The organism is Nocardioides sp. Root1257 (assembly GCF_001425175.1).
GTDB lineage: Bacteria > Actinomycetota > Actinomycetes > Propionibacteriales > Nocardioidaceae > Nocardioides.
In genome coordinates this window covers 57,672-115,342 of record NZ_LMDV01000011.1, presented here as the reverse complement: position 1 = coordinate 115,342, position 57,671 = coordinate 57,672, and the positions used below count along the sequence as shown (strand labels likewise).

Here is a 57,671-nt window from a genome sequence, read left to right as displayed (position 1 = left end):
CACCGCCGGCCCCGTCGAACAGCTCCTGGAGCAGCCAGTCCGCGCCGGGCAGCGGTGGCTCAGCAACCGTTCCTGCGGTCTCCGGATCCGGTTCGGTTGCCAGCGCACCGCCGGCCCCGTTGAGCAGCTCCTCGAGCAGCCCGTCCGCGCCGGGTAGCGGTGGCACCGCAACCGTTCCTGCGACGTCCGTGCCTGATTCGGTTGCTGGCGCACCGCCGGCCGCGCCGACCCTGCGTCGGGTCGCCCGGCCGTCCTGGCAGCTGCGGTCGCAGCAGTCGCGGTTCGACGGTCTGGTCCGACGGACCCCGATCGGGCACGGCCCGGCGGCTCCCGGCGCCGCCCCGGCCGGCACCTCGGCGACGGCGACCGCCACCACGACGACCGCGGCACCGGGCTCGGCGTCCGCACCCGCCGCCGCCTCGGCGCCCGTGGGACTGGCGAGCGTCGTCTCCCGGCTGGCGGTGCCCGAGCGGGCGCGTCCGACCGGGTCGACGGCCAGTCTCGAGTCGGGGGTGCGCGGTCCGGAGACGGTGGCCGCGGCCGGACCCGGCCTGATCGCGGGCGGCGTCGACGCCCCCGCGACCGTGCGCCGGCACGCCTGGTCGGCCGGCAGCCTGGTGATGCGCCAGGCGGCCGACGCCCGCGGGCAGGCCGGCACCCTCGGCGCCGCTCGCGCGAGCGTCGCCTCCGCTCCGGTCGCCGCTCTCGCGACTGCTTCCGCCTCTGCCTCCGTGCCAGTCGCCTCCCGCACCACCTCACCCGCTGCCACCTCGCCGACGACCACCTCCCCCGGCACCGTCCCGCCCGCTGCGCCGTCGTCACCCGCTGCTCCGGCGGCCCGGGGCACCGAGCCGGTCGTGCGCCGGCTGCCGTCCGGGGTCGGGACCGCCCCGGTCACCGCGTCCGACCCGGCCGCACCTGCCGCAGCTGACGGTGCGCAGCCAACCTCTCCCGTCGCCTCGAGTGGCTCGGTCGCCCACCCACGGGCGCCCGGCACCAACCCAGCGACGGGCACCACGACGGACCCGGCGGCCGAGCCCGCGCCGACCCTGCGTCGGTTGCCGCGCCTGTGGCGCCGCGCGACCGAGGTCCGGCCCGCGACGGACGTCCGTACGTCGGTGCCGGCGCCCGTCGTACGCCTCGCGAACGACCCCGCCGGCGCGAACACCCCTACGACGAGCACCCCGATGACGAGCACCCCGCGGGCGACGCCCTCGACCGGGGCGACACCCCCCGCGGCGCAGCCGATCCGTCGGCTCTCCGCGACCGGCAGCGCGGCCACCGACGCGCCCGCGGCCACCAGCACGCCCGAGACGAGCGCACCGGCGGCACGCTCGACCACCAGCCCCGCAGGGGCAGCGGCGGCATCGGCATCGGCACCGACGCCCGCCGCGGCCGAGGTGCACCGCTCGACCTACCCCGTCAGCCGGATCGGCTCCCACGTCGCGACGCCCGGCATCGCCGGCGCCCGGCTCGGGATGCCGGAGCTGATGACGATCCGGCGGGCCACCGCGCACGGGACCGACGCCACCCGCACCCTCGCCACCGGGTTCGGCAGCCCGCAGACGATCCGTCCGGCGGGCAGCCCGGTCGCCGCACCGGCCGCCGCCGTCGAGGGCGAGTCCCGGCTCTGGCGACGAGCGGTCACGCCGCACGGAGCACCCGCCACCCGGTCCACCGGCTCACCCGGCACCCCCGGCTCCCCCGTCACCGTCGGGGCGGCTGCGTCCGGCTCAGGCTCGGCCGCGGCCACACCAGCTGCGACCGCTCGCGCCGGAACCCCCGGCGGCCGGTTCGCCGCCGCGTTCGCGGGCGGCCTCGCGGCCGCCTCCACCGCGACAGCTCCCGGAGCGCCGGCCACTCCCGTCCGACGCACCTGGCAGCCCTGGTCGGACGCCCCCGTGGCGCGCTCCGGTCAGCCCGCCGCGCACCCGCCCGCTGCGTTCCCGGCCGGGCCCGGCTCGGCCTCGGCCCCCGCCGGACGCCGTCCCGCCGCCGACGCACGCCGGATGACGGTCGCCCCGCCCCGGATCAGCCTGGCGCCCGCCCAGCCCGCGCCGCCCCCGGTGCCCGAGGTCGCCCGCACCGGCAACCTGCCGGTCCCCGCACCCCACGGCGAGCCGCCCGTACGCCGCAGCACGACCGCCGGGTCCGGCAGCTCGCTGGTCGACTCGACCGCCCACCTCTTCGCGACACCGGACGCACCGCTCGTCCGCCGCTACTCCCCACCAGGAGGCTCCTCCATGTCTGCGCCCGCCCAGCCCGGATCGTCCGCGCAGCCGGTCATCCGTCGTCACTACGGCTCGTCCGGCTCGAGCGCCGACATGTCCTCCGACTCCGTCGGCGAGATCTCGGAGAGCATCGTCGACCAGGTCGTCGAGCGTCTCGAGCGCCGCGTGCTCGAGGAGCTCGAGCGACGCGGGCGCCGCCAGGGTCGAGGTGGCTTCTGATGGCCGAGCTCGAGAAGGCGTTCCTCGAGATCGAGGGCTCCAACGACAAGGTCCCCTGCCTTTACAACCCCGAGACCGTCACCGTCGGCCGCCGCAACAACTGGGTGTCCAACCCGATGCCCGGCCAGGGCGTCCCGACGCTGCGGTACGCCGGCGCCACCTCCGGCTGGCTCAAGGTCGACCTCGTCTTCGACACCACCAAGGACGGCACCGCGGTCACCGCGCACACCGGGAAGATCGTCGACCTGATGGACGTCGACCCGTCGCTGCCGGGCGCCGACGAGGCGACCAGCAACGTGCGGCCACCGACCGTCACGTTCCACTGGGGCGACCTGCACTCGTTCAAGGCCGTGATCGAGGGGCTGCGGCTGAGCTTCACCTACTTCTCCTCGGCCGGCGTGCCGCTGCGCGCCAACATGGAGCTGGAGCTGCGGCAGTACGAGAAGTCGCAGGCGTTCGGTGCCCAGAACCCCACCTCCGGCACCCCGAAGCCGCACCGCGTGCACCGCGTGCAGCCGGGCGAGACGCTCGACCGGATCAGTGCCCGCTACTACGGCGACTCGACCCGGTGGCGCCTGCTCGCGTCCGCGAACGGCCTCGAGGACCCGCTGGCGGTGCGCCCGGGGACGATGCTGACCGTGCCGCGCCTGGAAGGGTCCTGACGTGACGGCACAGGCCATGGCGCTGATCAGCCCCTCGATCAAGGCCGGGGGTACGGCGCTCACCGCGGCGCAGTACGGCGCGCTGACGCACATGGACATCGACCTCGGCCTCAACCTGGTCGGCCGGTCGACGCTGCGCTTCGTCCAGTCCGCCCACGACGCGAGCCTCTCGTCGAAGTTCGGGCTCGGGACCGAGGTGGTCCTCGGAACCATCGAGAGCGGCAGCGACAAGGACCTCTTCAAGGGGCTCGTGACCGGGGTCAGCCTCGACTACGACGGTCTGCGCGGCATGACCATGCTGACCGTCACGGTCGACGACGCCTCCTACAAGCTCGGCGAGAACACCCAGAACACCGCGTTCCTGAACTCCAGCTATTCCGACGTCATCACCAAGATGGTCTCCGGAACCGGCCTGACGAGCTCGATCGACGCCACGACCGCCACCCACCCCTACCTGCTGCAGACCGGCTCCAACCTCAACTACCTGAACTGGATCGTCGCGCGCTGCGGCATGGTCTGGTGGGTCGACTTCGGCAAGCTCAACGTCAAGAAGATCTCGGCCGCCCCCGGCAGCGCCGCCGCCAAGGTCACCCTGGGTGAGGACCTGATGCGGCTGTCGACCCGCGCCTCCGGCCTGCACCCCGGGAAGGTAACGGTCACGGGCTGGGACGAGGCCCAGCAGGCCGCGGTCGCCAACGTCGCCTCCGACACCGCCAGCGCCGAGGCCGACCTGGTCGCGAAGTACCCGGGTCGTGCGGCGGCGTCCGGGGCCGGGCTCAAGGTGTCCGGCGCCTCGCCGCTGACCGCCGACGAGGCGAAGCTGGTCAGCGAGACGATCCTCGCGGAGTCGACGGCGGCGGCCGTGACGACTCGTGGCACGTGCTACGTCAACAGCTCCATCCGGCCGTTCACGAAGGTCGAGGTGGCCAACGCCGGCCCGTCGTCGGGCAAGTTCCTGGTCACCCGCGTGCAGCACGTGTTCGACGGCAGGGACGGCTTCCTGACCCACTTCACGGCCGGGCCGCTGCGCCCCGAGGGGCTCGTCGACCTGCTCTCCGGCGCACCGGACACCGCCGGGTCGACGATCGACGGCCTCCTGGTCGGCGTCGTCACCAACATCGACGACAGCGAGGGCAAGCTGGGCCGGGTGAAGGTGAAGTTCCCGACCATCAGCGGCGACATCGAGTCGGAGTGGGCCCGGGTCGTCACGCTCGGCGGCGGCCCCAAGCGCGGCGTCGTCTTCCAGCCCGAGGTGAAGGACGAGGTGCTGGTCGGCTTCGAGCAGGGCGACACCCGCCGCCCGGTCGTCCTCGGCGGCCTCTTCAGCGACAAGAACGGCCTGCCGACCAGCGACAACGTCGAGTCCGGCGCCGTGAACTACCGCCGGATCAACTCCCGCGTCGGACACCTCATCGAGCTCGCCGACGGCACCTCGGACGACAAGAAGCACATCCTGCTCAAGACCTCGAACGGCCACCTGCTCCGGGTCGGCGAGGACACCATCGAGATGAAGACCGCGAACAAGCCGATCAAGATCACCAACGGCGACGCGACCATCACCCTCACCGACAGCGGCGACGTGACCATCCAGGGGAAGAACGTGACCATCAAGGCAACGCAGGGGGCGGTGAAGATCGAGGCCGCCGCCGGTGACGTCGCGATCAAGGGCGTCAACGTCAAGGCCGAGTCGACCGCCAACCTCAACCTCAAGGCCGGGGCCCTGGGGTCGGTCGAGGCCACCGGACCGCTGACGGTCAAGGGCGCGACGGTGGCGATCAACTGATGACCGAGAAGTCAGTGAGCCGGTACGACGAGCCCGGGCAGCCCGACTCGTCGTTCATCGGTCGCGGGTTCACCTGGCCGCTGGCGGTCGACCACACCGGCGCGATCGGCCTCTCCGCCGGCGTGCCCGACCTGGACCGGTCGATCGAGATCGTGCTGATGACGGCTCCGGGCGAGCGCCTGATGCGGCCTCAGTTCGGCTGCCGCATCTGGGACCTGCTCTTCGAGCCGGTGACCGGCAACCTGCTCGGCCTGATCGCCGAGGCGGTCCGCGACGCCCTCGCGCAGTGGGAGCCGCGGATCGTGGTCGAGGACGTGAAGCCCGAGCCGGACCCCGACAACCACGCGTTGGTACGCATCCAGATCACGTATCGGGTGCGCGCCAGCAACGACCGCCGTAACCTCGTGTACCCCTTCTACGTCATTCCTCACGACGCCGAGTAGGACGCCAGATGCCGCTGCCCACCCCCGCTCTCGACGACCGGACCTTCCAGGACATCGTCGACGAGGCGAAGCGCCTGATCCCGCGCTACTGCCCGGAGTGGACCAACCACAATGTCTCCGACCCCGGCGTCGCGCTCATCGAGCTCTTCGCCTGGATGAGCGAGATGGTCCTCTACCGGGTCAACCAGGTGCCGGACCGGCTCTACGTCCACTTCCTCAACATGGTCGGCATCGAGCCCTTCCCGCCGTCGGTCGCCCGCACGGACCTCACCTTCTGGCTCTCCGCCGTGCTGGAGCAGCCGGTCGTGGTGCCGGCCAACACCCAGGTGATGACGCAGCTCAGCGCCGCCGAGGGTGAGGGCGTCGTCTTCAGCACCGTCGACGACCTCGTCATCGCGCCGCCCGAGCTGATGGCCGCCAAGTCGGCCGCGGCCGACAACGAGCAGGTCCTCGACGTCTGGGAGGACCTGCGGTTCGGCACCGACGGCGCCAGCTGCTTCCCGGCCGACACGATCACGCCCGGGGACGCCTTCTACCTCGGCTTCCGCGAGAGCCTCGCCGGCATGGTGCTGCGCCTCGAGGTCGAGGCGCGTGCCGAGGGCATCGGCGTCGACCCGCGCAACCCTCCGCTCATCTGGGAGGTCTGGAACGGCGAGGGCTGGCTGCCCACGCGGATCTACGAGGACACCACCGGCGGGCTCAACCGGCCGGGCGAGGTGGTGCTGATGGTCCCGGTGGAGCACCAGCCGCTGACCGTGGCCAACGAGTCGGCGTACTGGCTCCGTGCGCGCCTCCTGGCGCCGCGCGCCGGTCAGCCGATCTACCGCAACTCGCCCCGGGTGCGCGGCATCAAGGTGTCCGCGCTCGGCGGCACCGTCGGCGCGGAGCACGCCGAGAACATGCCCGCCGAGGTGCTGGGCCGCAGCAACGGCGCCCCCGGGCAGACCTTCCAGGTGGACCGGTTCCCGGTGCTGCCGCGCCGCGACGACGAGACCCTGCGGATCCTCGACGGCGACCGCGTCGACGCGTGGGAGGAGGTCGAGGACTTCTCCGCGTCCGGCCCGACCGACCAGCACTTCGTCTGGGACAGCGGCACCGGCATCGTGCACTTCGGTCCCCGGATCCGCTACCCCGACGGCTCGATCCGCCAGCACGGCGCGATCCCGCGCGACGGCGCCTTCATCGAGGTGTCGGGCTACCGGCACGGCGGCGGATCGCGCGGCAACGTCGGCGCGCGCACCCTGACGGTGATGCGTACGGCGGTGCCGTTCGTCAACGGCACCATCAACCTCGGCCCCGCCTCGGGCGGCGTCGACGCGGAGTCCGTCGCCGAGGCGAAGATCCGCGGCCCGCTCACCCTGCGCACCGGCAACCGGGCGGTGACGGCGCGCGACTTCGAGCGGCTCACCATCGAGTCGTCGATCGAGGTCGCCCGGGCGCGCTGCCGTCCGGCGGGCCGCGGCAACGGTGCCGTGCAGCTGCTCGTCGTGCCGCACGTCCGCAGCGAGCCGACCGGCCACAAGCTGGACGACTTCGCGATCTCGGCGCCGCTGATGTCGACGATCTCGGAGGCGCTCGACGAGCACCGCCTGGTCGGGACGTCGGTCGAGGTGAGCACGCCGTACTACCAGGGCGTCTCCGTGGTCGCCCTCGTCCACGGCGCCCCGGGACGGCCCGCCGCCCTGGTCCGCCAGCGCGCCATGGACGGGCTGTCGCGGTTCCTCAACCCGCTCGTGGGCGGCGGTGACGGCACCGGCTGGCCCTTCGACGCCGATGTCAACCTGGCCGTCATCACCCAGCTCCTCGAGAGCGTGGATGGCGTCGAGCGCGTCGAGGAGGTGCTGCTGTTCGAGTACGACCTGCGCACCGGTCGCCGGCTCGGCGGCGGCAAGGACGTCATCCGGCTCGACAAGCAGTCGCTCTTCCTCTCCGCCGGTCACCAGGTCGTGGTGCGGTGACGATCGAGCGGATCAGCGCGACGGTGGTGCCGGGTGGTCAGACCCGGCCCCAGCGGTCACCGACGTGGATGCTCGACCAGCTGCCGGTCTCGATGCTCGACCACGACTTCTTCGTGCGCTTCGTCTCGATCTTCCAGCACCTGGGCACCACGCTCCTTGAGGACGCCGACAACATCGAGCACGTCGCCTCGACGACGGTCGCGCCCAGCCCGCTGCTGCCCTACCTCGCGTCCTGGATCGGTGTCGAGACGATCGACGATTCCCAGCCGGAGAGCCTCCAACGCCGTATCGTTGCGGGTGCAGCGAAGACGTTGACGTGGCGGGGCACCGCTCGCGGACTCAGGTCCTACCTGGAGCTGATCAGCGAGGGGCCGGCCGACGTCGAAGAAGGCGGCGGCATCTGGCGTGCCGGCGACGCACCTCAGGACACCGCGTGGGTGGTGATGCGGGTGCGGTCGACGGGGCTCCTGGAGCTCACCGACTTCATCGACGTGGTCCGGGACGAGGTGCCGGCGCACGTCCGCGCCGAGCTGTACGTCGGGCCCGACCGGGTCTGGACTTCAGATGAGGAGTGGCCGGGGTGAGCGAGACGCTGACCGGGAAGCACATGTCCTCGGGCGAGGGACCCCAGGGATCGACCCCGGGATCGGCCCAGGACGCGACCGCGTCCATGCCGGTCCCCGGCGACGACCAGGCCACGACCTCGCTGGCGCCGCCCCTCGCCGTACCCACCGCGACGGGCGCGCCGGAGGAGCAGGTCACCTGCCCCGAGTGCGGCACGGTCGCGATGGTCGCCCTGACCCGCCGCGAGGCCGACGACTTCTGCGTGCAGTGCGACTACCCGCTCTTCTGGACGCCGTCGAAGATCGTGCTCGACAGCGGCACCACCTCGCAGGAGTCGCTGCGCCGACTGCCGGGCACCTCCGGGCGGGCGCTCGTGGGCTCGGTCCCCTGCCCGCACTGCGCCGAAGGCAACCTGCTGACCGCCGAGCTGTGCTCGCGCTGCGGCGGGCTGATGAACCCGCCCGCGCCGGCGCCCGTCGTGGCGGCCCCGCCCCCGCCGCCCGCACCCGCTCCGGAGCCCACGACGCCGGTCCCGTGGTGGATCTGGGCCGTCGGCGGGACGACGCTGCTGCTGCTGATCGCCCTGATCGTCTACTTCGTCAGCTGACCCCCCGGGTGCGGGCCCGAGCCTGCGACACGAACCGTCCGCGTTCTAGCGCGCGCACCAGCCCGACTCTCGAGTCACCGGGTTTCGAGACGCGTCGCTGATCGCTGCCCTCGCGGGATCGGGCCGCGGCGGCTTCCCAAGAACTAGAACCTGTTCCTATGGTGGGCGGGTGACTGTCGAGGGCACCTGCCACCCATCGTTCGAACCGCTCCGCGACCTGCTCGCGGCCAACCTGGCCGGGGGCGTCGAGTCCGGGGCGTCGGTCGCCGTCGTCCACGACGGCGAGCTCGTCGCCGACCTGTGGGGCGGCGAGGCCCGCCCGGGTGAGCCGTGGCGCGAGGACACGATCGTCCAGGTCTGGTCGGTGACCAAGACGATGGCCGCGCTCACCGTGCTGGTGCTGGCGGACCGCGGCGAGCTCGACCTGGACGCGCCGGTCGCGTCGTACTGGCCGGAGTTCCGCAACGGCGACGTGCTGGTCCGGCACCTGCTGGCCCACACGTCGGGCCAGGCCGGGTGGACCGAGCCCCTCTCCGTGGACGGCCTGCTCGACCTCGAGCACGCCGAGCGACTGCTCGCCGAGCAGGAGCCCTGGTGGCCGCCGGGGACGGAGTCCGGCTACCACATGGTCAGCTACGGCCACCTGCTCGACGGCCTGGTCCGCGGTGCCACCGGCACGCCGCTGGCCGACCAGTTCCGGACCCTCGTCGCGGAGCCGTTGGGCGCCGACTTCCACCTCGGCGTGCCCGAGACCGCCCTGGACCGGTGCGCCGACCTGCTCCCGCCGCCTCCCGGCGGGCTCGACCTCTCGCTGCTGCCGGAGGGCAACCTGCTCGTGCCCACGATCGTCAACCCGGTCCTCGACGTCGGCGGCTTCTGCAACACCGCACCGTGGCGCCGGGTCTCGGTCGCCGGCGCCAACGGGCACGGCAACGCGCGCTCGATCGCCCGGGCCCAGTCCGTGGTCTCGCACGGCGGCGAGGTCGACGGCGTACGCCTGCTCTCGCCGGAGATCGTCGACCGGATCTTCGAGGTCCAGGCCGACGGCCCCGACCTGGTGCTGATGGTCCCGCTGCGGTGGGGCATCGGCTACGGGCTCCCCCAGCCGTCGGCCGCTCCGGCGGTGCCGGAGGGCCGGGTCTGCTGGTGGACGGGGTACGGCGGCGCGATCGTCGTCAACGACCTGGACCGCCGCACGACGGTCGCCTACGCCATGAACCGGATGGAGAACCACTTCACGTCCTCGCCCCGGACCGACGGCTACGTGACGACGGCGTTCGCCTGCGTGGAAGGAGCGACGGCATGAAGGTCTGCATCATCGGCGCGGGCTGCTCGGGGATCACGACCGCCAAGCGCCTCCAGGACCACGGCATCGACTACGACCAGTTCGAGCTGTCCGACGACGTCGGTGGCAACTGGTACTTCCGCAACCCCAACGGCCGGTCCGCCGTCTACGAGTCGCTGCACATCGACACGTCGAAGACCCGGCTGGAGTTCGAGGACTTCCCGGCACCCGAGGAGTGGCCGGACTTCCCGAGCCACCGGTTGATGCACGACTACTTCCGCGCGTACGTCGAGGAGTTCGGCCTGCGTGACGCCATCGAGTTCGAGACCGGGGTCGAGCGTGCCGTCCGCAACGCCGACGGCGGTTGGGACGTCACCCTGAGCACCGGCGAGACCCGGTCCTACACCGACCTCGTCGTCGCCAACGGCCACCACTGGAAGCCGCGGCTCCCCCCGTGGGCGACAGAGGACCCCGGGCACTTCGACGGCGTCCTGATGCACAGCCACGCGTACGTGTCGCCGTTCGAGCCGGTCGAACTGCGCGGCAAGCGCGTCATCGTCGTCGGCATGGGCAACTCCGCGATGGACATCGCGAGCGAGCTGTCGTCGCCGTGGATGGCCTCAAGGCTCTACGTGTCAGCACGGCGGGGCGTGTGGGTGCTGCCGAAGTACCGCAACGGCCAGCCCGCCGACAAGGTGATGGCGCCGCCGGACATCCCGAAGGAGCAGGCCCTGGTCGCGTCGCGGGCGCTGATCCGGGAGCTGGTCGGGTCGATGAGCAGCTACGGCCTCCCGGAGCCGGACCACGAGCCGCTCGCGGCCCATCCGTCGGTGAGCGCCGACTTCCTGACCAAGGCGGGCTCGGGCGACATCCACATGCTGCCGGCCATCGAGCGGCTGGACGGGTCGACGGTGCACCTCAGCGACGGCTCCTCCGTCGAGGCGGACGTCATCATCTGCGCCACCGGCTACGAGATGAGCTTCCCCTTCTTCGACGACTCCGAGACCGACCTGCACCCGGACGACGAGCACCGCTACCCGCTCTTCAAGCGGATGATCAAGCCCGGCGTCGACCACCTCTTCTACCTGGGCCTGGCCCAGTCGTCGCCGACGATCGTCAACCTCGCCGAGCAGCAGTCCAAGCTGCTCGCCCGGCTGCTCGACGGCTCGTACGCCCTGCCGCCGGTCGAGGAGCAGGAGCGGATCATGCGGGCGGACGAGGCCGCCCACCTCGAGCAGTACTACGACGTGCCGCGCCACACCATCCAGATCGACTTCGGCCGATACTGCGTCGACCTGCACGCCGAGATCTCCGCAGGTGAGGAGCGCGCACGACATACCCTCGACCGGTGACCCTCCCGCGCCGCCTGATCGCCTCGGTGGCGCTGGCGATCCTGACCACCACGACGATGACGTGGGGAGCGGCCGCCCCGGCCGGGGCCGTGCCGCCCGTCGACCCGCCCCAGCCGTGGCACCTGCCGCTGCGGCTGTACGCCGACGCCCCGGTCCACGCCACCCTGCCGGCCGGTGCGCGGGCGCGCGCCGCGACCGCGGTCGGCGTCTCGCCCACCAGCGGCAGCCAGGAGACCCGCTTCCTCGGCACGGGCACGGGGTTCACCCCCGGCTCCTCGGTCCGGATCGCGGTGACCCGGCCCGACGGCGCGGCGTACACCGGCAGCTACCCGCACACGAAGACCGCGGCCAGCGACGGGTCCTTTGCGTGGTCGTGGATCTGGGGCTCGGGCGACCCCCTCGGCACCTACACCTACACCGCGACCGACGTCTCGGGGACGGTCGTGCACACGACCTTCACGATCACCTCCGGGACGGGAACCCCGCCCGCGCCGGCCGGCAGCCAGCTGATGTTCGACGCGGCCTCGGCGCCCAGTCTCGCGACCATGAAGGCGTGGCTGGCCTCGCCGTACCGCACCGTCGGCGTCTACGTGCCGGTCGAGCCGGGCACGGACGACCGCCACGACAAGGTGCAGTCCAACCTGACCGCCTCCTGGGTCGCCGAGGTGACCGCGCTGGGGTGGCACGTGCTGCCGATCTACCTCGGGGTCCAGGCGCCCGAGGCCTGCCAGGGCCACGACTTCTGGCACCTCTCCGGCACCCCGGCGACCGCACGCACGCAGGGCGCGCAGGCCGCGGCGTACGCCGCCCGATCGGTCGCGGCGCTCGGGATCAGCACCAGCATCCCGGTGTTCTACGACATGGAGCCCTACGGGTCCGGCTGCTCCGCGCCGCTGCAGGCGTTCTTCGACGGCTGGACGACCGGCCTGCACGACGCCGGCCTGCGTGCCGGCGCCTACGGCACCCAGATCACCGTGATGAAGGACCTCGCGGCCCGCCTGGACGACCCGACCTTCCACGAGCCGGACGCCGTGTGGGTCGCCACCGACAGCCGCACGACGACGACCACCGGCTTCAGCGCACCTCCCGACGGGAGCTTCGTCGCCGAGCGCGCCAACCAGTTCCGCCTCGGCGTCACCCGCACGTACGGCGGGGTGTCCATCAACATCGACGAGTCGGTCATCAACACCGGGGTGCTCACCGGCACGCCGCCCACCCCGATGCCCACGGCCACCACCCGGGCGCTTGCGCCCGTCACGACCACCGGCCGGGTGACGGCACGCTGGAGCGGCACGGCGCCGCCCGACGCGACGCTCACGTCGTACGACGTCCGCACCCGCGTCGGCACGACCCGGACCCGCCTGGGCGCCTGGCGGGTGCGGTCCGCGGTGCCGTCGACGACCCGCTCCCTGGCCGCCCGGGTCGCACCCGGCCGCACGTGGTGCCTCGGCGTACGTGCCCACGACAGCGCCGGCCGGGTATCGGCGTGGTCGGCACCGGTCTGCAGCAGCCGCCCCGTGGACGACCGGGCCCTGACCGCGCGCGGCTGGCTGCGCCAGAAGGCGGCCGCCGCCGACTCCCGCACCCTGACCTCGACCGGGCGACGTGGGGTCGCGCTCCGCCTGAAGGCGGTGCGCAGCGGGCACGTCGCCGTCGTCGTGCGGGGCGCGACGCGCAACCGACTCCGCGTCACCCTGGGCGGTCGGCTGCTCGGCACCACGCCGGCGACCCGGGGGCCCGGGCGGCACGTGCTGTGGCTGCCGGCACGCGCGGCCCGCACCGGGACGCTCGTGCTGACGACGACCCGCACGGGCGCGATCCGGGTCGACGGCCTGCTGACCGTGGCCTCCGGCTGACCCGCTAGACCACCGGGCCGGATCCCTCAGGCGGGCCCCGGTGTGTCCGATCTCTCGTGCACAGCACCTCTCGGGCGGGTGTCGCCCTGTCGAGGAGAGAGCCCGCCATGAAGAACATCCGCTGGACGGTCGGTCGCCGGATCACCGTCATCACCTGCATCGGACTCGGGTCCGCCGTGCTGGTCGCGCTCGTCGCGTGGGTCGGTGCCGGCGCGGTGTCGCACGACGCCGAGCGCACCCGCACCCACGACGACGCCCGGTCGCTCGTGCAGCAGCTCGACACCCGCTCGAGCGAGCTGAAGGTCGACGGCTTCAAGGCCGTCACCCTGGACGACCCGACCTCCGCGCAGGCCGACGTCGCCGACGACACCCAGCAGGTCGCCGACCTGATCGCCACGCTGCGGAAGCTGCCACTCGACCCCGACGACCTCGCCAGCATCGACGACCTCGAGGGCGCCTTCCAGGGCTACACGACCGCGATCGCCCAGTTCGTCGATGCCGCCGTCGCCGACCAGGACGCCCAGCGGTCCCGGGCGGAGCAGATCCAGCAGGCCAACGAGAAGATGGACACCGTCCTCGGCGACCTCGTCGACTCCCTCTCCGGCGACGCGACCGCGGCCTCGGACGGCCTGCTCGACACGGCCCACGGGATGCGCGGCGAGGTGCTGCTCGTCGCCCTCCTCGGCCTGGCGATCGCGGGTGGGCTGGCGTGGGCGATCACCCGCAGCCTGGTCCGCCCGCTCAAGGGCTCGGTCGACGCCCTGCAGCGCTTCGCCGCCGGCGACCTCACCTACCGGCTCGAGGAGAGGTCCTCCGGCGAGGCCGGCGACCTGGAGGTGGCCTTCAACCAGACGATCGACTCCGTCAGCGCGATCGTCGCCACCGTCGCCGGCTCGGCCGAGGCCGTGGCGGCTGCGTCCGAGCAGCTGTCGGCGTCCTCGCACCAGATCGCGGCGGGCGCCGAGGAGACCTCCGCCCAGGCGACGGTCGTCTCCAGCGCCGCCGACGAGGTCTCGCGCAACGTGCAGACCGTCGCCGCCGGTGCCGAGCAGATGGGTGCCTCGATCCGCGAGATCGCCGGCTCGGCCAACGAGGCCGCCCGGGTGGCGACCGAGGCCGTCGGCATCGTCGAGCACACCAACGAGTCCGTCTCCCGCCTCGGCACGTCGAGCCAGGAGATCGGCGACGTGGTCAAGGTGATCACCTCGATCGCCGAGCAGACCAACCTGCTGGCCCTCAACGCCACGATCGAGGCGGCGCGTGCCGGCGAGGCCGGCAAGGGCTTCGCCGTCGTCGCCACCGAGGTCAAGGAGCTCGCCCAGGAGACCGCGCGAGCCACCGAGGACATCGCCCGCCGGGTCGAGGCGATCCAGGGCGACACCGGCGGCGCCGTCGACGCGATGAGCCAGATCGCCACGATCATCGGCTCGATCAACGACTACCAGCTCACCATCGCATCGGCGGTCGAGGAGCAGACCGCGACCACCAACGAGATGTCGCGCAACGTCGCGGAGGCCTCGACCGGCTCCGACGAGATCGCCACCAACATCTCGACGGTCGCGAGCGCCGCGGACAGCACGACGAACGCGGTCGGTCAGACCCTCTCCGCGATCGCGGAGCTGGCCCGGATGGCCCAGGACCTCCGCACCGAGGTCGGACGGTTCACCATCGCCTGACGTCAGGCGACCAGCTCGACCGCGACGGTACGGCGGGCGGCGCGTCCCGCGACGACGCCGACCGCCGTGCCGGACGCGGCGAAGAGCACGGCCAGGAAGAACCAGCCCGGCCAGCCGTGGTCGACCGCGGTCGCCGTGACCAGGGCCGGCGCGACCATCGCGGCGAGCGAGTAGCCGGTCTGGGTCAGGCCCTGGTAGGCGCCCGCGCTGCGCGGGTCCGCGAGCTCGAACGCCAGGCCCCAACCGCCCGCCTCGCACCAGATCTCCGCCCAGGTGCTGAGCAGCTCGGCACCGACGAGCACCACCACGGCGACGACCGTGCCGACGCTGCCCGCGGCGGCGTACAGCAGGCACGCGGTGGCCAGGAGCAGGCTGCCGCGGCGTACGGTCCGCCCGGCGACGAGGACGTCGTGGGTGCCGCGCGCCGCGCGGACCTGGAAGAGCGCGACGAGCACCGTGTTGAGCACGAGCAGCAGCGAGATCACCACGGCCGGCGCCTCGGTGCGGGTGACGATCCAGAGCGGCACGCCGACGCTCGTCATGCTGAACTGCATGGCGATCACGGAGTTGAGCGCGGCGCTCGCGAGGTAGGTCCGGTCGCGTAGCGGGGACGGGCCGCGCTCCCGGTCGGGGTCGAGGTGGACGTCCATGCCGGCCGCGAACCCGGGCACCCGCCGCAGGCCCGCGAGCGGAACCGTGGCGGCGGCCGTGAAGAGGCCGACCAGGACCATCGTGGTGCGGTACGCCGCACCCGTGTCGACCAGCAGCGCGATGCCGGCCAGCACCGTCCCGAGGCCGATGAAGACGTTGGTGACGACCCGGAGCCGGGCCCGGATCTCGACGCGCTCGGCGCCCAGGAACCAGCGCGCCTGGAGCGTCGCCTTGGCCGAGCCCTGCAGGCTCCGGCTGCCGACCGCGACGCAGGCGATCAGGGTGAAGGCGAGGGCGTCGGTGGCGAAGACGTACGCCAGCAGCGCGACGCCCTGGATCCCGTTGGCGACCAGCTGGAGCCGGTCGGCGCCGACCCGGTCGGCGGCGTACCCGCCGAGGAACGACGCGGCGACCCCGACGGCGCCCGCCACGGTCAGGCCGAGGCCGACCGTGGTCGCGGCCAGCCCGATGACCCGGGTGAAGTAGAGCGCGCTGATGCTGTAGAAGAGGCCCGTCGAGAGCGAGGCCGTGATCGTCGCCAGGGTGAGCGCCCGCTGGACGGGGTCGGACGGCAGCAGCAGGCGGTGGAGGCGATCGAGCACTCGACAGTTCTGTCACGGCTCGCGGGCGCGCGCGAACGATGTAGCGTTGTGCTTCATGATCGAGTACGAGCTCGCGGGCGCCGATCTCGGCGAGGTGCGCTTCGCGATCTCCCCGATCAACGAGCTGACCCTCTCGCTGCGCACCTGGCGCGACCCGGGGCGCTATCCCCTGCACCTGCCGTGGCTCCAGATGACCGAGGACGCGCGGCGCGACCTCGACACCGAGATGATCCTGGCGCTGACGAACCGGGAGCTGTGGACCCCGGACTTCCTGACCCCCCGGCCCTTCTCGCCGCTCACGAGCTTCGCCGACCAGCTCGACGCCCTCGCCGACGTACCCGCGAGCGTGCTCCGGGAGGACATCGCGGAGGTCCACCCCGACCCGGCCACCCGGCCGGCGGTGCTGACCGGACGGCCGGCCCGCGTCCTCGGCCGGATCCAGCGCGCGCTCGCGGACTACTGGACCACCTGCTTCGAGCCGTGGTGGCCGCGGATGCAGACCATCCTCGAGGCCGACGTCGTGCACCGCGGCCGGTTGATCGCCCGGTCCGGGATCACCGCGATGTTCGCCGACCTCTCGCCGACCCGGATCAGGCTGGTCGGCAACGTGCTCCAGGTGCACATGAGCAGCGACGCCCACTTCCGCCGGTCCACCGCCGGCGAGGGGCTGACCCTGGTGCCGACCCTCTTCACCCGCAACGCCTCCGCACCGATCTCGCCGGACGAACCGCCGGTCGTGATGTACGGCGCGCGCGGCGTCGGCACACTCTGGGAGACGGAGCGCCCGGAGACCCCTGACGCGTTGGTGGGTCTGATCGGAGCCGCCCGCTCGCGGCTCCTCGTCCTGCTCGAGTCACCGGCGTCGTCGACCGAGCTCGCCGTACGCCTCGGCGTGACGCCGACCGCCGTCAACCAGCACCTGCGGGCCCTGCTGCACGGCGGCCTGCTCACCTCCGCCCGCCACGGCCGCTCGGTCCTCTACCTGCGCTCCGAGCTGGGCGATCGCCTGGTGGCGGGGTAGTCCCTGACGGAACGGCTCACCGCCGGCCCGGCAGCCGACCATTCCGTCAGGGACTACCCCGACGTGTCGTCAGCGCACCCTGACCTGCACCGTGCGGCTGTGGCCGTTGATGTGGCGCTTGTCGGCAAGCTTCACCACACGGTACGCGTGCCGCCCGCCGCGCCACTCGCGGTACGGGATGGCAAGCCTTCGGGCTCCGGTGCGGCGGGTGTCGAAATGCTTGGTCAGGACCGTGCGCCACGCGTTGCCGTCATACCGCTGGAGCAGGACCACTCCCCGCGAACCCGCCGGCGCACGCACGGTCGAGAAGTGGACGACCGATCCGCGACGCACGGAGGCCCGAGCACTGGTGCGGGCGGACGGCGACGGCGCGACTGACTCCGACTCGGGAGCCGTCAGGTCTGTCACCGGCGCGACCAGCGCGTTCGCCGTGACCTGCGACACGTTGCCGACCATCCGATCCGTCGCCGGCACGACGATCTTGTAGAGGCTGTTCTCCACGGGAGTCGTCGACAGGGAGAACCGTCCATCACGCCCGGTCCGCACCCTGTCAACGGGCGAGCAGTCCTGGTCGACATAGTGCACGCTCGACTGGCTGCACAGGATCAGCAGCCGCCCGGCCAGGCCCGGGCCCTTCATCGCGTCGCGCGGGTCGACGTAGTCCCACGCAAGACGGAGCCGGCCAGAGAACTCGATCGGCTCACCGAGAGTGACCTTCTGGCTCAGCCAGTCCTTGATGTCGAGGCGGCTGCCTTGGACGGTCACGAAGGTCGGCGGACCCAGGCGGCCCGACGATCCACGAGCCACGACCCGGTAGACGCGCGTGTCACCGGTCTCGACCGCGCGCGCGACGTACCGATTCGCCCGACCGCGGTACATCCCGTAGAAGTCTGTCCCGACGAGCGCAGGCAACTTCTCCGGATGCTCGGACTGCACCATGTCGATGACGACGTCACCGAAACCCGACGGATTCTGCCAGGTCAGGGTCGTGGTGGTCTGGTCGCCGTTCTGCGGACCGACGTTCGCGACCGCCAACTCTGTGATCGGCCCAGGTGCCGCAGGCTCGTCGGGTAGCGCGGCCAGGGGCGCGGTTGCATTGAAGGCGATGCTGCCCTCAAGACCAGCCTGGCCGCCAAGTGCCTGGCAGCTCAGCTCATAGGTCGCCGCGAATCGAGTCAGTACAGCGTGTTCGTCGCTGACGAGCTCGATGATGTGGACCGTTCCGATGGCGACCTCCGACTGGCGCGCATCTGCGGCCATCTGGTCACGGCCAGTTCCGCAGACCGTGCCCTCGCGCAGCGGTGACACCCGACCGCTCCCGGCCGGCGGCTTGCCACGACCGACGATCACGGGGAAGGTCACCCCAGCCCGGAGGATCTCGCCCGCAGGTGGAGACAGCTCGACGTCCATCGTGCGCTCGAGGTAGTCGCCCGCGGTGCCGATGTTGAGGTAGGTGGGTCCACCCATTTCCGTGGACCAGTTGGCCCAGCCCTGCAGACCGTCGTCCACCGACCACGAGTAGGTCATGCCCGTCCCGGGCACGGCCGCGTCCTCGCGTGACGTCCACGAGGTGTACCCGTCAGCGGTGGCGTCAGCTGCCGCCGGGACAGCCGCAAGGACACCCGAAACGAGGAGGAGCACGACTGCTCGCAGAACGGCGCAAGGCGACACCACAGACCCGGACAACGGCACTCCTCGTACGTCGGCATGCCCGTCCGGGCCGCACATCGGACGCACAGCGTACGGCGGGACCGCCGGCCCCGGAGGAGAACGGCGGAAGCGCTACTTCTTGCCGCGACCGTGCAGCAGGCCGAGGACCTGGGCGAGCTGCTTGTCGGCCTTCTCGGTGCGCTCGAAGCTGGTCAGGTTGATCATCGGCTTGAACTTCTGGCGCGCGATCGCCTTGGCGTAGGTGAACTCCTTGAGCCCCTCGGGGCCGTGGATGCGGCCGAAGCCGGAGTCACCGACGCCGCCGAAGGGCAGGCTGGGGATGCCGGCGAAGGTGATCACGCCGTTGACCGCGGACATCCCCGAGCGGACCCGCTCGGCGATCGCCATGCCGTTGGCCTTGCTGAAGACCGTGTTGCCGAGCCCGTAGCGGGTCGCGTTGGTCTTCTCGATCGCCTCGTCCATCGTCGCGACCTTGGCGATGGTCAGGGTCGGCCCGAAGGTCTCCTCCTGCACCGCCAGCGAGTCCTCGGGTACGTCGACCAGGATGGTCGGCTGCACGAACCGGTCACCCACGGCGTCGACGCCGCCGAGGACCGCCCGGCCGCCGCGGTCGATCGCGTCCTGCACGTGGCTGCGGATCACGCCGACCTGGCTCGGCATCGTGATCGGCCCGATCTTGCCGCCGGCGACGGCCTCGAGCCCGGCCGCCTTCGCGGTGATCGAGGAGACGAACTCGTCGTACACCTTCTCGTGCACGTAGACCCGCTCGACGCCGATGCAGGTCTGGCCGGCGTTGGCGCACGCACCCCACAGCGCGGCGTCCGCGGCGGCGTCGACGTCCGCGTCGGCGTCCACGATCACGGAGTCCTTGCCGCCGGCCTCGATCACGACCGGGGTCAGGGTCTCGGCGCACGCGGCCATCACCTTCTTGCCGGTCGCCGTGGAGCCGGTGAAGGCGAGCTTGTCGACGCCGGCGCGGCACAGGAACGAGCCGGTCTCGCCGAGGCCGGTGATGAGCTGGAGCACCGGCCGGCCGACGGCCTCCTGGAACGTCTGCACCAGCCAGCCGCCGACACCGGGCGTGTACTCGCTCGGCTTGAAGACGACCGCGTTCCCGGCCGCGAGCGCGTAGGCGATCGAGCCCATCGGCGTGAAGACTGGGTAGTTCCACGGACCGATGACGCCGACGACGCCGAGCGGCTTGAACGCCACCGACGCGGACTGGTTGACCATCAGCAGGCCCGAGGAGACCTTGCGACGACCGAGCACCTTCTTGGCGTTGCCCGCGGCCCAGGCGATGTGGTCGACGGCGAGCCCGGCCTCGAGCATCGCGTCGGAGGCCGGCTTGCCCATCTCGCGGCTGACCAGGTCGGCCAGCTCCGGCAGGCGCTGGGTCATCAGCGTCTTCCACGCGTTGAGGTGCGCCTTGCGCTCGCCGAAGCTCAGCCCGGCCCACCAGGCGGCCTCCTGGCGGGCGCGCGTGACCGCCGCGCGCACCTCCTCCTCGGTCTGCACCGGATGGGTGCCGACGACCTCGCCGGTCGCGGGGTTCAACGACTCGAACGTGGAGCCCGACTGCGGGCGAGCAGGTGCCTGGGTCATGACGGTCACAGTAGTGCTGTCACGGTCATCGCGACAGGGCCACCTCGAGGTCCGTCACCGACGTGACTGGACGCTCGCAGACGAAGCCCCGGCACACGTACGCCGTCGGGCGATCGTCCACCGCGGTCCGGCCGACGAGCAGCGGGATGTCGTCGGTCGGCTGGTCCACGACGACCACCACCGCGCCGGGGTGCCGGCGCGCGCGACGCTCCAGCTCGTCCCGCTCGGCGGTCGGCTCACCGACGATCGCCACCTCCACCGGACCGTCGAGCATCGCCTGCGCGGCGGCCAGCGACCACCCCGCGAACCGCGGCGCCTGCTCGGCGAGCACCGCCACCGTGTCGAGGGCCGCCTCCGCGGCGTCGCGGTGCCGGCCCGAGCCCGTCAGCGCGGCGTACGCCGTCAGCGCGTGCAGCAGCGAGGAGAGCCCGGAGGGCGAGGCGTTGTCCGAGGGGTCGCGCGGCCGGGCGACCAGCGCCTCGGCGTCGTCGGCCGTGTCGTAGAAGCCACCGCCCTCGGCCGCGAAGCGCGTCAGCGCGGCGTCGAGCAGCACCTCGGCGCGCTCCAGCCACACCGGGTCGCCGGTCGCCTCCAGGAGGTCGAGGAAGGCGGCGGCGACGCAGCCGTGGTCCTCGAGCACCCCGGCGGGTGCGCCCACGACGCCGTCCCGCGAGACCCGCCGCAGCCGGCCGTCGACCACGTGCACCCGCCAGAGCAGGTGGCCGACCACCACGGCGTCCTTGACATAGGTACGTCGGCCGAGCAGCCGCCCCGCGCGGCACAGGCCGCTGATCGCCAGCCCGTTCCAGGCCGCGACGACCTTGTCGTCACGGGCCGGACGCTCCCGGCGGTCGCGGGCGGACCGAAGGAGCCGCTGGACCCGGTACCAGCGCTTCAGGTCGTCGGGATCCGCGAGCAGCTGCAGCGTCGAGGCGCCGTGCTCGAACGTCCCGGTCTCGGTGACCGACAGCAGATCGGCCGCCCAGGCGCCGTCGTCCGGACCCAGGACGTCGACCAGCTGCTGCGGGGTCCAGACGTAGTAGGTGCCCTCGGCGCCCTCGGAGTCGGCGTCGAGAGCGGACGCGAACCCGCCCTCCGGCGTGCGCAGCTCGCCGAGCAGGAAGTCTGCGATGCCCTCGGCGACCTCGGCACCCTGGGCGGTCCCCCACCCGGCGTACACCCGGAGCAGCAGGGCGTTGTCGTAGAGCATCTTCTCGAAGTGCGGGACCACCCAGTCGCGGTCGACGCTGTAGCGCGCGAACCCGCCGGCGAGCTGGTCGTGGATCCCCCCACGCGCCATCGCGCCGAGGGTCGCGTCCAGCATCCTGCGCGCCTCCGTCGGCGTCCCCGGGTCGCCGGCGATCCGCGACAGGAGCTCGAGCACCATCGACGGCGGGAACTTCGGCGCTCGACCGAAGCCCGCCGACTCCTGGTCGAACTCGCGGGCCAGCGTGATCACGGCGCGCTCGAGCAGCTCGGGCCACTCCTGGGTCGTCTCCCCCCGGACGCCGCCCGAGGAGGAGAGGTGCTCGCGCAGCGTCTCGGCCACGCGGGCGACCTCGTCGGCACGGTTGGTCCACGCGTCGCTCAGCGCCTCCAGCACCTGGCGGAACGACGGCTGCCCGTTGCGTGGCCGGTCCGGGAAGTAGGTGCCCGCGAAGAACGGGTTGCCGTCGTGGTCGAGCACGCAGGTCATCGGCCAGCCGCCGTGCCCGGTCATCGACGTGGTCGCCTGCATGTAGACCGCGTCGACGTCCGGCCGCTCCTCGCGGTCGACCTTGATGCTGACGAAGTGCTCGTTGAGGTAGGCCGCGGTCGCCTCGTCCTCGAACGACTCGTGCGCCATCACGTGGCACCAGTGACAGGCCGAGTAGCCAACTGAGAGCAAAACTGGTGTATCACGGCGCTTAGCCTCGGCGAAGGCTTCCGGCCCCCATTCCCACCAATCCACCGGATTCTCCGCGTGCTGGAGCAAGTACGGGCTGGTCGCAGTGGCTAGGCGGTTGGCCATCTCCCATGACTCCTCACGAGTGGCACGTGTATCATTTCTGACCTTGTGATACACGAAAGTGATACACGAACGTTCTTCTCGGGAGCCTGACGCCGGCTCCACGGTCCAGCCTAGGAGGGACGCGGGTGCCGACTCGCAAGAAGCCAACGCTGCTCGCGCAGGGCAAGCCGCGCACCCTCGGTGGCAGTGCGCGGCCATGGCGGGTGAGGCTCTATGCCCCAGAAGCAGGCGGCACGAAGTATCAGGTGATGTTCCGCGCACCCGCCGGCGACGGCGAGCCCTGGAGGCGGGTGCTGCGCCGAGCGAACTCTGAGAGCGAGGCGCGCAGGATCTTCCAGCAGGCAGAGGCAGCGCTGGACACCGAGAGGGAGACACCAGCTCGCGCCGATGTCCGCGCCGCCCGCACCATCCGCATGCTCGGCGAGGAGTACCTCAAGGACAGCGTCGAACGCGGGAAGCAGCCACGCACCATGGAGCAGCGCCAATCAAGATTGAACGCTCACATCCTGCCCACCATCGGTGAAGTACCTGTTGCGAGGTGGCGCGTCGAGCACAGTCGCCAGGTCATGGGCAAAGGATCGAAGACGATCTTCTCCAATCGCGGGCGCGAAGACCTGCGTGGTCAGCTCGCAGCTATGCGCAAGCTCGCTTGGCGCCTTGGCTGGCTCGAACGAAGTGTCGACCCGCTCGACGGTCTGGAGATCGGACGCTCCACCGTCCTCCACGGAGCGACCGCCCACTATGTCGATCCTCGGTTGCGCCCGGAGACACGGCAAGTACGAGCGATGGCGGATGCCGCGGACGAGCTGTGCGGCCACGATGGCACCGACCCACTTATGACCCGCCTCCCCCTGTTCGGAACCAAGATCCGCGTCGCTGGCTTCGGCGGTCTCCGCCTCGGCGAGCAGAACGGCCTACGCGTGATCGACGTCTTCTTCGACCGCGGCTACGTCCACGTCAACGGATCATGGACCACTCCGCGAGGACAGGCGGGCTTTCGCGGACCGGTGAAGAACCACAGCATCCACGAGGTTCCGCTTCCCAAGTCGCTCATGCACGACGAGCTACTCCCCCGCGTCAAGGAGCTGCTCGACCTGCCCAGGACGGCATCACTCCAGCAGGTCGTCAACGCACAGGAGACCGAGCGGCAACGCCGAGCTTCACTGGCGGCTCTGGATCGGGACCGAAGTCTCGCCTGGTGGAATTACCCCGTCTCACCCGAGGACGAGCACTGGCTCTTCGTCGACTCCGTCACTGGCCTGCCGGTGAAGCCCGAGATGCACAACGAGCGCTGGCACCGCGTTCGTCGATGGGTCGAGCAGAACGATCCCGACAACGCATGGCCCCAGACGATCGTCTACCGAAACCTCCGGCACCACGCTGCGACCAAGTGGTTCCACGAGGAGCTCGGCGAGTCGTGGGAAGTCGTCGCTCAGTACCTCGGCGACAAACTCACGACCGTCCTCAATCACTACGTCCGCGCCGGCGAGGACGCCCTGCGCGACTCAGTGGGAAAGCTCGCCGAGCACTAGGGACAACCGGTGCTCACGGGGCAACAAAAGAACTGCAATCCACGCCTGAGTCGTCCCTCCGATCCGGGGGGTCGGAACGTTTTCGGCGGATTCCGGGACGGATCGCGCTCACATCGGACAGCGCGTCGCCGCCCAACGCCGATCGTCGGCGCTCACAGCGTGGGAATGCGCGATTCCCTGCCAGGGAGACGCCATCTGCGGCAGGATCCCGACACCAAGACTGCTCACGGGACTACGGGGTGATCACGAATGTCGGGTCGCGGAGACAGCCTACCCACCGTGTGGCCGCAGGAGCCGCACACGAAGGCCAAGCATGACCTCCTGACCGGCTACCTGGGAGCCTGGTTCGGAATCTTGGGATCGAGCCCCCGTCACGCTCGGGTGATCGTCTTCGACGGATTCGCCGGCCCCGGTGTGTATGAGTCGGGCGAGCCCGGATCTCCTGTTCTCACCATCAACCGGCTGCTGCATCACGACCACTTCTCGAGATGGGGCAACACCGAGTTCGTGTTCGTGTTTAACGAGCGCGACGACGACCGGTACGTCTCTCTGGCAGACACCCTGATCGAGCTCGAGCGGGCCCAACCTGGTGGCGCATGGCCGTCCAACGTTCGGGTCCATCATCGGAACGAGAGCTTTCCCGGCCTGGCAGAGAACCTCCTCGAAGGCCTCGCCGGCGCAACGCTCGCACCAACGTTCGCGTTCGTCGATCCCTTCGGCTACAAGGACGTCCCCCTCGACCTCATCAAGCGCCTCCTGAGCTACGACGCCTGCGAGCTGTTCATCTACTTCGACTTCAACTCAGTGAGCCGGTTCGCTACGGCCGGCAACGTCGACAAGCACTTCGGGGCCCTCTTCGGGACGGACAGGTTTAAGGACGCACCGCCCGCAGGCGATCCGGCCAGGCCGCGGTTCCTGCATGACCTCTACGAGGAGCAACTTCGCAGCGTCTGCGACTTCGCGTACGTACAGAGCTTCGCGATGGTCAACCGCGGCGGCCGGGTTGGCAACTACATGTTCTTCTGCACCAGGAACCTCACGGCGTTCGACCGTATGAAGAGCACGATGTGGAGGCTCGCACCCGACGGCGACTACAGGTTCGAGGACCGATTCGCCGACCAAGACGTACTGTTCGCCGACCAGCGCGACACCGAGCCCCTGAAGGCGGCACTCCTGCAGAGGTTCGCGGGAAGCACGGTCTCGATCGACGACATCCTGAAGTTCACGATCGAAGAAACGCCGTTCTACAGCGGTCAGGTGAAGCGCGAGACGCTCGCCCCGATGCAGCGCGACGGCCTCATCTCGGGTGGACCAAACCAGAAACGGGCGTGCCAGTACCCAGACGGCACGCTCGTGGTGTTCCCGCCTAAACCCTGACCGTTACGGGCATCTCATCCCACGTGCGTCCCTCGAGGTCACGACCGTTCGCCTTCGGCGTACGACCGCCCCACTGCTTGAAGAAGAACGCGACGCCCGCCTGCTCACACTGGTCGCGGATGTCGGTCACCCAACGGGGATCCATCGGACGAGCGTTCGGTCCCGACTCTCCGCCTGCGATCACCCAGTCGATGCCGTCGAAGTCGAGCCCGGGGAGCGCTGACAGGAGCGGCTCGCAGGACAGGAACCGGACGGCCGCCGGTGTGGCCCGTAGGTGGTCGATGCGGTCGACGGCGTCGAACGACTCAACGGAGACGCCCATCCAGACGTTTTCCGGCCACTCGAGTTGATCTGCGACCTTCGCAAGGCGGCTCGCTCTCTTGGTGAGCACCTGGTACGTGTGCTGCGGGGTCTCGCGCATCACGTCGAAGACGTCGCGCACGAATGACATCGGAACCTTCGCGTGGAAGAGGTCGCTCATAGAGTTGACGAAAACCACCTTGGGGCTCTTCCACCCGCGTGGTTGGCTCAGTGAAGCGGGGTGGATGGTGACTCCGAATCCGGGGCCAGACGTCCGGGGGTCGCCGTCGTTCTGGTACTTCTCGGCACCCATGGCCTTCAGCCGCTTGGCGAGTGCCAGCGCGTAGCAGTTGTCGCAGCCGGAAGCGACACGATCGCACCCCGTAACCGGATTCCAGGTCACCTCCGTCCACTCGATGTTGCTGTTGGTGGCCACGGCTGAGCTCCTTCGGTCGGCAGGTCGACCCCGCCCGGGCAGCGTACGCCGGGTCAGGCGCCAGGCGCACAGACATGGCGAAGCCGCCCGCTCCGCAGTAGGGCTTGGCATCGCAGGCGAGCGCTCGCTCGGGCCGCGAAACTGCGGTACTTCGGTGCGGCGGGCCAGCCATCGCGCACCAGGCTCGAGCCGAATGCCGGGGCGGCGGCACCCATCACGCTGCGCAGGCCATAGGCCGTAGAAGTTCGAGCACCGACGGACGCGGCGCCCGCCGTGGCGGCAACGCGACCCAGGTGCTCACCGCGCGACGCATCGAGCAGCCGCCTCCTAAGCGAAAGGTCGTAGGTTCGACTCCTACCTGGGGCACCGCCGCGAACGCGCAGGTCAGGACGCCGAACATCCTTCTGACCTGTGCGTTTGTCATCTCTGGGCTCCTGTCGACCCGTGTCGGGCTGTGCCGGGCCGGGTTGAGGCGGCCTATGCGAATGGCTTGTTGACGGCAGATTCGCAGCCGATCTATGGGAATTCTATGTGAAACCCGGCGCATCGAATGGGGATGGTGCGCAGCCCCGCGGACGTCACCACCCTTCGACTATCTGGCAAACGAGCTCGCTGATCGCCGATGTCTGATGGTCCAGCGTTCCGGGAGCGGTCCACAGCACCCCTGCGCTCGACGTATCAGTTCTCCGTCGTCGAATCGCCGCAAGATCGAGACAGAGCATCGCACTTGCGGCCTCGGCCCGACTCTCCGTCCACACGGTCGACGCGCGATCGCGGTACGCGGCGTGGACAAGCTCATGGCCCAAAGTCTCCACCACCTGGAACGCCCTCAGACCTGCGTTCAGCGCGATGAGTCCTACGTCGTCCAGGTACATACCGCGAAGACAGTCATCGGGCCACGGCACGCTGATTACCCTCACGCCCATCTCGCTTGCCAACGACAGATGCCGACTGATCAGACGCTCGGTATCGGTAGTCGCCGTGCGATCTCGTTCGAACTCGAGGTTCGCCGCAGACGTGGCGCGAGACAGCTCCGCTTGAGCGATCTGCGCTCGAGCGATCGCAGCGCAAAGCGTGATCCGCCCACGTCGGGCCGGCGATCTGACGGCCCACGGGACGATGTCCAAGGCACAGGCAACGGCGCAATCTTCAGCTTCAGAAACCTCGCCGCCTCTCACCCCACGCCCGGGTGCCAACGGCGGGGATATGTTGCATGATCGATCCATGGGTCTTCGTGCCTCCGTTGCACGCAGGTCCTAGGCCTTGGCGGGTGCGCTAACACCCGTCGAGGCCGATTTCAGTTGTCAGTGCGATCACCCTGCTCGATCCAATTGATCGATCTGAGCGATGGCCTGCTCTTGCCCAGCAGCGTCTGCTGCTGCCTGGTGGTCTCGCGTCTCCTCTCTACGCCGCGAGCGCTGAACCTTGCCTCGCCCAGACACGAATCTGTGGATTAACCCGTACGAGGAGGCGCCTCTGGAGCGGATGGGGCTAGCGTCCCGAAGGAGTCCGTTGGATTCGGGCGCCTGCGAATGGATCGAATGACCCGCTCGTCGACCGAAGGCCCAACTGATCGAAATCTCGTCGCCCGCGCCGGATCAGGTCGGCGTACTGGTACGTGACGGATTCGGTCGTTCCGCCGCGATGAGGCTCATGGCTATGGGCGCGGGCGTGGCGCCTTTGCGACTGCGGCGGCCTTCATCTCGAGCCCAGTCCGACCGACGGGCGTCGCTGGCCAGGCCCCTGGGAGCTGCGGCGCATTTGTCGTCAGTTGCCGGCGAATGCGAGCCCGACCCAGCGCCATGAGGAGCCGAGTCGGACGGTCACGACGCGCGGCGGAGCCAGATCCCGCTCCATGGAGCCGCCGCCTGACTGGCTCCTCGTTCGGAGATGTCGCGACCGGAGTGCCGGTAGCGTCCACATGTGCACCCGTCAGCCGACGAGCGGCGACTCAAGAGCAGGCCGTCGTCGCAAACGCGGTGCGTGGTGTCGCCGGTGGTCTCGTCGGCGAGGCGTTTGCGCATATCGACTTCTTGCCAGCGACCACCGGCCGGTGATCCGCCGCCCGCGCCGGCTATGGGAGCTGGGCAGCAGCGTCGACGCGCGCATGGCTACACCAATGGCTACGGGCCCCGACGTAAACGCCGGATAACGTGCACGTCCCTCGCCTGTCTTTGCAGGGCGGGGCCTTTTCGTGGAGTCGCCTATCAGAATCGAACTGACGACCTTCTCATTTCGGTTCGCAGCAAACCCCAGCAAGGCTGGGCAACAAATTTCATGGTCGAAACATGCTCTGACCTGCACCTTTGTCATCCCGACCCGACCCGCGACCTCCCGGCGGCTCCCGCCCGCTCACCGAAAGCCGCACCGTTTCTCGCCCGTAACTCGCATCTGGATGGCGAGCGCCCTCCCCAGGGATCCGTCGTTTGCCGGCGCCTCGCTCTAGGTCCCGCTAGCGTCCCGCGAGCAGAGGGGGTAGCTGATGTCGGGATACACGTGCATCGACTTCGAGACCACCGGCCTCTTCCCGACCCGGCACGACCGGGTCTTGGAAGTGGGCGTCGTGTTCGTCGACGACGACGGCAAGGTCGAGGGCGAGTGGTCCACCTTGGTCAACCCGGGTCGTGACGTCGGCCCGACCAGCATCCACGGGATCTCCGCCCGTGAGGTCTTGAAGGATCCGACCTTCGCCGACCTCGCTCCCCTCCTCCTGCAGTCGGTCGCGGGCCGCACGGTGGTCGCCCACAACGCACCCTTCGACGCCCGCTTCCTCAGGGTCGAGCTTGCCCGGTGCGGCTACTCCTGGACCGGTCCGGACATCCCTGCGCTGTGCACCATGGAGCTGGCCGGGCGCTACGTGCGTTCGTCGTCCCGCAAACTCAGCGACTGCTGCCGGGCCGCCCGCCTCGACGTCGCCGGCGAGCACGAAGCTCTTGCTGACGCGCGAGCAGTTGCCGCACTCTTGGGACACGTCATGGCCGCCACGTACGCCCCGCCGCCGTGGTCCACTCTGGTCAACGAGTCCCGCGGCTACGGCTGGCCGGTGTGCGACTCGGCGGCGATGCCCGAGTTCGTAGTCAGATCCGGCAACGCGCCCGTGCGTGAGAAGTTCTGGCTCGACCGGATCGTCGCGGGCATGCCCCGACACTCCGACTCCCGGGTCGACTCCTACCTGGAAGTCCTCGAGTCAGCGCTCCTCGACCGCTACCTCTCTGCTCACGAGGAGGAGGCACTCATCGAGACAGCGAACCACTTCGGTCTCGACAGAACCCGACTCGACTCCATCCACCGCGATTACCTGACCTCGATGTCCGCGGTCGCCCTCGAGGACGGCGTCGTCACCAAGGCCGAGCTCGCTGACCTGGAGATTGTCGCTCGCCTCCTCGGACTCAGCAGGGACGAAGTGGCGATCTCTCTGGACGCTGCCAAGGCAGCAGCGAGCCGCCCGGTTGCCGCGGCCTTCCAGCTCCAACCGGGCGACCAAATATGCCTGACGGGACAGATGACCTACCCACGCGAAACGATCGAATCGATGATCGCGGAACGAGGACTCGCCGCGGGCGGACTGACGAAACGGACTCGCCTTCTCGTCGCCGCAGACCCCGACAGTCAAAGCGGGAAAGCAGCAAAGGCCCGGACGTACGGGGTGCCAATCCTCAACGAGTCCGCGCTCTTCGGACTGCTGCTCTCTATGACCTCGGAGTCCAGACAGCCGTAGCCCATCCCGCCCAGAATGACGCAGGCGTTTCGCGATACGAACTGCTCAGTTGTCGTCCGTGTCACTCAGATCGAGCTCGTCTTCGGGCTCGTCTCGGACGTCTGACAGCCAATGGGCGGGAACGAGCGCCTCGCTGCCGCGCCAACGCTCCACGACCGCCTCTCGGAACCAGTCATCCGAAAAGTCAGCGTGATCAAGCACGATGACCTGGAGACGTCCGTTTGCCTCCTCGACCACATCGCGCATGAGCCTGAACAGTTGCCGCGCTCGGTCCTGATCACCGACCTCCAAGTCGCCGATCTCCGTGTCGCGGGGCGTCTCCTCGGGGAAGAAAACCTGGGTCGGCTGATCAAAGACGATGAACGATGGAACGGGGCGCTGGTGATCGATGAAGTACTCCTGAAGTGCGAGGTAGGCAGTTAGGTGGTAACCCACCCAGTTCATGCCGCTGCCGATCTCGTTTTCGCTCATGTAGGCGGGCCCAGACGGGAGGTCTGCCACCACCGTGAGCCGCTGAGGATCGAGTCGAACACCGGTGTCCGCGTGCTCCAGACCCAAGGTGCGGGCCAACTCCGCCATTCGGCGGGAAACCTGCGTCATCAGGGCAACCGTCCGCGAACGGACCGCGTCGCCGTCGACCTGCTCCTCCAGATCGGTGATCCTTGCCTTCAACGCGCGTATCTGACCGCGCAGAACGTCGATGTCCATGTCTTGCGCGACGTCTCGCGTCTCAAGGAACAACGAGATCCGTCCGGCGACGTAACTACGCATTTCAAGTCGGCGTGCACGGGTCGACTCTGTCGCCCGCAGAGAGTCGATTGTCCGGATTGCCTCAAGGCTCTGCTCGTAGGCAAGTCGGTCTCCATCAAGGCCGGACTCCAGCTCGGAGATCGCCTTCTGAATGCGCTGCTTGTCGCGAGCCGCCGAACTCACCCGTTGCTCAGAAACCTCAAGCGCCTCAGTCAGCTGGGACTTCATCTCATCAGCTTGATCGCTTGCGTCGTGCCCACAGACAGGGCAGTTGTGAGCGGCGCCCGTTGGCAAGAGACCCAAGGAAAGTAGCCGAGAATTCTGCTCAGTAGATTCGATCTCATAGCCGACGTTGACCTCGGCGAAGCGTTCTAGCCCGCGGATCTGAGCCGCGCGCTCTCTGATCGCCTCGCGGAGGCGGGCCGATTCGTCGATAAGGCGTTCATACTCGTCCTCCGGCGCGCTCACCGGAGTCGGCGTGCTGGGAGTGTCAATCGACACGGCCAGGCGGAGTTGTTCAACGATGCTGGAGCCCGGTTGTGGGTTCGTGTCCAGTAGGCCGTAGTCGCGCGCTTGGGCCACCAGCGCGCCGGCTACTCGCTCCTCCTGCTGACGGAAGGCGGTCAGCTCGCCGACCTGCCTCTCTAAATCCCGGACTTGCCGGCGCAGACGTCGGATCTCGTCTCGAAGCTCCATCTCTCGGCGCCCCTGCGCACCCATGAAGTACGGGAGGGTGTCTCGGATGGTCTGGGGCTGCCAGTCGCGAGACTGTCGATGGAACAGGCTTCGGGGATTGGCGATCTCACCCTGCTCCAGAAAGCAGTAGTAGAGGGAGTGGACAAAGGTTGCCGCAAGCGGTCTTCTGGATTGCGTCGTATCCGGCACGTTCTCGTTCGCTTCGATACCGAGGAGTTCACCGAGAAACGTGCGCACCGCTTCCGAGGTTGTGTTTACACCCAGGTCGGCGGCCCGGGGCGTTTCATCCGCATCGGGAAGCAACATCGCCTGGTTAGTCGTCTGGTTCGCCCCCACGCGAGGACGACCGATGAAGAACCTTTGTCCGTCAATCTCCGCGAGAAGGCCATACCAGTCCACGGCCTTGCGGATCAGCGCTGGCGCATGCGGTGACCCCGATCCCAAGAGGTAGCGGATGATCCCTATCAAGCTCGACTTTCCCTTTAACGATGCTCCCGTTATGACGTTTAGTTCGCCGGGACGGAGGAGGATGGATCGCTTCTCACCGTCGTTGCTGTAAAGGGCGATTTCAAGGATCTGCATCTACGGCTTCACTCCCCAATAGGTGAACAGCGACATCGCCGGTGAGGTCTGGGCGAACCAGCGCGCCAGCCACTCGACCCGTGCGAAGCACTCGCGCACCTCCTCGGAGACTCCTTGCGGCATCCTGCGTGCAGATCCGCGAATAAGAAGGCCTCCCTGCGCGACGACCAGGCCAGTCGAACACGCGAGAGAAATCGCGTCTGAGACACGCGGCTTAAGACTGACTGCGTGGCTTGGGAACGCGCCGACGAGCGATGGGTGGTCCTGCATCCAGACCAGAAGATTCGTACGAGTAGTCGAGGGTAGAGCTCTCCGGGTCGGGCCGTGCAACACAACTGGGAGCACAAGGTAGGCGAGGGCCACTGGCATCCCGCGCCTTTGAGTCTTCTCCCATCCATACGCAGCCCGATTGATCATGTATCCCAAGAACGCAGGATTGAAAAGCGCGAACTCCTCAGTGGTCCTCACCCCCGACGGAATCTCGTCCGCTGTCACGGTCACGCGACATCCTCACTTTCAGAGGATGGCTCGTCTACCAGCAGGGCTCGCAGCCGGTCGACCCATTCCGGGTGCCACCCAACCTCGAGTCGGTCGGCGAGTATGTGGAGCGAACCCGTCGCGATGAATTCGTCACTGACGCCCCCACGGATTCGAGGCAGGGTGCTTGCCTCGAGTCTTAGGTATCGCGCACGCGCGTCATCCACGCTGGTCTCTGCTTCCGAGCCGGAGCCGTCCGCCTCCGGCAGAAAGTGCCGTTTCCAAGCAGTCTTCAATCGCTCGTCATAGGTGCCTAGCTCGCCAACGCGTAGCAGGGACTCGCGCTGCCAGAACGATCGATTGAAGAACGCGCGGTTGTGATCTTGGATGGCGATGGCGATGCGTTGGTCGTGCAGGGCGATCATCCGGAGCTGCTTGACGAAGGTCGCCTCGTCGCCCGATACGGGCAGCTCTGCCAGGTCGTAGAGAACTGGCAGGTCGTCTTCGCGCATGCGATCGCGAGTTCCGTTGATCGTCGCCTCCAGTTCGAGGAGATCGATGCCCTCGGCATTTCCCCTCCAGAAGCCGATGAGATGCTCGCGCACTCGTCGACCCCACCAGCCGCGGAGAGCCGCGGCCCCCGCCGCCGCATATTTCGGCCCGAAGAACGGACGTAGCTTTTTGGCGAGCAGCTCATCGAGCTGGTCCGCCTGCGGCGCCGAGTGGATCACCTCGACGTTCGTCAGAAACGCAGCCCGTCCGCTCTTGGTGAGTTTCGCCCAATCAGTGGCGTGCTCCATCAACTTCTCAGACTTGGTTTTTTCGAGCGCACTGTCGAGAAGCGCGACGGCCTTCTTCTCGTCACGATCTGTCGCTCCGAGATGAACGTACGATGTCCCGTCCGCAGGTTTCGCCGTCGTCAGGAAGAAGCACTTGGTCGGTTGTTGAGGCCGACGGTGGCGGAGCCAAGCACTCAAGGCCTTCCAGAACTCGACATCGGAGTCTGAGAGCGTTCTCGTGGGGTCAACCGAGTGCTTAGTCTGCCACCACTCCGAGGTTGAATGATCCCCCGGCTTAAGCGAGAAGTCGTCTTCGAGCTCCACCGACAACGCCATGTTGACCTCGCCGGCGAGTAGGCAATCGACTCCGCGCGCGAGTGCGTATTCAACCTGCGCCAAGTAGCCGAGCATCGATCCGGCGGCTGAAGTGTCATTCCCTACGACCACCGGTCGACCCTAGGCCATCCGAAACTTTGCGGCACGAGGTTCGAAGTCATCCGACGCCAACAACTCCGGCCAAACCCCGCAGCATCGTGTGATCTACGAGATTGTCCGCGGACGTTGACATCCAGCGAGGACGCCGCTCGTGCGTCACTCCGCCGCCTGGCTACGTCGCGCATCGGCGGCCATTCGGACTGACCGCGACGCTTTTGAACCGGCGGTAGACGAACTTGCGAGGGCATGGAAGCGGTTCATTCGCGCATCGTGAAGCGCCTGTCGGACGTGTCCGGTCTGAAGGTAGACCGTTACCTCATCGCCGGGCTCGAGTCGTTTTGGCAGGGCTGCTGCAGCGTTCAACTGCGAGAGTTCGTTACTCGCGAACGGCAGGATCGACTTGGTTCCTCTCCAACGCTTGGGTCGGATGCGCGCGGACCATAATCGATCCAGCATGGTGTGCTTGCCAAGCGTCAGATGCACTGACTGTAGAACGGTTGCGCGCCGACCCGCATTCGTCACCGTCATTGCCACTACATCAAGGGGCGGCGTGCCTTGGGAGTAGATCTGCATCTCCCTAGCACGAACTTTGAGGCGTGCCCGGTCTACTCGAACCGCGAACCAGAGCTGCCAACTCAGCGAGATCGCAGCTAGAGCGAAACCGGCACCTGCGAGGGTGTTCCACCCGTCGTCCATGCGGACACCGTAGATGGGGTGGGGCTCGCAAGCGCGTCCTTCCGCCGCCTCCCGGACGCGGCGTTCTTCGACTCGCGTGCCCTTTCGAGCGGCCGATCGGAGTTCGTATATGTTCGCCGGCCATGGGGCGCGCTGAACTAGTCGATCGCCGGCGCATCTCCGTTCATCATCTTTACAGCGACCGCAAGCATTGCGAATGCCGCGCTCGGGTCCGCCGTGATGCCAGGGTTCTCCTCGAGTGCTCTCTGCTCGAGCACGGTCAGACGCCGGGCTAGGACAACTGGAGTGGCCGCACCCGGTGGCAGGAACTTGACGACGAGATTGCCGCCGACCTGGATGCAACCGGCGTCAGAATCCTTCAATCCCTCAATAAGGGTCTGCATGCTTGCGGCGTTGATAGCGTCGACCTCGGCCTGCGCCTTCCCGATTAGTGCGAGGCTAACGGCGGCGTCGATTTCCGCGGCCTTCTTGCGCACCAACTCTGAATCTGCCGCCTTCTCAACATTTCCTCTGAAAAGTCGCCAAATAGATCCACGCCGTTCGTCTGCGACTCGCGTCTGACGCAGGCCTGAGTACTCGGCCAGCCGCAAGAGGCTCTCTTGAAAGCGCTGCAGCACCTTGTCGTCATAGTCGCTGAGGTAGAACGACACGTACGGGCTCATTTGGCGGGGGTGGCCAGTCCGCTCATACCGCGAAGCCAAGGTCACTCGATAGGCGCGCACCCGGCGGTCTGCACTCTCAGCGCGAGTCACTCGATATGGCGCTGGTAACCAGCTGACTCGAGTCTGCTGACCGGACGTTGGCCCACGGCCCAGGCGGCGACGGCGCCTCTCACGCTTCTCAAGTTCGGCGATCCGGCGTTCAATCAAGGCTCTGTCCCGCGGGGACAGCGTTGGATCGCTCAACGCCCGTCGCAGTCTAGGCAGCGAGGCTGAAATCCTTAACTTGCGCCGAGTGCTGTCTCTCATAGGCGAATGGAACCAGAAATCGTTCCAACCCAGCGGCCACACGTCACGACGTGCAACCGGTTCTTTTCGAACGCTCAGTTGCCTGGCAGCCGCGAGAGTGCCGACGGACGACCGCCCTGACAGCAACCGGCAAGTACGTCCTTGCAGCGCCTGGCGAATCCTCGGTGTTCCGAGATCTGCAGAACCGAGCGTCGTACCGCCGCCTTGTCCGCGCAACCCGGGAACGCTCTGGTAGCCGACGAGTGAACACGCCTGACGCGCAGATGATTCGATGGCGTCATGACCGAAGGGCTGGGTGCGCTCGTCCGGAAGAAGTGGTCGCCACTGATCGCCGAGGGCTTCGAGATTGCCGAAGAGGATGCTCACCGCGTTGTGTTGGAGTCACACCGGCTCACTGTCGTCGCCATCCACTATCCACGAGGCGAAGTGGATGTACGCGCCTTCCCTCCTGGAACTGAGGAACACTACGGCTGGTCGTACAGCGGGATGGCGGGCACAGCGTCGGTCGGTCGCCTGTTAGAGATCGCACATCAAGAGATGCGCGCGGATCCTGCGATTCTTCAAGGGGATCCCGAGTTCTACGCGCGCGTGGCGAGCGATAATCAGGCCAACGCAAGGGCATGGACCGAGTTCTATGCGGGCCAAGGTCCACGACCCAGCACGCGGCACCCTTCCCTAGCCGTCAACGCCCGCTCACGGCGCTGCGAGTGCGCTTCAGACTGCGTCTTTGCGCCGCGTATCAGCGACCTCGCAACGCGCGCTCATGGCGGGATCCGGTCGTTGCAACCGCCGCGAGGAACTGCCGCCGATACGTCATGACCTACGAGGAGATCCAGCACCAGTCGAGGTGTGCCGGACACGTGATCGGCCGCGGTCATCCCAGGGGGTGGGCGAACCCAGCGGAGCCTGCGGTCCCGGCGAGGGTGCTGGCCGGGACCGCAGGGCCTGCACTCACCTGATCCGGATCACCCCGCTCAGGCGCACATCCGAGGAGGAGTCCCCGACGTAGACCTTCACCCGTCCACGGGGCGTCACCCACCTGTCGACGTCAGAGTTCCAGTAGGACAGCACTCGTCGCGGAAGGTTGATCCGCACGGTCTTCTGCTCCTTCTTGCCCAGGTGGACCTTGGCGTAGCCGATGAGCTTGCGTGTCGGCGAGTCGAGGCCGGGTAGCGGGCCGCCGTACACCTGCACGACCTCGGTGCCGGCCCGTGCCCCGGAATTGCGGAGCGTGACCGTCGCTCGTGCTGCTCCCCCGTTGCCCCGGGCAGGAATGCCGGTGAGCGCGAGCCGCTGGAACTTGAAGGTCGTGTAGGACAGGCCGAACCCGAACGGGAACAGCGGCTTGGTCCTAGAGGCGATGTACCCCCGATACCCGATGTCGACGCCTTCGCTGAAGTCCACGTCCAGGTTGCCCTTGGTGTCCCAGGGATTGTGGACGCCGGGCGGCAGCGCGTCCTCGCTGCGTGGGTAGCTGATCGGTAGGTGACCCGAGGGCGCGATGTTTCCGAAGAGGACGCGCGCAAGGCTGTTGCCCTCCTCCTGTCCGCCCATGTAGTTCTGCACGACGGCCGGCACCTTGCTGAGCCATGGCATCGTGACGGCACCAGCGGTCGCCAGGACCACGATCGTGCGTGGGTTGGCTGCGGTGACGGCCGAGATCAGCTGGTCTGCGCTCTGCGGGAGCTTGAGTGACACGCGGTCGCGCTCCTCGCTCTCGTAGGTCCGCACGTAGACCACCGCGACGTCCGAAGCCCTCGCGGCTGCGACGGCCTGCTTGATGCCCGGCGAGAGGGCACCCGTGGGCGGCGCCCACTGCAGGACCACGCTTCCGGGCTGCAGTGACACGAGGGGCCGGGTTGCGGCGTACTCGACCCGGATCGCGTACCGCTGCCCTGCGGTGAGCTGGACCGGGGCATCAACGGTTCGACGGCCGTCAGCCCCGGTCATGTCGACCAGGAGTTGATCGTCGAGGTAGACCTTGCCGTCACCCCAACCGGTGAGTCCGAGTCGGTAGGTGCCGGTGCTCGGGGCGGTCAGGAATCCGGTGTACTTCACCGATTGGCCCGACCCCAGGGGGTTGCCGATCGCGGGGACGGGAGGAACCTGCGATGAGTAGAGCGTCGCAAACGCAGGTTGCCCGCCAGTGAACCCGGTGTCGTACAGGACCTGGTGCTCCACCCGGGTGACGCTCTGGCCGCCGAAGGAGGTGTCGGCGTAGTGGCGGGCCGTGAGGCCGGTACCGGATCCGGTCTCGGGGGTCAGCACGGTCGAGGGCACTGCTGTCATGTCGGCTGTCTCGAGCATCGAGGCCCCGTTCACGGGGTCGTTGCCGGGGGCGTAGCGCACTGTCGTTCCGGCTCGCGCTGCCCGCTGACGGAGCGCGTCAAGAAGGCTGACCTGGTAGGTGGGCTTCACCGCGAACGACCCGCCGAGTAGTGCTGGGACGTTGGCGTCGCCGCCGATGACGGCGACCGAGTCGACCCGGTTCTGACGCAGGGGCAGGGTGCTCTTCTTGTTCTGCAGGAGCGTGATGGCTTGGTCCTGCACGTGTGCCGCGACGGCACCGTCCTTCGCGACGGGGATCGACGTCGGCGTGTAGTCGTTGTCGAAGACTCCGATGGCGAACATCGTGCGCAGGATGCGTCGCACTGACCGGTCGACCAGGGACTCGGGTACGCGCCCGTCCTGGACCGCCTGGAGCAGAGCAGCGCCGTAGGAGTCGCCGGTGCCGGTCTCCATGTCGGTCCCGGCCTCAATCGACGGCTCGGTTGAGTGGATGGCACCGAAGTCGGTGATCACGAACCCCGTGAAGCCCAGCTCTTGGCGTAGCACCTCGTCGAGCAGGACGTCGTTCTCGCACGCATAGACGTCGTTGATCTTGTTGAACGAGCACATCGTCGAGCCGAGGTCCGCCTTCTGGATCGCCTCGGCGTACGGGTAGGTGTAGACCTCGTGCAGAGCGCGTTCGTCGATGAGGGAGTTCTGCCCGGCGCCTCGGTCCACCTCCTGGGTGTAGCCCGCGTAGTGCTTGAGGTTCGCGATCACGTTGTCGCTCTGAACCTCTCGGACGTATGGCGTCGTGATGGACGCCGTCAGGACGGGGTCCTCGCTCATCCCTTCACCGATGCGACCCCAGAACGGCTGGCGTCCCATGTCCGACCCCGGCCCCAGGAGCATCGCGTGCCCGGTGGCCTTGGTCTCCGTCGCCACTGCGGCGGCGTAGGCACGGGCGATCTTGGGACTCCACGTCGCCCCGAGATTGACGCCGGCTGGGAAGGCGGTCGCGTGATCGCCGGTCCCGGGCAGCTCCCAACCGCGGGAAGCGACGCCACCGCCGGCGTCGGCCATCCGCAGCTCGGGGATGCCCAAGCGCGGGATCGGGCCGTTGTAGAACGCGGACGGCGCCTCGCCCTGGTCGCCGGTCATGAGCTCGACCTTCTCCTCGAGCGTCATCGCCACCAGGAGACGCTCGGCCCGGATGTCCGGCGGCAAGGACGCCTTCATCCACGGCCGGGTCGTGGGTGCTGCTTCAGCGTCGGGTGTCACGTTGAGGCCAGCGAACACGAGGGCGGATACCGCGAGGACGGCCGCGCCGGTGCGACGGGTGCGACGCCCGATCGGCCCGGGTCGGTCCTGGCCGTGAGGACTGCTGGGTGGGTCTGTCCAGGGCGGGTGCAGGGTGATGGTCATGACAGTCCCCTTTCCGGGGTCTAGGTCTCAGCGGGGACCGGGGTGGTCCTTGCTGAGTCAGACGAGCCGGACGGACGTCGAACGGTCACGGACGCGACAGCGCCGTTCCCGAGTGGGTGCATGTATGTAAACGGGCGCCACTGCACAGGTCGAGGAACATCGGCATCATGGCGTCGGAACCTCGTAACCCGCTGCTGACGACACACCTTCGGCGGGACCTGAACCCGCGTCCGATACGGCACCCTGCACCTCCAGCCGCCCGAGTGCGGCTCTGCTCTCCATCAATGCAGCCCCGTCGGGATGTGTCAACGGTCATGCTTCTTGGAGTGTGTCGCCGTCGATGAGTGCTCGTCGTTCCCACGAACCGCGGGGCTACGCGAAAGGCATGATTACGTGCAATGACCTCGTGACTGAGCCGACGACAGAGACCTACGACGCTGTCGTAAAGGATTGGTCCGCACTGCGCTTGACTGCTTCATCATCAAGGGCGCACCGCTCCCGGCCCAGCGACCTCGCCGCGCTCCGCTATCGCGCCGACGACGGACGAGAGCTTCCACATGGTCTCGTCGTACTCCGCCCGGGCGTCGGACCACACGGTGACGCCGCCGCCACATCCGATCTCGTAGGTGTGGCCACCGGGCGCGGACGTCGCCACCGCGGATCTGATGACGACGCCGAGGTCGGCTGTGCCGTCGGTGCCGATCCAACCGAAGGCGCCCGAGTAGATCCCGCGGGCGGTCGGCTCGATGGAGTCAATCAGCTCCATGGTCCGCCGCTTCGGTGCTCCGGTCATGGACCCCGGAGGGAAGATGGCGCGAATTGAAGCCACAGTGCTCACCTCCGGACGGAGCCGCCCACGGACTGTGGACACGAGCTGGTGGACGTGTTCGTAGGACTCCACCTGCATCAACTCGGGCACCGTCACGCTCCCGACGGCGCACACCGTCGCGAGGTCGTTACGCAGGAGGTCCAGGATCATCAGGTTCTCCGCGCGAAAGCGGGCGTCCGTGGCGAGGTCCCACCGAGCCGCTGCATCCTCGGCAGTGTTCCGACCGCGGGACGTGGTGCCTTTGATCGGCTTCGTCTCCAACCACCGGTCCTCGTCGACCTTGGCGAACCTCTCCGGGCTTGCGGCCAGGAGGGTGGTGCCGCGGTGGGTCAGCAGGCCGGCGTATGGCGCAGGGTTGAACTTCCGCAGACGCAGGTAGGTCGTCATCGGATCGCAGGTGGACAACCGAGACGTCCGGTAGGTGAGGTTCAACTCGTAGGTGTCTCCGGCCCGCAAGTGGTGCTGGACGGTGTCGAACCAGTGCTCGTACTCCTCCAGCGTCGGGACGTCCGCAGGTACGTCGGAAGTATGGTCACCGCGGCCAGTCCGGCTCTCAGGGACCGTTGGCTCGTCGACGACGACGGGAGCGCGGCAGCCCATCCAGACGGCGTCCGGAACCCCATTGATGCTCGCGCGGGCGGGAAGGTCCGTCCGGCTGGCGTAGCCGAAGTAGCCGACCCACATCTCAATGCTCCCCGCGAGGGCGGCCATCTCGCGCTCGAGCGCGTCGAAGATGTCGGTCCCGACCTCCTCGACGACCCCGTCGCAATGACGTTCGACCACGCCACGATGAGCATCGAACACCAGGGACGGATCCCCCTCTTCGAGGAGTCCGAGAATCGACCTTCGCCCGGACCAACTCCTCCCGCCCGCCCCGTCGAGCCAGAACCCCCGCACGCGGTCTCCAGCCTCCCGGAGACTCGACAACACGTCGTGGACGGTCATCGCAGCCCCAGGAAGTTCGAGACGAAGCGATCGCCGTGCTCGGTCAGGATCGATTCCGGGTGGTACTGGACGCCCCAGACCGGCCGGGTGCGATGAGCAATAGCCATGACCGTGGGCGACCCCGCTGGCCCGCACCATGCCGTTGGCTGCAAGACGTCGGGAAGGTCCAGGACCGCGAGCGAGTGGTACCTGACGGCGTCGAACACGGCGGGAATCCCGCTGAACATGGGGTGCTCACCGTGCCTGACCCGACTGACCAGCCCGTGAGCGGGCTCGACCTGAGCGACCACACCGCCCAAGGCGGTGGCGATGCCCTGCATCCCGAGACAGACACCGAGCACAGGCACCTGCGCGCGACGGACAACCTCGCGACCCACTGAGAAGTCCTCCGGATCGGTGGGCCGGCCGGGGCCTGGCGACAGGATGATGTGGGTGAAGGCTCCGGCCAGCACCTCACGAGCCGACACCTGATCGTGTTGCACGACGTCCGGGTGCCTTCTCGTCGCCTGCCCGACCCGGTGAACCAGGTTCCACGTGTACGAGTCGTAGTGGTCGACTACCAGGACCCGGCTGTCGCGGACCCCCACTCGCTCGGTCATCGACGTCGTCAAGGGACGGTCGCCAGCCCTCCGGTGGAAGAGGACATCCTCCGACCGACGTGGACGGCGATCGACGACGCGCGCACGTCATGGACACGGACGCCCCAACAGCCGGCTGCCGCGACCAACGCAGACACTGACGCCGTTGCGGTGTCGCGGTCCTGCAACGAGGCATCCGCCCCGCCGACCATCTCGGTGAGGAATCGTTTGCGTGAGGCACCGACGAGGACCGGAAGTCCGAGGCTTGTACGGAGGCGATGGAGGCCCCCAAGGACCTCCCAGTTGTGACGACTGTCCTTCGCGAAGCCGAGGCCGGGGTCCACGATGATCCGCTCGGTGGCGATACCAGCAGCCACGGCGCGGTCAACGCAACGCTCGAGCTCGAGGGTCACCTCCGCGAGCACGTCCCTGTAGTGGGCCTTCGTGGACATCCCCTCGGAGTGTCCACGCCAATGCATCAATACGCAGTGCTGGCCGGTCGCAGCAAGGAGCGGGAGCATCGCGGGATCGGCGGCGCCACCCGACACGTCGTTGACGAACCGGGCCCCGGCGTCGATCGCCGCCGCGGCCACGTGAGCGCGCATCGTGTCGACCGAGACGACCACCCCGTCGGCCACGAGTCGGTGCACGACCGGCATGACGCGGGCGATCTCCACCTCGAGAGTTGTGCGGCGCGCGCCGGGCCGGGTGGACTCGCCACCGATGTCAACGACGTCTGCCCCCTCCGCCACCATCTGATGTCCCCGGGCGACGGCGACGTCGTGGTCGAGGTGTTTCCCCCCATCGGAGAAGGAGTCGGGCGTCACGTTGAGCACGCCCCAGACCTGGCATGGCGCCTCGGCCGTCTCCTGCGCGGTCGAGTGGCCGTGATCGGCCCAGGTGTCCGGCCAGCTCACCATGGCGTACCGGGTCAGCCCTTGGCGACCGCGACGTGGACTAGCTGTCGACGAGCCGCGGCCACCGTCTGCTCGAGTAGCGTCGCGATCGTCATCGGCCCGACACCCCCCGGTACCGGGGTGATGAAGGAGGCCCGCTGGCTCGCGGAGTCGAACTGCACGTCGCCCCGGTTGTCGGCGTAGCCGGCGTCGACCACGACCGCACCGGGCTTGACCCAGTCGCCCTCCACGACGCCCGGCACGCCAGCCGCGGCCACCAGGATATCCGCTCGACCGACGTGGTCGGCGAGGCCGACTGTCCGCGAGTGGCAATAGGTCACGGTGGCGTTGCGACCGAGAAGGAGCATCCCCATCGGCCTGCCGAGGATCGCACTGCGCCCGATGACCACGGCATGCCGCCCAGCGAGCGCAATCTCGTACGCGTCGAGCAACCGCAGGATGCCTCCCGGGGTGGCGGAGTGGTAGCCGACGCCTGAGTCCGCCATGGCGGCGAACGACGCATGCGTGACTCCGTCGACGTCCTTGTCGGCAGCGATGGCCTCGAAGGCGGCCCGCTCGTCGATCTGGCTCGGGACGGGGTGCTGCAGCAGGATCCCGTCGACCCCCGGATCGGCAGACAGGTCGTGCAGGATCGCCAGGAGTTCGTCGGTCGAGGTGGACGCGTCGACCTCGATGCGTCGTGACTCGATGCCGACCTCGGCGCACCTGTTCGCCTTCATGCGCACGTAGGTGTGCGAGGCAGGGTCGTCACCCACCAGGACGGTGGCCAACGTCGGCGCCCGACCATGTACTCGTCCGATCTCTGCGGCATCGACCGCACACTGCTTCAGCAAGTCGGCGGCGACGGCACGGCCGTCGAGAAGTCGTGCTGACATGAAGCTTCCTGTCGTTGTCATCAAGCCGTCGGTCGATGGCGCTCGGGAGGTGACGGTGCGGTCGTCAGGTTCTGGCCCGTCGTGAGGTAAGTGCGGCAAAGGTGATGGCGATGAGGAGAGCTGCGCCGTTGAAGAGGTCTCGGACGTAGGGCTGGGCACCGTAGAGCTGGAGTCCGGTGATTCCGACAGCGAGGACCAGGATGGCGATGACGGTCCCAATGCTGTTGAACCGGCCCGGGCGGATGCAGGTGGCGCCGAGGAATGCTGCCGCGTAAGCGGGCAGCAGCTCACCGAGTCCAACGGAGGGTGAGGATGCACCCAGGATCGAGACGGAGACGATGCCGCTGAATGCTGCGAATGCGCCTGCTCCGATGAAGCACGTCCAGGTGACGCGGTCCACCCGCACGCCCGCGAGGTACGCCGCTCTTGGGTTTGCGCCGGTGGCGTGCGCCTCGCGCCCCCAGGAGGTGTACTCGAAGGCGATCCAGAGGACGAGCATCAGGACGAGTACATAGACCATGGTCAGGGGGACGTTGCTGACGGTCCTACGAGTCAGGTCAGTGAAGGTGGTCGGTAGCTGGCCGGTGACCTGCAGGTTGCCGGTGTACCAGCCGGTGATGCCGAGGACCAGAGTGCCGGTACCGAGCGTGGCGATGAACGAGTTCAGGCGGATCACGCAGACCAGGAACCCGTTGAAGGCACCGATCAGGACCCCCACTCCGATGGCGATCAGCCCGGCCACGGGCCATGGCAAGCCGTTCTCGAGGATCAACTTGGCGCAGACCGCCTGGGACAGACCAAGCTGGAACGCGAGCGAGACGTCGAACTGGCCCACGACCAACGGCAGGACGGCAGCAAGGGCGAGGATGGCGACCACGGCCTGGGTCAGGGCGATGGACTGGAACTGCGTGAGGGTGAAGAAGGTGTCGGGCTTCAGGTAGGCGAACACCGCGATCTCGATGACGAGGACGCCGATGAGTCCGTACCTGCTCACCAGGTTCCGGAACGACACCTGTCGCGCCGCCCGGTCTCGAGCGACCGGGGCCTGCTGGTCGTGAGTGGTTGTCATAGCTCTTCTCCGTAGCTGGCTCGGGCGACGTTCGAGGCAGTGAGCTGCTGTCCGGTCAGCTCCGCGGTGATGGTGCCGCCCACCATGACGAGCGCCCGGTCGGCCAGATGGGCGACCTCGTCGTAGTCGGTCGAAGCGAAGACGACGGCCGTACCCTCGGCAACGGCGTCCCGAACGAGCTTGTGGACCTGTGCGCGTGAACCGATGTCAACGCCGGCGGTGGGGTCGTCCAGCACCAGGAGCCGCGGGCTGGTCCGAAGCGCCCGGGCACACACGACCTTCTGCTGGTTGCCCCCCGAAAGCGTCAGCATCGGCCGTTCGACGGATCCAGCCGGCCTGAGAGTGACGGAGTCCGCAAGCTCTTGCGCGAAGGCCCGTTCGGCCCCGGGCAGACGGAACACCTGGTTGCCGCGGCGCCCCTGCCCGCCACGCCGAGTCACGAACAGGTTCTCCCGGATGCTCATCTGGCCCACGACGCCCTCGCCCTGACGGTCGCCCGGGACGTAGGAGCACCCCGTGTCCCGGATCGCTGCCGGATTCCCCAGGGGCAGTGGCACGGACTTGAGGGCGACCGTCCCCGAGACCGGGTGCAGGTCGCCGCCAAGGACGCGGGCAACCTCTTTGGCGCCACAGCCGATCAGCCCGCACAGGGCGACCACCTCACCGGCTCGCACCTCGAACGAGACAGGAGCGCCGTGGTGGCGTACGTCGAGGTCGGTAACTTCCAGTACGACCTCGCGCGGCCCCGAGGAAACCGCCGCATGAGATGGGTGAGGAGAGACGCTGTCGTCCTCGGACCAGCCGGTGGCCATGACGGCGCCACCGTCGGTGTGGGGGTCTGCTCTGGGTTCGATGATCGCCTCGACGATCTTCGCCTTGTCGAGGTCGGCCATGGCCGAGGTCAGGACGACCCGGCCGTCGCGCAGAACGGTCACGCGGTCCGCGAAGCCGAAGAGCTCGTCGAGCCGGTGGGTCACGTAGACGTAGCCCAGCCCGAGCGCGGTGGTCTTCTTGATGGTTCCGAGCAGGCGCGTCACCTCAGGGCTCGGCAGGCTCGAGCTGACCTCGTCGAGCACGAGTGCACGCGCGTTCAGCGAGAAGGCGCGAGCGACCGCCACCATGACCTTCTCGTCCTGCTCAAGCGATGCGACCGGGGCATTGGGGTCCACGTCGAGGCCGAGCTCGATGGTGGCCTTGCGACCGGCCAGCGCCGTGCCCCTGAAGTCGATCAGACCCCACTTGTGTGCGTAACCCGCCTCGAGAGCGATGTTCTCCGCGACGGTCATCTCCTCGATCAGACCGAGGTCCTGGTGCACGAACGCCAAGCCCATCTGGTTGAGGGCGTGCCCCGTCGTGTGGCGTGGAACGTGCTGACCACAGACATCGATCGAGCCAGAGTCGTAGCTCACCAGCCCGGCGAGAGCCTTGATCAGCGTCGACTTCCCCGCGCCGTTGGCACCCAGCAGCGCGTGGATCTCACCCGGCCTCAGGTCAAACGAGACGTCCTCGAGAACCCTTACCGGACCGTAACTGTGGGTCAGCCCCTCGACCTTCACCAAGGTGGCGACCCCCCCGGCAGGAACCGAGGCCCCTGCCGGGGCGGCAGCCCGTGTCACTTGCCCCAGAGCTTCTCGTAGGCACTTGCGTAGTCGAAGCCACCGTCGTAGCTGCCGGTCACCGCCTGCTGGGAGACGTTGTCCTTGACGACAAGACCCGACACGACCGGGACCTCAGGGATCGCCTGACCCGCCAGGTTACGAGCGATGGCGTCGATCGACTGGTAGCCGATCCACTCAGAAGGAACCCCGGCCGTGGCGTTGAGCTGACCGTCCTCGATCAGCTTGATCGCGGACGTGCCTCCGCCGGTCGCCACGAGCTTGACCGGACCCTGACCCGAGGCCTGGATCCCTTGGTTCACGAACGTCGCGGCAGCGTCGTACGGCGCGAAGACGTAGTCGATGTCAGGGTTTGCCTGCAGCGCGCCCTTCACGATGGTGGGGACGTCGGTAGTCATGGCGCCGAGGGTGAACTTCTGCTCCGACGCAACCTTGCAGTCCGGGCACGCCGTGGCGAGCTCCTTCTTGAACGCGTCGTCCATGACCTCGAGCTCAGGGAACTCAGGGTCGCGGAGGACAAGCACCTGTCCAGTGCCGCCGGAGTCCTGTGCGATGTAGTCCGCGATGACCCGGCCCTGCTCGGCGCGGTCCACGGCGACCAGGGACGTCGCGCCCTGGGCATCGAGGCCGTGCGCGTAGATGACCGGCACACCCTTCTCCTTGGCCTGGTCCATCCCGGCCTGAACAAGCGCCGGTGGCACCGCGGACAGAATGATCGCCTGGGCCCCACCGGCAAGCGCGGCCGACATCGCGGCGTTCCAGTCAGTCGGGTTGCCCTTGCCGTCCACGACGGTCACGTCCCACCCCAAGGCCTCCCCGGCCGCCTTCGCGCCATTGGCTGTGCCGACGCACGACTCACCGATGGCACTGCACTCGATCACTGTCACCTTGGTGCCTGGAGCCGGCGAGATCGGGTCCGTCGGACCCGGGAACGCAGCGACCGGCTGCATGGCAGCCTCGAGACGCTGTGACGCCTCAGCCGGCAGGGAGGACGCGGCAGCAGTGCTGGAGCCCCCATCGGAGGCGCCGTCGGAGCCGCCGTCGCTCTCGGTCGTGCCGCAGGCCGCGAGCGAGATAAGCAGAACGCTGCCGACTATCGCCGTTGAGAAGCGAGCCGGTGTCGTCGGAAGTTGTAGCCGCATCGAGATTCTCCTAGTTGATGTTGTGTGATGCATCGACGGCGGCGGTGTCACCCGAAGGACACCGATGTTTCGGGGCGTTCGTGGGGTCAGGCGCTGGTGAGGGGCGCGTTCGAGCGGTAGTCGGTGCGCGCCTTCGCTACCAAGGGAGCAGGTTGCACGGTGGCGCGGATGCGGACCTGGCGGTGGTCCTCGACCTGAACCTTCGAGGACGGCTTCCCCTCGCCCCAGAGGACGGTCACCTCGGTGCCCGGCTCGGCGTTCGCGGCGTCGACGACGGCGATGGACAGCATCGACCGCTCGTTCGCGGAGTAGCCGACGTAGTTTGATCTCCCGGCGTACGTGCCGCCGGTGGTCTCGACGCGGTCGTACTGGTACGTCGCGTAGTTCGCGAGCGGGAGGTTGAAGTACTTCGCACCGATCTCGACGTCGAACATCGACCCGAAGGCCTCGGCAGTGTCATCGCGGTTCCACACCAGGGTGACCTTGCGATTGGCCTCCGCGGTACCGTCCTCGAGCTGTGTCTCGAGTGCGTCGCGGCCGATGAAGTCGTGGTCGAGCTTCAGAATTCGGCCGTAACCCAGGTCGAACGGCGTGAAGTAGTAGTCCTCGATGTTCTCGGAGTAGAAGCTGCCACCGAGCGACGCCCTCGCGTCATGTGAGCTTGCCGAGAGCCACTGGCGGTGGTCGTTGGTGCTGTCCCCGGTGAAGATCGCAGGCAGCGGGCGTGGCAGCCACCCCGACTCGAGGGTGTTGGTGAGGTAGGCGCGGCCGCCCACCTGGACCATGTCGTGCCTGGCGCCGGCCTTGAGCAGTGCCTCGTGCACGGCCTCGTGGTCGACCCAAGGCCCGACGAACTCGAATCCGGGCTCACCCGCCATGCCGTGGCGCAGGGCGCGAACCTCCTTGCCGGCGATGCGCACCCGTGTGCCGTGGAAGAACTTCACGGTCGGCAACTCGCCCTCGATCGCGTCCTGGATGACATCGAGGGCACCGGGGCCTTGCACCTCGTAGCGGTAGACCTTCGGAGGCCCGGCGCGGAGTGCCGACGGGGTGTCGCTCCACAGTTCGACGTCGTAGCCACCGGTGGCCGCGTGGTACTCGAGCCAGTTCATCGTGGCCGCCATGCCGACGGCCTGAAACTCGTCTTCCTCGTTGCGGAAGAGGATGTTGTCGCCGATGAGGAAGCCCTCACCACTGACGGCGACGTACTGCTTCGCGGCGTTGACCGGGAAGTACTCGGTGCTGTTGATCGCGGTGTCCCGGATCAGCTTCAGCGCGTCAGGGCCCTTGATGTTGAGGTTCCACATGTGGTGGCACTGGTCGAACAGGACCGAGGTGCGACGCCAGGCCAACTGTTCGTCGCGCCAGTTGGTGAACTCGGGCGTGAGCCCGGAGATCACGGCGGCAGGGGTCTGCGACTCCCACAACAGGGCGTGCGCGCTGCCGGCCCTGGCAATGGCAGCCTGAAGAGTGTTGCCCACGATCATCCTCCACGTAGATCTGAGTTTGGGCACGCCTGAATCCCGTCGACGTCAGGGTTCAGGGATCGAACTCCGGGCGGACAGTTCTGGTGACGAGCGTCACCTGAAGGCGTGGTGGCGACGATGCTCCCCTCGCCGGAGAGCCCTGTAAAGCGGGCAAACGCGTGGTGAAAAACGTGAAAAGGCGAAGTAGTGCAATTCGGGCCCAGCGGAAAGCGAGTCCGCTTTTCTCCGCTTTTTCCGAAGTTCTCTGAGGCTCACCATGGAGAGCACAAGTGAGACGTCGGCCACAACCCTTCGTCGGCCGCGATGGGCACCCGAAAGCCCGACACCCAACACGTTCAGGAGATCACGAGCCATGATCCACCCCATGTCGGCTCGCAGCGAGACCGCGCGAGGAACGCTGAAGGACACGCTGGCCAGGGCTGGGTACGAGGTCATTCCCCTCAGGAGGGCCGAGGAGGACGTGCTCGCGTCAGTCCCCCGGGACGTCCATCTCAGCGTCACGGCCTCGCCGGGCAAGGGGCAGGACGCCACACTCGAGCTAGCAGCCCGCCTCGTCGGCCACGGCTACTCGGTCGCGCCGCACTTTTCGGCCCATCAGGTCCGCAGCAGGTCCCACCTCGAGGAGCTGCTCGCACACTGCCGCGAGGCCAACATCACCGAGGCGTTCGTGATCGGCGGCGACCGCACGGATACCCCGAGCGAGTTCGCAGATGCGCTCGCCCTGCTGCGCGCGATGCACGACCTCGGCCACGGCTTCACCGACATCGGCATCGGGGGTCACCCCGAGGGACACCCTGCGGTCTCGGACGAGGTACTGATGAAGGCCATGCAGGACAAGGCCCTCCTGGCGACGCACATCACCACACAGATCGTCTTCGACCCCGCAGTCATCCTGGCTTGGGCGCGCGACCTGCACGCACGCGACGTCACCCTGCCGATCCACGTGGGCGTTCCCGGCGCTGTGCACCGCCAGAAGCTCCTGCGCGTGTCGAGCGGCCTGGGCATCGGGGAGTCCGCACGGTTCCTCACCAAGCAGCAGGGGATGCTGTGGCGCTTCTTCGTGCCCGGCGGCTACCGCCCCGACAAGATCATGCGCGGACTTGCGCCGCACCTGGGCCAGCCCGACAACCACCTCGCCGGCTTCCACGTGTTCACCTTCAACGACCTCGCCTCGACCGAGGAGTGGCGGACGCGATCCCTCAAGCGTTTGGCCTGACCCCGAACTCTGAGCTCTGGACCTCCCGACCACCCGCGAATGCAGGAGCATCACCGTGAGCAACACAACGACCAGCAGCACCCCGCAGCTGTTTCAGTCGACCCCGCCGCCGCACGTCCTCGCCGACAGCGGACGGTTGCTGATCCAGTGCGCCGACCGCCCTGGGATCGTCTCCGCCATCAGCTCCTTCCTGACTGGCGCCGGAGCGAACATCGTCACCCTGGACCAGCACGCGACCGAGGAAGCCGGCGGGACCTTCTTCCAGCGCACGACCTTCCGGCTGCCAGGGCTCGCCTCTGCCCGGCCCGAGCTCGAGCACACGTTCGCGGCACAGGTCGCAGAGAAGTTCGACATGCAGTTCCGGCTGACCGAGGCCTCGAAGCCGAAGCGGGTCGCCATCATGGTTTCCAAGACCGACCACTGCGTGCTCGACCTCCTGTGGCGCCACCGCCGCGGCGAGCTCGACATGAACATCGCCATGGTGATCTCGAACCATCCCGACCTCGCCGAACAGGTCCGCCCCTTCGGCGTTCCCTACTTCCACATTCCGAGCACGAAGGACAACCGTGCCGAGGCGGAGCAGCGACAGCTGGAACTGTTGCAGGGGAACGTGGACCTGGTGGTGCTGGCCCGCTACATGCAGATCATCACCCCCGGGTTCCTCGACCAGGTCGGGTGCCCGTTGATCAACATCCACCACTCGTTCCTGCCCGCGTTCATCGGCGCGGCGCCCTACCAGAAGGCCAAGGACCGCGGGGTGAAGCTGGTTGGCGCAACTGCCCACTACGTCACCGCCGACCTCGACGAGGGCCCGATCATCGAGCAGGACATCGTGCGCGTGAACCACCGCCATGGAACAAACGACCTGACGCGTCTGGGTGCGGACGTCGAGCGCGCGGTCCTCTCGCGCGCCGTCCGCTGGCACCTAGAGGACCGCGTCGCCCGCCACGGCAACACGACCGTCGTCTTCTAGGACGACGCGCCGAGGACCCGATCGATAGCAGAGCGGAGCTGCGTGACGGCCGTGGAAACGTCGTCGACGCCCGTCGCGTGGCGCCACGCGACGTAGCCGTCCGGCCTCACGAGCAGGCAGCCTGCCTCGTCGATCTCGCGGGCGCGGTGCCAGGCGAAGTAGGAGTCATAGACCCCGCAGGCACCGACGACGACAGTACGGAGCCACGGAAGGTCGAGGGCGTCGGCAGCTGCACTCCAGCAGCTCCCGGCCGGCCCGGTCACCAGGGTGAACATTCCCTGGCCCGTGACGTCCAGCGTGGAGACCTTGCGGCCGGCATCGTCGGTCAGCCACACATGCGGGATCTTCGCCCCCGGACGCGTGGTTGCCTGGAGGTACAGGCCGGGGTCGCGGTCCCACACCTCGGTGGCACTAGGTTCATCGGGGATCACGGCGGCGGATTCGTAGCGCTGGTTGAGCTCGATCCCCTGGGCGTTGTGCTCGCTGTTCTTGAGCAGGAGCGCCTCGTTGAGCGACTCCCGGGCTGCGACACCCGCTGCACCGGGGTCGCGCAACCTCGCCAGTCCGGCAACGATCGGATCGTCGTCGCCGTTGTCCCGGAAGAGGTCGGCGATCGGCTGGTAGTCGACCCGCGACTGGTTGGCCCGGGCCACGATCTGCTTGCCGACAGGTGCCCGTTCGTCGGAGTACGTCGTCAGCAGGGACTCGCCAGCCCAGCCTTTCACTACGTACGCAAACTTCCAGGCCAGGTTGAACGCGTCCTGGATGCTGGTGTTGGAACCGAGCCCGCCGCTCGGCGGGTGCCGGTGGACGGCGTCACCGCCGCAGAAGACTCGGCCTGAGGAGTAGTACTTCGCCCACGCCTGGTTGATCCGCCAGGTGTTGGTGGAGTGGATCTCGATCTCGACGGTCGGGTCGCCGATCAGGGTGCGCAAGACCGGCAGGATGGCCGACGGGCTGGTGTCGGGCGGGTCGTCCGCGAGGTCGTAGCCCCAGCCGCCAATCCACAGGTCCCACGGCCTGATCGACCGCAGGGTCGCCATACCGATCTCGCCGTAGCCGACTTCGGGGTTCAGGATCCAGTGCAGCATGCTCGGCCGATGCTCGACGTGCCTGGTGAGATCGGCCGAGAACACCGTGTAAATGGTCGCGGCACGACCCATCTGACCCTCGATGGGCAGTCCGATGTCCGCAGCCACCTTCGAGCCGGCCCCGTCGGCGCCAAAGAGGTAGCGCGATCGGATCGTGTACTCGTGCTCTGACAGGCGGTCTCGGACCAGGGTGGTCACGCCCTCGTCGTCCTGGATGTGGGAGAGGTACTCAGTGTTGAAGCTGTAGTTGGCCCCTGCCGCTGCTGCCGCGTCGACAAGGATCGGCTCGAGCAAGGGCTGGGGTATGTCGAGCATCGGACACGGGCTGCCGGTGCGGTAGTCGGAGGTACGGTCCTCGCCGGTGCCGAAGGCCCGCATCCGGGCGACCTCCGGACCGGCGACGCTGGTCATGAAGGTCATGTCGCCCATCAGGTGCCAGGGTGCGGCCACGTCGGTCGCCTTCTCCTCGACGCCGAGGTCGCGGAGCACCTCCATCGCCCGCTGGTTGGTGATGTGGGCGCGCGGACCGTTGGCGAGCCAGTTCCACTTCGTCACGACGCGCGCACGGAGGCCGTACCGCGCCAATGCAAGTGCTGCCGTCGAACCGGTCGGCCCGGATCCGATCACAAGCACGTCGGTGTCGTAGGCCAGGTCGCTGGTCGTCGCGCCGGCGGCGCCCGGTTCGGGAGCCGCCGCATGACGATCGGTCTCGAAGCCACCTGTCGAACTCATGCCTCACCGCGCTCGACAGCGTCTCGGCCGTCTCGCAATGACCTGGCGAGCGCCTCGGTCAGCAACGGTTGATCGACGGAAACGGTGATCATGCCGAACCCCTGTTCAATTCGTTTGTCGGTGAGGGCAGCGTTGGCGTGCGCACCGGCGACCACACCGTGCCGACGGGCCGCTGCGGTGACAGCCTCGAGCGCGTCACCGAATCTGGTGTCCTCGTGGTCGAGGACCGGCGGTAAGCCAAGGCTCAAGGAGAGATCGGCGGGGCCGACGTACACGGCGTCTACGCCCGGGACCGCCATGATCTCGTCGACGTTGTCGAGGCCACGGACCGTCTCGATCATTGGAATGCAGGCGACGACGTCATCGGCCCAAGATCCGTAGTCGGCACCCCAGAGGATGCGGGCGTGGGCGGGCCCGAAGCTCCGAGCGCCTTCTGGCGGGTAGCGGCAAGCGGAAACCGCCATGCGCGCCTGCTCGGCCGACTCGACCATGGGCACGATGACGCCGAGTGCGCCGGCATCCAACGCCATGCCGATAGCTGCCCCAGCATTCTCGGATACCCTGACCAGCGGCGTAGTCCGTGCGGCAAGGGCGCTGACGATACCTGGGGTCGTCGCCCCGGTCGCCGCACCGTGCTGGACGTCGATCCCGACGTAGTCGAAACCGATCGAGCCAGCGATCGCGGCCACCAGCGGGTCGGCGGTGAGGACCCAGCCTCCCAGCGTGACCTCTCCGCGTGACCACTGTTCCCTCATGCGATTCGGGGTCATGGTGTGTTGTCCTTCGCGCCGACGGTCACTGAGACCGAGCCGCAGCCCTCGAAGTGCGCGGCCAGCTCCTCGCCTGGCGAGATCCAGGGTGCCCTGATGAAGGAGCCCGATAGCACAACGTCTCCCGGGTGCAGCGAGATGCCGAACTCATGGAGCTTGCCGGCCAGCCAGGCCACCGCGTTCACAGGGTTGCCCATGGATGCAGAGGCGCTGCCTCGCTCTACGACCTCACCGTTGACCTCGAGGTTTCCAGAGACGTCACGGATGTCGAGATCGCCGAGGCGCATCGGCCGACTGCCAAGGACGACACCGCCGCAGGTCGCCGCGTCGGCGATGCTGTCGATGACATTGCCGCGCACCCGGAACCGGCTGTCGACGATCTCCATCGCGGGCAGCACGAACTCGGTGGCGCGGATCACGTCGACCGCCGTCGGCCGCGCCACATCGATCGGCGCGTTCAGCACGAAGGCGAGCTCGATCTCGACCCGGGCGTGATTGAGCCGGTCCGCCGGATACACGCTTCCGTCCGGGACCATCCAGGTGTCGAAGAGGGTGCCGTAGTCGGGCTCGTCGACCCCGACCAGCTTTCGCATGGCCTCCGAGGTGAGCCCGATCTTGTGGCCCACGACCCGATGGCCGGCCGTGGTCTTCATCTCGGTTACGAGCATGGAGATGCGGTAGGCGTCCTCGATGTCGATCTCGGGGTAGGTCACGGTGAGGGGCTCGATCCAGGCGCGGTCGCGCTCTGCCGCGAACAGCGCCTGGGCCGCCGAGATACGCTGCCCGTCTGTCAGCTTCACGCGCCACTCCCAGCCCGGACGAAAGCGACGAACTCGGCCCGGATCCCGAGGTCACTCTCAGAGGCGTGGGTGACTCGGGCTGGCCTGGTCGTGGCATCGGGGAAGGTCTCCAGCCACGGTGCGTTGACGACTGGCCGCAGCGCGAGATCGGGGACGTAGAACGTCATGCGCACGACCTCGTCCCACGTAGCCCCGGCGGCGGCGAGGATCGCAGCTGCGTGGTCGAACACGTTGCGCGCCTGGGCTGCAGGGTCCCGCGGGACGACGCTGGTGCCGGGCTCGTAGCCGACCACCATGCTGGAGATCAGGAGCGGACCGAGTCGCGACGCCGCCGGGATCGGGTTGCGATGCGCGAAGCCGTCGATCTCGACGGCGCGACGGGACGTGAAACGTGAGTCGGCTGACATCATTCGAGGCCTTCTCCCGGTGCTCCAGCCTGGCGCCTGACCCAAGTGTCGAACTCGGGTCGCCGGTCAGCCGCGAGCGGAAAGGTGTCGAGGGTGCTCTCACCTTGTCGCACCCGCTCTGCGGCCCAACCCTCCTCCTGCTCCTGCTGGTGGGCGTCGCGAGCGACATCGGCCGCGAGCGCGGCCGGGATCACCGCGCAGCCGCTGCTGTCACCGATCATGATGTCGCCGGGCATGACCAGCACGCCGGCGCAGGCGACGGGCCGGTTCACCTCGAACGGGATGTGGCGGCGGCCGAAAGTGGCGCTGTGGATCGCCTGGTGGTAGCACGGGAGGCCGAGCTCGGCGATCGCGCCGGGGTCGCGGATGGCGCCATCGGTGACGACGCCGCCGGCCCCTCGCTGCTGGAGCCGCAACGCCAGGATGTCACCGATCGTGCCGGCGTCGGGTACGCCACGGGCGTCGATCACCAGGACGTCGTCCGGGCGGGCCTCCTCGATCGCCCGCCGTTGGGCATTGACTCCCGACATCAGCACCGGGCGCTGGTCCTCCCGTAGTGGCAGAAACCGAAGGGTCCGGGCATAGCCGAGAAGCCGATGGCCGGGTAACAGAGGCCGGAGACCGGTGAGGTAGCTGCTGGTGATGCCGCGCTTCTCCAGCTGATGTACGACAGTGTCCACCGCCACCGTAGTCAGCAGGCGGCGGAGCTCGTCGTCGAGCTCGATCGGGCGGTCTTTTGGAGTGGTGTCGCCGGTCACGTCCACGGTCGATGACCTCCGCTGGAGTGGTCGAAGCGCTCGTAGTGCCGCTGGATGAGATCGACGCCGTAGTCGCCCTTGCGCGGCGTCCGGACCAGGCTGTGGATGTGGTTGGCGGTCGGCTCAGGATTGTCGAAGGCCGTGCCGGCATGGTGGTCGAATTCGATCATCACGGCCGGGCTGAGGACCCGGTAGAAGAACGGTCCCGCGTCCGAGACTCGACCCATCCACAAGAAGCTGGTCTCGTCGAGGTACTCCGCGCACAGGGCGCGACGGATTGCGGCCGTCGAGTCTGGGCTCCAGCCGAGATACGTCGAGATCAGTTCGAGCAGCAGCGTGCGCTGGGCAGGGCTGAGGTCGGAGGCAGGGAGACCTTCGCTGGACAGCACGATGTTGTCACCGAACGGGCCCCCGAGCGCCCGGCCGCTGATGGGGTGGAGCAGCTCGGACGGTAGGTCGGCGGTGAGGATCGACGACCGGGCAGTGGCGATCGCGGCGGCCGCAGGGTCGAGGGACCGCATGAAGCGGAGCCCGGCCTCATGCTCGGCGCGCATGACCTCGGTGCCGGCGAGCGGGCCGGTCCTGATCGCGCACGGCTCGCTCCCCATGAAGGCGGGGGTGGTGACGACGTGACCGTCCACCACCACCACGTTGAGGTCGAGATGGTGTCCGTCGAGCTGCCACCCCCACGGCTCGTCGATACTAGGGTCGCCGAAGAGGGAGAAGAAGTAGGGCCACTCGCCGAACTCTTCGGCACGACCAGTGATCTCTCCGAGGAGGCCGTTGATCCGCATGATGTCGCGCGCCTGGGTGAAGCCAGCCTCCGAGAGCGACTCCCGCATGAGCGCGATCACGCGCCCACGCTGCCCCTCGGTGAGGTCCTCGAGGATCAGCCCGTGCCGGAGGATGTTGGGGTGCGAGTTGAGCCATTGTTGCCACTCCACCGCATCCGTCTCATGGGTGACGCGTTGCCGCTGCTCGGTGGTGAGCTCCGCGAGAACGTCCTGTGCCGCCGCGGTGATGGTCTTGGCGCGGTCGAGGTCGCCGTTCTCCGGCAGCAGCTCGACCGCCGGACGAGCGTCCGGCAGGTCACTGAGCTGCATGCCGGTGAAGGGACGGAGCGGCCTAATGATGTCGTCGTACATCGGGCCGGGCTCGACGACCTTGCGTGCCGAGCGTGGCTCGACCACGCGCGGCGCGAACGTCGTCCAGTCCGGTGCTCCCGGGATACCGACCTGGTGACTCATGACGAACCCTTCCTCGGTCGTTGGCTGGCAGGTGAACACCAGTGCGATCAGCCCTCGGAGGCGCCGGTCAGCACGAAGGCCACGGTGGCGGGCTGGTCGGACTTGTTGCGCCATGCGTGACGGCCGGCGAGTTGGACGATGGTGTCGCCGCGCTCCAGCTTCGTCTCCTGGCCGCTGCCGAGCTCAAGCCAGATCTCACCGTCAAGGACGATGCCGAAGTCGACGCTCTGGGTGCGGTGCATGCCCGGGACCTCAGGATCCATGGCGACGGCGAGGTCGGGCAGGTACTGGCCGAACTCGGCACCTGCCTTCGCGCCGTCGAAGCCCGGCTCCATCGCGAGCGCGTCAGGTGCGTACTGGACGACGATGAAGCTCGCCCCGCCGGGCGCTGGGAAGATCGGCCCGCTCTCGCTCGTGGTCTCCTCGGCCGGAACTGCGGTCGAGGGTGCCTCCTGGTTGAACCAGACGCGGGCGTGAGCCTGTCCAGGAAGGTGCTGGTACTCGTGGGAGTGCGGCACGACGCCGTCCGACAAGAAGACCGCTTGACCTGAGGAGTCGTTGCCTGCGACAACACGCCTGACGTTCATGGTGAATCTCCAGATTCAGTGGGTGGGTGGGTGGGTGGGTCGGCTCGGTCAGGGGACGATGACGTAGTTGCTGAACCCGCCGTTGCGGTTCTTGAAGACGGCGAGTGCGTTGTTCACGTCCTCGAGTTCGAACACCTCATGCTCGAGTGCGGAGAGGTCAACGGCGCCGCTCTCGGCGAGGGCGGCCATCTCCTGACCGTCGGCAGGGGTGAACCAGAGGGAGCCGAGAACGTTCTGGTCGCGATCGAGGACCTCGTGCAGGTTGAGCGGGATCTCTCCCGCGGTCGCACCGATGTTGACGTGGGTCCCACCGCGGCGCAGAGCTCCGAACGCGTCGAGGAAGCTCGACTGCGCAGCGCCGGGGCCGAGGGCGTCGACCACAACGTCGGCCCCCTCGCCGTTGGTGCGGTCGTGGACCCAGTCGGCGACGCTGGTCTCGCTCTCAAGGGAATGCACCTCGACGCGACCCGGCGCCAGTGCCTCGACCTGGCGGAGGAGGTCGACGTCGCGACCAGTGCCGAAGATCTTGCGCACGCCCAGCGCCATCGCGAAGAGCACGACACCGATCCCAAGGGTTCCGCTGGCGCCATTGACGAGCACCGTGTCGCCCGCCGACACGTCGGCCTTACGCAGCGCGCGGTAGCCCGTGCCGAGATAGCCCCAGCGTGCGGCGGTCTCGAAGGAGACGTTATCGGGCAGACTGACCAAGCTGTACTGGGGGGCCGTCATGTAGTCGGCCAGGCCGCCGTACGGGTAGTCCTCGAACATCTTCTGCGACTCGGGACTGAAGCCGAAGTAGCCGTTGAAGGTGTAGTACTTGCAGGCGGCCGGGTTGCCCTTCTGGCAGGGCCGGCACGTTCCGCAGTAGCGGGCAGGGTTGACGTACACCCTCTGGCCGATCTCGACGTTGTGGACCTGGTCGCCCTTGGCGACGACGACGCCGGCGGCGTCTAGTCCGAAAATGGCGGGCAGCGAGGGAAGCGAGAGGTGCGGGAACCA

45 protein-coding genes and 1 tRNA gene (2 of these 46 cut by a window edge) are annotated in these 57,671 nt (G+C 68.4%); 19 read left to right on the top strand and 27 right to left on the bottom strand.

All coding sequences use genetic code 11. The annotated features are described in order from the left end of the window. The 11 genes from ASC77_RS21005 to ASC77_RS20955 all read left to right on the top strand — a co-directional run. Positions 1 to 2,450, top strand: the 3' portion of a protein-coding gene (locus ASC77_RS21005; RefSeq protein ID WP_056157441.1) for a hypothetical protein. 865 nt of this gene lie to the left of the window's left edge; 2,450 of the gene's 3,315 nt are visible here — the last part of the coding sequence; its start codon lies beyond the left edge, outside the window; the stop codon is at positions 2,448 to 2,450. Further along, a complete protein-coding gene (locus ASC77_RS21000; protein WP_056157438.1) occupies positions 2,450 to 3,112 on the top strand; it encodes a LysM peptidoglycan-binding domain-containing protein in 663 nt (220 codons plus the stop codon). Before ASC77_RS21005 ends, ASC77_RS21000 begins: the two co-directional genes overlap by 1 nt. A 1-nt stretch (position 3,113) precedes the next feature. Then, complete coding sequence (locus ASC77_RS20995) at positions 3,114 to 4,895, top strand: phage baseplate assembly protein V (protein ID WP_056157435.1); 1,782 nt, start codon at positions 3,114 to 3,116, stop codon at positions 4,893 to 4,895. Beyond that, the gene (locus tag ASC77_RS20990) at positions 4,895 to 5,338 is read left to right on the top strand and encodes a GPW/gp25 family protein (RefSeq protein ID WP_056157433.1); all 444 of its coding nucleotides are present in this window, start codon (positions 4,895 to 4,897) and stop codon (positions 5,336 to 5,338) included. The genes ASC77_RS20995 and ASC77_RS20990 overlap by 1 nt, the downstream gene beginning before the upstream one ends. 8 nt (positions 5,339 to 5,346) lie before the next feature. Continuing rightward, positions 5,347 to 7,296: a putative baseplate assembly protein gene (locus ASC77_RS20985; protein WP_056157430.1), complete on the top strand. Its 1,950-nt coding sequence runs from the start codon at positions 5,347 to 5,349 to the stop codon at positions 7,294 to 7,296. After that, the gene (locus tag ASC77_RS20980) at positions 7,293 to 7,880 is read left to right on the top strand and encodes a phage tail protein (RefSeq protein WP_235547867.1); all 588 of its coding nucleotides are present in this window, start codon (positions 7,293 to 7,295) and stop codon (positions 7,878 to 7,880) included. The genes ASC77_RS20985 and ASC77_RS20980 overlap by 4 nt, the downstream gene beginning before the upstream one ends. Next, entirely contained in the window at positions 7,877 to 8,467 is a 591-nt protein-coding gene (locus tag ASC77_RS20975; protein ID WP_156391219.1) for a hypothetical protein, read from the top strand. Before ASC77_RS20980 ends, ASC77_RS20975 begins: the two co-directional genes overlap by 4 nt. Before the next feature lie 169 nt (positions 8,468 to 8,636). Beyond that, positions 8,637 to 9,773, top strand: a complete 1,137-nt coding sequence (locus tag ASC77_RS20970) for a serine hydrolase domain-containing protein (RefSeq protein ID WP_056157424.1) — start codon at positions 8,637 to 8,639, stop codon at positions 9,771 to 9,773. Further along, the gene (locus ASC77_RS20965) at positions 9,770 to 11,104 is read left to right on the top strand and encodes a flavin-containing monooxygenase (protein ID WP_056157421.1); all 1,335 of its coding nucleotides are present in this window, start codon (positions 9,770 to 9,772) and stop codon (positions 11,102 to 11,104) included. The genes ASC77_RS20970 and ASC77_RS20965 overlap by 4 nt, the downstream gene beginning before the upstream one ends. Then, a complete protein-coding gene (locus ASC77_RS20960) occupies positions 11,101 to 12,960 on the top strand; it encodes a DUF1906 domain-containing protein (protein WP_056157418.1) in 1,860 nt (619 codons plus the stop codon). Before ASC77_RS20965 ends, ASC77_RS20960 begins: the two co-directional genes overlap by 4 nt. 107 nt (positions 12,961 to 13,067) lie before the next feature. Further along, positions 13,068 to 14,636 (top strand): methyl-accepting chemotaxis protein, encoded by a 1,569-nt coding sequence (locus ASC77_RS20955; protein ID WP_056157415.1) that lies wholly within the window; start codon positions 13,068 to 13,070, stop codon positions 14,634 to 14,636. Positions 14,637 to 14,638: 2 nt separating this feature from the next. Here the strand turns inward: ASC77_RS20955 and ASC77_RS20950 are convergent, their stop codons facing one another. Continuing rightward, on the bottom strand, positions 14,639 to 15,889 hold the full coding sequence (locus ASC77_RS20950) for an MFS transporter (RefSeq protein ID WP_056157413.1): 1,251 nt from the start codon (positions 15,887 to 15,889) through the stop codon (positions 14,639 to 14,641). Between the two features lie 55 nt (positions 15,890 to 15,944). Here ASC77_RS20950 and ASC77_RS20945 point away from each other — a divergent pair, with 55 nt between their 5' ends. After that, complete coding sequence (locus tag ASC77_RS20945; protein WP_056157410.1) at positions 15,945 to 16,910, top strand: ArsR/SmtB family transcription factor; 966 nt, start codon at positions 15,945 to 15,947, stop codon at positions 16,908 to 16,910. Between the two features lie 69 nt (positions 16,911 to 16,979). Here the strand turns inward: ASC77_RS20945 and ASC77_RS20940 are convergent, their stop codons facing one another. The 3 genes from ASC77_RS20940 to ASC77_RS20930 form a co-directional block, all read right to left on the bottom strand. Further along, on the bottom strand, positions 16,980 to 18,452 hold the full coding sequence (locus tag ASC77_RS20940; protein ID WP_156391218.1) for a hypothetical protein: 1,473 nt from the start codon (positions 18,450 to 18,452) through the stop codon (positions 16,980 to 16,982). Between the two features lie 240 nt (positions 18,453 to 18,692). After that, entirely contained in the window at positions 18,693 to 20,183 is a 1,491-nt protein-coding gene (locus ASC77_RS20935; protein WP_056157778.1) for an aldehyde dehydrogenase family protein, read from the bottom strand. A 25-nt stretch (positions 20,184 to 20,208) separates the two neighbouring features. Then, complete coding sequence (locus ASC77_RS20930; RefSeq protein WP_056157405.1) at positions 20,209 to 22,194, bottom strand: thioredoxin domain-containing protein; 1,986 nt, start codon at positions 22,192 to 22,194, stop codon at positions 20,209 to 20,211. A gap of 125 nt (positions 22,195 to 22,319) precedes the next feature. Here ASC77_RS20930 and ASC77_RS20925 point away from each other — a divergent pair, with 125 nt between their 5' ends. Together ASC77_RS20925 and ASC77_RS20920 are read left to right on the top strand one after the other, a co-directional pair. Continuing rightward, positions 22,320 to 23,726: a tyrosine-type recombinase/integrase gene (locus tag ASC77_RS20925; protein ID WP_056157404.1), complete on the top strand. Its 1,407-nt coding sequence runs from the start codon at positions 22,320 to 22,322 to the stop codon at positions 23,724 to 23,726. A 249-nt stretch (positions 23,727 to 23,975) separates the two neighbouring features. After that, a complete protein-coding gene (locus ASC77_RS20920; RefSeq protein ID WP_056157402.1) occupies positions 23,976 to 25,103 on the top strand; it encodes a three-Cys-motif partner protein TcmP in 1,128 nt (375 codons plus the stop codon). On the opposite strand, the gene ASC77_RS20915 is transcribed toward ASC77_RS20920, so the two are convergent. After that, a complete protein-coding gene (locus ASC77_RS20915) occupies positions 25,093 to 25,839 on the bottom strand; it encodes a DUF5131 family protein (protein ID WP_056157400.1) in 747 nt (248 codons plus the stop codon). The two genes, ASC77_RS20920 and ASC77_RS20915, sit on opposite strands and share 11 nt — an antisense overlap. A 288-nt stretch (positions 25,840 to 26,127) precedes the next feature. Between ASC77_RS20915 and ASC77_RS20910 the strand changes: the two genes are divergently transcribed. Together ASC77_RS20910 and ASC77_RS20900 are read left to right on the top strand one after the other, a co-directional pair. After that, positions 26,128 to 26,205 (top strand) — tRNA-Arg (locus ASC77_RS20910). 2,116 nt (positions 26,206 to 28,321) lie between these two features. After that, positions 28,322 to 29,557 carry an exonuclease domain-containing protein gene (locus ASC77_RS20900; protein ID WP_056157396.1) on the top strand — a complete coding sequence of 412 codons (1,236 nt, stop codon included), beginning with the start codon at positions 28,322 to 28,324 and terminating at the stop codon, positions 29,555 to 29,557. 45 nt (positions 29,558 to 29,602) lie between these two features. On the opposite strand, the gene ASC77_RS20895 is transcribed toward ASC77_RS20900, so the two are convergent. The 5 genes from ASC77_RS20895 to ASC77_RS20885 all read right to left on the bottom strand — a co-directional run bounded on the left by ASC77_RS20895 (position 29,603) and on the right by ASC77_RS20885 (position 34,622). Further along, positions 29,603 to 31,585, bottom strand: coding sequence for a DUF3732 domain-containing protein (locus ASC77_RS20895; protein WP_056157394.1), 1,983 nt, complete (start codon positions 31,583 to 31,585; stop codon positions 29,603 to 29,605). Beyond that, positions 31,586 to 32,053 (bottom strand): three component ABC system middle component, encoded by a 468-nt coding sequence (locus ASC77_RS27630; protein WP_268788440.1) that lies wholly within the window; start codon positions 32,051 to 32,053, stop codon positions 31,586 to 31,588. It lies immediately after the preceding gene. 29 nt (positions 32,054 to 32,082) lie between these two features. Next, positions 32,083 to 33,252, bottom strand: coding sequence for an ABC-three component system protein (locus ASC77_RS20890; protein ID WP_056157392.1), 1,170 nt, complete (start codon positions 33,250 to 33,252; stop codon positions 32,083 to 32,085). A gap of 180 nt (positions 33,253 to 33,432) precedes the next feature. Continuing rightward, the gene (locus ASC77_RS26830; protein ID WP_156391217.1) at positions 33,433 to 33,972 is read right to left on the bottom strand and encodes a hypothetical protein; all 540 of its coding nucleotides are present in this window, start codon (positions 33,970 to 33,972) and stop codon (positions 33,433 to 33,435) included. A 137-nt stretch (positions 33,973 to 34,109) separates the two neighbouring features. Then, positions 34,110 to 34,622: a hypothetical protein gene (locus tag ASC77_RS20885; protein ID WP_156391216.1), complete on the bottom strand. Its 513-nt coding sequence runs from the start codon at positions 34,620 to 34,622 to the stop codon at positions 34,110 to 34,112. Between the two features lie 597 nt (positions 34,623 to 35,219). Here ASC77_RS20885 and ASC77_RS26825 point away from each other — a divergent pair. Continuing rightward, on the top strand, positions 35,220 to 35,759 hold the full coding sequence (locus tag ASC77_RS26825) for a hypothetical protein (protein ID WP_156391215.1): 540 nt from the start codon (positions 35,220 to 35,222) through the stop codon (positions 35,757 to 35,759). Between the two features lie 132 nt (positions 35,760 to 35,891). Here ASC77_RS26825 and ASC77_RS20880 read toward each other — a convergent pair whose 3' ends face one another. From ASC77_RS20880 to ASC77_RS20840, 9 genes are all read right to left on the bottom strand, one after another. After that, on the bottom strand, positions 35,892 to 38,633 hold the full coding sequence (locus ASC77_RS20880; RefSeq protein WP_082575143.1) for a beta-glucosidase: 2,742 nt from the start codon (positions 38,631 to 38,633) through the stop codon (positions 35,892 to 35,894). 481 nt (positions 38,634 to 39,114) lie between these two features. After that, positions 39,115 to 40,407 carry an anthranilate synthase component I family protein gene (locus ASC77_RS20875; protein WP_056157386.1) on the bottom strand — a complete coding sequence of 431 codons (1,293 nt, stop codon included), beginning with the start codon at positions 40,405 to 40,407 and terminating at the stop codon, positions 39,115 to 39,117. Beyond that, positions 40,404 to 41,006: an anthranilate synthase component II gene (locus tag ASC77_RS20870; RefSeq protein WP_056157385.1), complete on the bottom strand. Its 603-nt coding sequence runs from the start codon at positions 41,004 to 41,006 to the stop codon at positions 40,404 to 40,406. The genes ASC77_RS20875 and ASC77_RS20870 overlap by 4 nt, the downstream gene beginning before the upstream one ends. A gap of 8 nt (positions 41,007 to 41,014) precedes the next feature. Continuing rightward, on the bottom strand, positions 41,015 to 41,821 hold the full coding sequence (gene folP, locus ASC77_RS20865; protein ID WP_056157776.1) for a dihydropteroate synthase: 807 nt from the start codon (positions 41,819 to 41,821) through the stop codon (positions 41,015 to 41,017). 95 nt (positions 41,822 to 41,916) lie between these two features. Then, positions 41,917 to 42,876: a bifunctional 5,10-methylenetetrahydrofolate dehydrogenase/5,10-methenyltetrahydrofolate cyclohydrolase gene (locus ASC77_RS20860; protein WP_235547865.1), complete on the bottom strand. Its 960-nt coding sequence runs from the start codon at positions 42,874 to 42,876 to the stop codon at positions 41,917 to 41,919. Continuing rightward, positions 42,842 to 43,846, bottom strand: a complete 1,005-nt coding sequence (locus ASC77_RS20855; protein ID WP_056157381.1) for an ABC transporter permease — start codon at positions 43,844 to 43,846, stop codon at positions 42,842 to 42,844. Before ASC77_RS20855 ends, ASC77_RS20860 begins: the two co-directional genes overlap by 35 nt. Beyond that, the gene (locus ASC77_RS20850; RefSeq protein ID WP_235547899.1) at positions 43,843 to 45,402 is read right to left on the bottom strand and encodes a sugar ABC transporter ATP-binding protein; all 1,560 of its coding nucleotides are present in this window, start codon (positions 45,400 to 45,402) and stop codon (positions 43,843 to 43,845) included. The genes ASC77_RS20855 and ASC77_RS20850 overlap by 4 nt, the downstream gene beginning before the upstream one ends. Positions 45,403 to 45,458: 56 nt before the next feature. After that, positions 45,459 to 46,604 (bottom strand): sugar ABC transporter substrate-binding protein, encoded by a 1,146-nt coding sequence (locus tag ASC77_RS20845; RefSeq protein ID WP_056793505.1) that lies wholly within the window; start codon positions 46,602 to 46,604, stop codon positions 45,459 to 45,461. 86 nt (positions 46,605 to 46,690) lie between these two features. Continuing rightward, positions 46,691 to 48,085 carry an aminomethyltransferase family protein gene (locus ASC77_RS20840; RefSeq protein WP_200945078.1) on the bottom strand — a complete coding sequence of 465 codons (1,395 nt, stop codon included), beginning with the start codon at positions 48,083 to 48,085 and terminating at the stop codon, positions 46,691 to 46,693. 370 nt (positions 48,086 to 48,455) lie between these two features. Between ASC77_RS20840 and ASC77_RS20835 the strand changes: the two genes are divergently transcribed. Next, positions 48,456 to 49,307 (top strand): methylenetetrahydrofolate reductase, encoded by an 852-nt coding sequence (locus tag ASC77_RS20835; protein WP_056157773.1) that lies wholly within the window; start codon positions 48,456 to 48,458, stop codon positions 49,305 to 49,307. A 55-nt stretch (positions 49,308 to 49,362) separates the two neighbouring features. After that, positions 49,363 to 50,280: a formyltetrahydrofolate deformylase gene (gene purU, locus ASC77_RS20830; RefSeq protein ID WP_235547863.1), complete on the top strand. Its 918-nt coding sequence runs from the start codon at positions 49,363 to 49,365 to the stop codon at positions 50,278 to 50,280. On the opposite strand, the gene ASC77_RS20825 is transcribed toward purU, so the two are convergent. The 8 genes from ASC77_RS20825 to ASC77_RS20790 form a co-directional block, all read right to left on the bottom strand. After that, positions 50,277 to 52,103: an FAD-dependent monooxygenase gene (locus tag ASC77_RS20825; RefSeq protein ID WP_082575136.1), complete on the bottom strand. Its 1,827-nt coding sequence runs from the start codon at positions 52,101 to 52,103 to the stop codon at positions 50,277 to 50,279. The genes purU and ASC77_RS20825 overlap by 4 nt on opposite strands. Beyond that, a complete protein-coding gene (locus ASC77_RS20820) occupies positions 52,100 to 52,873 on the bottom strand; it encodes an HpcH/HpaI aldolase family protein (RefSeq protein WP_082575134.1) in 774 nt (257 codons plus the stop codon). Before ASC77_RS20820 ends, ASC77_RS20825 begins: the two co-directional genes overlap by 4 nt. Then, positions 52,870 to 53,673: a 2-keto-4-pentenoate hydratase gene (locus ASC77_RS20815; RefSeq protein WP_056157370.1), complete on the bottom strand. Its 804-nt coding sequence runs from the start codon at positions 53,671 to 53,673 to the stop codon at positions 52,870 to 52,872. Before ASC77_RS20815 ends, ASC77_RS20820 begins: the two co-directional genes overlap by 4 nt. Further along, positions 53,670 to 54,083 carry a RidA family protein gene (locus ASC77_RS20810; protein ID WP_082575132.1) on the bottom strand — a complete coding sequence of 138 codons (414 nt, stop codon included), beginning with the start codon at positions 54,081 to 54,083 and terminating at the stop codon, positions 53,670 to 53,672. Before ASC77_RS20810 ends, ASC77_RS20815 begins: the two co-directional genes overlap by 4 nt. Beyond that, positions 54,080 to 54,844 (bottom strand): hypothetical protein, encoded by a 765-nt coding sequence (locus ASC77_RS20805; protein WP_056157366.1) that lies wholly within the window; start codon positions 54,842 to 54,844, stop codon positions 54,080 to 54,082. The genes ASC77_RS20810 and ASC77_RS20805 overlap by 4 nt, the downstream gene beginning before the upstream one ends. Continuing rightward, positions 54,835 to 56,085, bottom strand: a complete 1,251-nt coding sequence (locus ASC77_RS20800; RefSeq protein WP_056157364.1) for a DUF3500 domain-containing protein — start codon at positions 56,083 to 56,085, stop codon at positions 54,835 to 54,837. Before ASC77_RS20800 ends, ASC77_RS20805 begins: the two co-directional genes overlap by 10 nt. A 47-nt stretch (positions 56,086 to 56,132) precedes the next feature. Then, positions 56,133 to 56,603 carry a cupin domain-containing protein gene (locus ASC77_RS20795; protein WP_200945077.1) on the bottom strand — a complete coding sequence of 157 codons (471 nt, stop codon included), beginning with the start codon at positions 56,601 to 56,603 and terminating at the stop codon, positions 56,133 to 56,135. Between the two features lie 117 nt (positions 56,604 to 56,720). Beyond that, a protein-coding gene (locus tag ASC77_RS20790; RefSeq protein WP_200945076.1) for an alcohol dehydrogenase catalytic domain-containing protein crosses the window boundary here: on the bottom strand, positions 56,721 to 57,671 show its 3' portion. Its footprint extends 267 nt past the window's final position; 951 of the gene's 1,218 nt are visible here — the last part of the coding sequence; its start codon lies beyond the right edge, outside the window; its stop codon occupies positions 56,721 to 56,723.

Bases quoted from the DNA above. Each gene is read 5' to 3' on its own strand.
- ASC77_RS26830 (WP_156391217.1), bottom strand. From the start codon at position 33,972: ATGGACGACGGGTGGAACACCCTCGCAGGTGCCGGTTTCGCTCTAGCT.
- ASC77_RS20800 (WP_056157364.1), bottom strand. From the start codon at position 56,085: ATGAGTCACCAGGTCGGTATCCCGGGAGCACCGGACTGGACGACGTTC.
- ASC77_RS20835 (WP_056157773.1), top strand. From the start codon at position 48,456: ATGTCGGCTCGCAGCGAGACCGCGCGAGGAACGCTGAAGGACACGCTG.
- ASC77_RS20890 (WP_056157392.1), bottom strand. From the start codon at position 33,252: ATGCTCGGCTACTTGGCGCAGGTTGAATACGCACTCGCGCGCGGAGTC.
- ASC77_RS20845 (WP_056793505.1), bottom strand. From the start codon at position 46,604: ATGCGGCTACAACTTCCGACGACACCGGCTCGCTTCTCAACGGCGATA.
- ASC77_RS21000 (WP_056157438.1), top strand. From the start codon at position 2,450: ATGGCCGAGCTCGAGAAGGCGTTCCTCGAGATCGAGGGCTCCAACGAC.
- ASC77_RS20965 (WP_056157421.1), top strand. From the start codon at position 9,770: ATGAAGGTCTGCATCATCGGCGCGGGCTGCTCGGGGATCACGACCGCC.
- ASC77_RS20920 (WP_056157402.1), top strand. From the start codon at position 23,976: ATGTCGGGTCGCGGAGACAGCCTACCCACCGTGTGGCCGCAGGAGCCG.
- ASC77_RS20870 (WP_056157385.1), bottom strand. From the start codon at position 41,006: ATGACCGAGCGAGTGGGGGTCCGCGACAGCCGGGTCCTGGTAGTCGAC.
- ASC77_RS20855 (WP_056157381.1), bottom strand. From the start codon at position 43,846: ATGACAACCACTCACGACCAGCAGGCCCCGGTCGCTCGAGACCGGGCG.
- ASC77_RS20810 (WP_082575132.1), bottom strand. From the start codon at position 54,083: ATGATGTCAGCCGACTCACGTTTCACGTCCCGTCGCGCCGTCGAGATC.
- ASC77_RS20900 (WP_056157396.1), top strand. From the start codon at position 28,322: ATGTCGGGATACACGTGCATCGACTTCGAGACCACCGGCCTCTTCCCG.
- ASC77_RS20990 (WP_056157433.1), top strand. From the start codon at position 4,895: ATGACCGAGAAGTCAGTGAGCCGGTACGACGAGCCCGGGCAGCCCGAC.
- ASC77_RS20945 (WP_056157410.1), top strand. From the start codon at position 15,945: ATGATCGAGTACGAGCTCGCGGGCGCCGATCTCGGCGAGGTGCGCTTC.
- ASC77_RS20820 (WP_082575134.1), bottom strand. From the start codon at position 52,873: ATGACCCCGAATCGCATGAGGGAACAGTGGTCACGCGGAGAGGTCACG.
- ASC77_RS20880 (WP_082575143.1), bottom strand. From the start codon at position 38,633: ATGACCATCACCCTGCACCCGCCCTGGACAGACCCACCCAGCAGTCCT.
- ASC77_RS20895 (WP_056157394.1), bottom strand. From the start codon at position 31,585: ATGCAGATCCTTGAAATCGCCCTTTACAGCAACGACGGTGAGAAGCGA.
- ASC77_RS20875 (WP_056157386.1), bottom strand. From the start codon at position 40,407: ATGACCGTCCACGACGTGTTGTCGAGTCTCCGGGAGGCTGGAGACCGC.
- ASC77_RS20825 (WP_082575136.1), bottom strand. From the start codon at position 52,103: ATGAGTTCGACAGGTGGCTTCGAGACCGATCGTCATGCGGCGGCTCCC.
- ASC77_RS20955 (WP_056157415.1), top strand. From the start codon at position 13,068: ATGAAGAACATCCGCTGGACGGTCGGTCGCCGGATCACCGTCATCACC.
- ASC77_RS20985 (WP_056157430.1), top strand. From the start codon at position 5,347: ATGCCGCTGCCCACCCCCGCTCTCGACGACCGGACCTTCCAGGACATC.
- ASC77_RS20935 (WP_056157778.1), bottom strand. From the start codon at position 20,183: ATGACCCAGGCACCTGCTCGCCCGCAGTCGGGCTCCACGTTCGAGTCG.
- ASC77_RS20930 (WP_056157405.1), bottom strand. From the start codon at position 22,194: ATGGCCAACCGCCTAGCCACTGCGACCAGCCCGTACTTGCTCCAGCAC.
- ASC77_RS26825 (WP_156391215.1), top strand. From the start codon at position 35,220: ATGACCGAAGGGCTGGGTGCGCTCGTCCGGAAGAAGTGGTCGCCACTG.